Below are 44,886 nucleotides of genomic sequence, written 5' to 3' on the forward strand. Positions count from 1 at the left end.
GAGGTCATCTCTCTCCTCGTGAAATTCTCGACTCCCTCGCTCCCCACACCTATGATCCTGGAGTGCTCTCCCTTCCTCCCGTTCTCCTCGACGACCTCCTCGAGATCCCCCACCCTGGTAACCATGTATCTGAATCACCCATTTTCCGGCGGCCGGGCCCTTGACGGAAAGGCCGTCTTGCATATAATGCCGCTGTCCTCCCCGAGCCGCGGCCGGCGCCCGAGCCGCCGGCCCCGGCGCGGGGTGGAGCAGCCTGGTAGCTCGTCGGGCTCATAACCCGGAGGTCGTGGGTTCAAATCCCACCCCCGCTACCAAATTTCTCGTCCGACCCCGGTGGGTTCGACACCGGGGTTTTTTTTCAGGCGCGCCGCGCGCTCCCCGTAGGTATCGTAAAAACCCGGGCGGCGGGGACGGCGTAATCATACCGGCGGGACGTTTCGTCGCCCGAAGGGAAATCCCATGAAGCTCGGAATGCTCGGCGTGATCCTCGCGGCCGCGCCGTGGACGGCGCTCCGCGAAAACAACACGTGGCCCGAGTTTCGCGGGCCTTCCGGAACCGGCCATTCGGACGCCCAGGGCCTTCCGCGCGAGTGGAGCGAGTCGAAGAACGTCGTCTGGAAAACCCCCATCCACGGGCGCGGCTGGTCGTCGCCGGTCGTCTGGGGCCGGCAGATCTGGCTGACCACCGCCACGCCCGACGGGAAGGAGCTCTCGGTCCTCTGCGTGGATCGCGATTCCGGAAAAATCCTCATCGACTCGATAATCTTCGAGGTCGCCCGGCCCGACGAGCTCTGGCGGAAGTACAACAGCTACGCTTCTCCCACGCCCGTGATCGAGGAAGGGCGCGTCTATGTGAATTTCGGGAGCTACGGAACGGCCTGCCTGGATACGGCCACGGGGAAGGCGCTCTGGACGCGGCGCGACCTGCCGTGCAACCACTGGCGCGGCGCGGGGTCCTCTCCGATCCTGCACAAAGATTTGCTCATCATCCCGTTCGACGGGTACGACGTCCAGTACGTCGTGGCCCTCGACAAGACCACCGGAAAAACCGTGTGGAAGGCCGACCGCACCCACGATTTCGGCACCGACGACGGAGATCTCAAGAAGTCGTTCTCGACGCCGATCGTGATCGAGGCCGGAGGCAGGACGCAGCTCGTCACGGTGGCCGCCAAGGCCGCCGTCGCGCTGGATCCCGCGACGGGCCGTGAACTCTGGAGGGTGCGCTATCCGAACCACTCTTCGGGAACGCGGCCGCTCTTCGGCCATGGCCGGGTGTACGTGACCAACGGCTCGGCGCCGGCTCAACTACTGGCGATCCGGCCGGACGGGACCGGCGACGTGACCTCGACCCACGTGGACTGGTCGTGGAACCGCGGCGTGGGCCAGAAGCCCTCGCCGCTCCTGGTGGGGGATCTCCTCTTCCTCCTTTACGACGTGGGAGGCCTGGTGACGTGCGTGGACGCGCGGACGGGCGCGGAGGTCTGGAAGCAGCGCATCGGCGGGCGGCACTCCGCCTCGCCTCTTTTCGCCGACGGCCGGGTGTACGTCTTCGGCGAGGACGGGGTCTCCGTGGCGTTCGAGCCCGCGCGGGAGTACAAGGAGGTGGCGCGGAACCGGCTCGCCGCCGGCTGCATGGCCACGCCCGCGATCGTCGGGAAGGCTTTCTACGTGCGGACCGAGACGCACCTCTACCGCCTGGAAGAGCGCTGAGGAGGCGCGTCCCGTTCCGGTCGAGACGCCCCCCTCACGCGCGGGCCGTGTGGTATTCTTTGCCGGATGAAGGAAGTCCGCCACCCGGCGTCCCGGATTTTCATCTGGCCGGGAATTCATGCGGAAGTGGGGGAGACCCTCCGCGTCCTGGCCCCCGAAGCGCGGCACGCCTTCATCCTCACGGATCGCAAGTGCATCCCGATCGCCAAGCGGGTGGCGCTCAGCCTCATCCAGGCCGGCGTCGGCGTGTCCGGCTACGCGATGTATCCGGGCGAGCGCCGGAAGACGCTCCAGACCGCCGCCGGGGCCGCCGCCAAGATGCTCCGGACGAATACGGACCGGACGAGCGTCTTCGTCACGGTGGGCGGCGGCGTCGTCGCCGAACTGGGCGGCTTCGTCGCCTCCGCCTACCAGGAAGGCCTGCGGCTCTTCCACGTTCCCACCACGCTCGTGGCCCAGGTGGACGCCGCCATCGGCTCCACGGCCGGCGTCAACGTCGGGGACGGGCGGAATGTGCTTTCGGTTTCACACGCCGCGACGGCGGTCTTCGTCGACCCGACGCTTTTGGAAACGCTGCCCCGGCCGGAGTACCTGGCCGGACTGGCCGAAGTCGTCAAGTACGGCATGGTCCGTGAAGCGGATGTGCTGGCGGAACTCGAGGAGGGCCGTGAGGGGATCGAGTCGCGGAACCCGGCGCTTCTGGAGGAGATCGTGGCCCGCTGCGTGGCGATCAAGGCGGCCGTGGAGGAGGCGGCCCGGGGGGCGCCGGGCGTGAGGGCGGTCCTGGAATACGGCCGAACGGTCGGCCGGGCGCTCGAGGCGGCGGGATCGTTCCGGAAGATCCGGTCGGGAGACGCGCAGGCCGTCGGCATGGAGGCCGAAGCGTTCATGGCCTGGCGGCTGGGGGTCGCGCCTCCGGGCGTCCTGCGGGCGCAGAACCGCATCCTCCGGCTCCTGGACCTGCCCACGCGCGTGCGGGGGCTCGCCCCCGAAAAGGTGCTCGAAGCGATGCGGCTGAACCGGGGGAATCCGGGCGCGCGCCTGAACCTCGCGCTTCCCCGGCGGGTGGGGGAGGCCGGCCCCGGGATCGAGGTTCCCGTGGAGGTCGCGGAGGAAGCGCTTCGCTTCGTGATCCTCCCCGGCCGCCGCATCCGGGCGGCCCGGCCCCTTTCGGAGATGGAGCTGCCCGCGGCGGATCCCGCGAACTGAGATATCCCGGCGCCGTTTCCGCCCATCTCGGCCAGGAGCGGAGATTTCCTGCGCGAGCGCCGGCGTCGTCGGTCCTGCGGTTCGACGATCGGGTGAGACGTCTGCAGGTTCAGGAGACGCCGGCATGGGCGATAGATAAGAATATCTTGATCTCATAAGGAGCACCTTATATATCGACGGCATGGCGCGGCCGCCGGGGCGGTGGGGACTGAAGGCCAAGCTCTTCCGGGGACTGGCGGACCTTTCGAGGCTCACGATCCTCGAGGCGCTCCGGGAGGGCCCGCGGACCGTCTCCCAGGTCGTGGCGCGCACCGGCATGAGCCAGCCGCGCGCTTCGATGCATCTCGATTGCCTCTGGTGCTGCGGCCTCGTGGACCGCGAGGCGGTCGGACGCTACACCGTCTACCGGCTCCGGTCGCGGAAGGTCCTGCGCATGCTGGAGGCCGCCGACGCCCTCCTGGGCGACGTGCGCGAGCGCGTCCGCGAGTGCGCGCGCTACGAGGAAAGGAAGGCCCGGCTGTGAAGGGGGCCGCCTGGGCGATGGCGCTTCTGGCGGGGGCGGCGCCCGCGCTCGCCCAGGAAGGCTCGCTCGACGTCCTGGACGGCGAGACTCTCTACGAGGGCGGAGGGCTCTTCACCCTGGGCCACGAGTTCGAGCGCCGCGAAGGTCTCCGGCGCGGCCGCGACCGCGTTTCCGACCCCCTCGAACGGCGGCTCGACAGCCATACCGCCGCCTTCGGGGCGCACTACGGACTGCGCTACAACGTTCAACTCTCGGCGATCGTCCCGTACGTCCATCGGGCCTTGACCCTCGAAAATCCCGCCGGTCCGGATCGCGTATCGGAAGAAGGCTTGGGCGACGCCGCCCTGGTCGTCAAGTGGCGTTACCTGCGCCTCGACGACGTCGGCCGGGCGACGAACTTCGCGCTTCTGGCGGGACTCGAGCTTCCCACCGGAGATGACGATCCGCCCTCCGGCGCGCCCGTGCAGCGGGAGGATTTCCAGATCGGATCGGGTTCCTGGGATCCCTCGCTCGGCGCGGCCGTCACCCACGAGCCGGGCCGCTGGCGGTTCAACGCTGCGGTTCTCTACCAGCGCAACGGGCAGGGAACGCGCGACTTCAAGGTCGGGGACGAGCTTTTCGCGGAATTGGCGGCCGGAAACCGCTTCTGGCTGGAACCGTATCCGGGACCCTTCATGCGCTTCGATGCGCTTCTGCGCTACCGGCATGCCTGGAAGGCGCGGCAGGACGGCGACGCCGTGGATGATTCCGGAGGCGATGTGCTCACCGCGGGCGCCACGCTCGCCTTCCGGCCCCGACCCACGCTGGACTTCCAGATTTTCCTCGAAGTTCCGATCTATCAGTCTCTGGAGGGGACTCAGCTCGAGGAAGACTGGTCGGTTTTCTTCGCCTTCGGACTGCGAATCTGAACGGGAGGGACGCGATGCGGCACCTTGCGCTTGCCGGGCTCCTGGTCCTGTCCGCCTGCTCGGCTCCGGGGACCGAGCTTGCGCCGGAGCCCGGCGACTTCGCGTTCATCGAAGTGACCCTGAAGGGCTGAACGTGAAACGAAGAAATGATGGGCCTGGAACGGCTCTTCCGGAACCTTTACGGGACGACCCCGCAGATCGACATGGATCGCCAGCTCGCCCGCGCCCGGGTGCCCGACCCCCGGCCGCTCGACTTCGCCGGGTTGGCCGAGGGGATCCGGCGCAACAACGTGGGCACGGCGGCCATCACGGTTCGGGCGACCGCGGAAGTGGGCCCCGACAAGGTGATCCTGCGGCCCACCGGGCAGGAATTCCTCCTGCACGGAAGCGCTCCCGCGGACGGCGGCGCGCGGCCGCGAAGGCTGCGCGTCCACGGATGGGAAAGTCCGGCGACCGTCCGCCTCGAGATCCTGGAATGACGGGCGTCGCATGAAACAGTCGGCCGGTACGCTCCTCTACCGGCGCGGGAAGGAGGGTCTGGAAGTTCTTCTCGTCCACCCTTCGGGAGCCTACAACCGCAACGCCCCCTGGAGCATTCCGAAGGGCGTTCCCGACGAGGGGGAGACGCTCGAGGAGGCCGCCCGGCGGGAAACGTTCGAGGAAACCGGCGTCCGGGCGGCGGGGACTCTGACGCCCCTGGGTCACGTCGATTACGCAAAGTCGCGCAAGCGGATCTTCGCCTTCGCGGCGGAGGCTCCCCCGGACGCCGCCCCGCGGCCCGCCTCCTGGGAGGTCGACGCCGCGGAGTTCATCAGCCTCGAGCGGGCCCGCCGGCTTCTCCACCCCGATCAGGTGCCGTTTCTCGACCGGCTCGAGGCGTGCTTGGCCGGTCGTCCGGAGCGCCCGCCTCAGTAGTCCGGCGCTTCGCGGAAGGCGCCGGACGGAGCGGGCCCCACGCGATGCTTGAGCTGCTCGGCCACGATGAGGTCGCGGATGCGGCGGGCGATCCGCTCGTGGTTCTCGCGGGTGTCTTCGGGCGCGACCTCGATCGGCGGCAGGAAGTCCACGACGACCTTGGCGGGGTGGGGAAGGGCCGTCAGGTGCGGCCAGGCCTTCCAGGTTCCATAGATGACGCACGGGACGATGCGGGCTCCGGACTGGACGGCGAGTCGGCCAACCCCCGGCTTGGGCTCGCCCATGAGCCACTGGAAGGACCGGCGGCCCTCGGGGAAGATCCCGATGGCTCCGCCCCGCTGGAGGATTCGGAGCGCCTTCTGGACGGTGGGTTCGTTGTCTCCTCCGCGGTAGACGGGGAGGATTCCCCACTGCCGGAGAAACCACCCGATCAGCGGGATCCTCAGAAGCTCGGCCAGCGCGAAGAAGCGGATGTGCCGCTCCGTGGCGAGGGAAAGCACCACGGGGTCGAAATAACTCGGATGGTTGGCCGCGATGATGACAGGACCTTGGCGGGGGATGTTCTCCAGTCCGTGAAACTGAAGGCCGTGGAAGATCCGCATCCAGATGTAGAGCATGAAGCGGACCAGGCGGACCAGCATAGGTTCGATTCCCGCGTCTTCATCATAGGCGGCCGCGCGCGATCGCGCAAAACATCCCTGTCCGCTGCGGGATCGATGAAGGGGGAGGGGTCCGTCCGGACGGCCGGGGCCGGTGAGGAGGACGCCGATGAATTGGGGAAACGCGATCGGGGCGGGAATTTTCGGCGCCGTCGTCATGACGGCGATCCTCTTGGTGGTGCGGGCCCTGGGGGCGACTCCGATGAATCTGGAGATGATGCTGGGGACGCTCTTTACGGCCTCGCCCGGCCTGGGCTCCTGGTTCCTGGGCCTGGCGATCCACCTGACCGCCGGGGCGCTTTTCGGGATCGTGTACGCGGCGATCATGGAGACGGCCCGGCGGAGGGGGCCGGGCGTGGGCGCCGCGATCGCCGTGCCGCACACGATTCTCTCGGGGCTCCTTCTGCCGCTGGTGGGGTCGATGCATCCGCTCGTCCAGGCGGGCCGGATGGTCAACCCCGGCCCCTTCGCCGCGGAGGCGGGGCCCCTGGCCGTCGTTCTTTTCATCGGCCTGCACCTCGTCTTCGGCTCGGTGGTAGGCGGGTCCTACGAGCTTCGCCGTTTTCCGGCCGGGGTCGGACCGGCGGAGATCCCTCGACGGCCTCCAACGGCCGTCTATCGCGGATAAGTCGGAGCGATCGCGCAAGACGCTTGAAACTTGACGCCGGCTTGCCGAGTTTAAGTAGGGGGGATGGAAAGCATCGCTTCGACTTTGGCGGCCGCGATCGTGGCCGCCGCTCTGGGACCTGCCGCCGCATCGCTTCAGGAACGAACCGGCGAGCAGATCTACCGGACCCTCTGCGTGTCCTGCCACGGCCCCGAAGGGGAAGGCACTCCGGACTACCCGGACCCTCTCACGGGACGCCGGTCGCTGGAGAATCTCGTCCGCTACATCGACAAGAACATGCCGGAGGGGGCGCCCGAGAAGTGCGTGGGGGAGGATGCCCGCAAGGTCGCCGAATACATCTACGGCGCCTTCTATTCCCGCGAGGCGCAGGCCCGCCGGCGGCAGCCCAAGATCGAGCTGGCGCGCCTGACGGTGGGACAGTACCGCAACGCGCTGGCCGATCTTCTGGCCGTTCCGACCGCTTCCGGCCCGTGGGATGAGCGCCGGGGGCTTCGCGCCGAATACTTCAACAGCGGCCGGCGCCTCCGGGACGATCGCCGCGTCCTGGATCGCGTGGACCGCACCGTGCGGTTCTCCTTCGGATCTTCCAGCCCCGCCGACCGGGTCAGCGGCGAGGAGTACGCGATCCGCTGGAGCGGGGGGCTTTTCGCTCCCGACACGGGCGAATACGAGTTCGTCGTCGAAACGGACAACGGCGTGCGCCTCTGGGTCAACGCTTCCGATCCTCCCTTGATCGACGCCTGGGTTCGCTCGGGAACCGATCTTCGCCACAAAGAGACGATTTTCCTCCTGGGCGGCCGCGTCTATCCGATCCGCCTGGAGTTTTTCAAAAGCAAGCAGGACAAGACCGCGTCCGTCACGCTCAAGTGGAAGCGCCCGCATCGGGTCGAGGAAGTGATCCCTGAACGCCATCTCTCCCCGGCCCGGTTCGCGGAAGTGTTCGTGGTGCGCGCTCCGTTCCCGCCGGACGACCGCAGCATGGGTTACGAGCGGAGCACCTCCATTTCCAAGGCATGGGAGGAGGCGACGACGGAAGGAGCCCTCGAGGCGGCGTCCTACGTGCTCTCCCGCCTTCCGGCGCTTTCGGGAGTCTCTTCCGAGTCGCCGGAGGCGCGCGGGCGGCTGCGCGAATGGGCGCGGCGCTTCGTGGAGCGGGCGTTCCGTCGGCCGCTCTCGGACGAAGATCGCCAGGCCTTCGTGGACCGCTTCTTCGAGGGGAACGCCGATCCGGAAGCGGCCGTCAAGCGCGTCGTGCTTCTGGCTCTCAAGTCGCCGCGCTTCCTCTATCAGGACCTCGACCCGGCCCAGTCGGACGCGTATGACGTGGCCTCCCGGATCGCGTTCGGCCTGTGGGATTCGCTGCCGGACGCGCCGCTCCTGGACGCGGCGCGGAAGGGCGCGCTCTCCTCACCCGAGGAAGTCCAGCGGCAGATCGACAGGATGCTGCCCGACCCGCGGACGCGGGCCAAGGTTCGGGCCTTCTTCCATCAGTGGATGAAGCTCGACCGCCTGCACGATCTCGGAAAGGATCCGAAGCGGTATCCCGACTTCACGCCCGAAGTCATCTCCGACCTTCGGACGTCGCTGGATCTTTTCGTGGAAGAGATCGTCTGGGGCGAGACGCCGGACTTCCGGCAGCTTCTGCTGGCCGATTACGCTTACATGAACGGCCGCCTGGCCGCGTTCTACGGCGCAAGCCTTCCGGCGGAAAGTCCGTTCCAGAAGGTGACGCTGCCCAAGGAGCGTTACGCGGGCATCGTGACCCATCCGCTCCTTATGGCCGGCTTCGCCTACCAGGATACGAGCTCCCCCATTCACCGGGGACTCTTTGTCGCCAAGAGCCTCCTGGGCAAGCGGCTCCGCCCGCCCCAGGAAGCGGTGACGCCGCTCAGCGCCGAGCTTCACCCGAATCTCACGACCCGCGAGAGGGTGGCGCTGCAGACCCGCCCCGAAAACTGCCAGTCCTGCCACCGAGTCATCAATCCCCTGGGCTTCGCCTTGGAGCATTACGACGCCGTGGGCCGCTTCCGGACCGAGGAGAACGGGCGTCCGATCGACGCCTCGGGAGGCTACGCGGACGGCGACGGCGAAGCCGTGACCTTCCGGGGCGGGAGGGAGCTGGCGGAGTTTCTGGCCAAGTGCGAGGAAACGCACGCCGCGTTCGTCGAACATCTCTTTCACTTCTTCATCCGCCAGCCGATCCGGGCGCACGGCGTGGACCGCCTGGAGACGCTCCGCAAAGAATTCGCCGCTTCCGGGTTCGATCTCCGGAAGCTCGTGGGCCGCGTGGTGGCCACGTCGGCGTTGCACGGAAACAGAACCACAGCCAAGGGGAAGACGCCATGAAGCTCTATCGCAGCCGGCGGGAGTTCCTGAGGGATCTCGGCGTGGGCGCCGCCGCGGCGCCGTTCCTGATGGGGCTGCCGAGCCTCGGCTGGACGGCGTCCGCTGCGGGGCCGCGCCGGCGACTGATCGTCGTGTTCAGCCCCAACGGAGTCGTTCCGTCCACGTTCTGGCCCGACGAGGAGGGAGAGTCCTTCACCCTGAAGGAGAGCCTGGCTCCGCTGGAGCCTTTCAAGAAGCGCCTTCTCGTCCTGCGCGGGGTGTGCAACCGCGTTCGGGGCGACGGCGACAGCCACATGCGCGGGATCGGGTGCCTTCTGACGGGCGTGGAGCTTTTTCCGGGTAACATCCAGGGCGGCTCCCATACGCCGGCCGGCTGGGCCAAGGGCATCTCGATCGATCAGGAGATCAAGAATTTCCTCCAGGCCGACCCGGCCACGCGCACCCGGTTCGGATCCCTCGAGTTCGGGGTGGGGGTGCCGGACCGGGCGGACACGTGGACGCGCATGGTCTACGCCGGCCCCAACAAACCCATCGCGCCCATCGACGATCCCTATCAGATGCTCCGAAAGCTCTACGGGCGCCTTCAGGACCGGGAACTTCTGGGAAGCGTCCTTGACGACGTGCGCGAAGACCTCGACCGGGTGAAATCCCGCCTGAGCTCCGAAGACCGGCGAATCCTCGAAGAACACTCGACCTTCGTGCGGGAGGCCGAACGGCAGCTCCAGGAGGACGCCTCGGCCAGGTCCGTCCCGCCGCCGCCCGCTCTGGAGCCGGGAGTGCGGGACGAAAACGACAACATTCCCAAGCTCAGTCGCATGCAGATCGATCTCCTCGTGCACAGCCTGTCGGCCGACTTCGCGCGCGTGGCCACGCTGCAGTACACGAACTCGGTGGGTCAGTCCCGCATGCGCTGGATCGGCGTCAATGAGGGACACCACGACCTGTCCCACAAGCCCGATGGGGATGTGGAGTCCCAGGCCAAGCTCACCAAGATCAACCGGTGGTTCGCCGAGCAGGTGGCCTACCTCGTCCGCCGGCTTTCCGAGACGCCGGAGCCCGGCGGCGAGGGGACGATGCTCGATCACACGCTCGTGGTCTGGACGAACGAGCTCGGGAAGGGCGACACCCACACGCTCGACAACATTCCGTTCGTCCTCGTGGGCGAAGGACTGGGCTTCCGGATGGGCCGGTCGCTCAAGTATCCGAAGCTGCCGCACAACCGGCTGCTCCTGTCCCTGGCGCACGGGTTCGGACACCGGATCGAGAGGTTCGGCAATCCCTCTCTCTGCGAGGGCGGGCCGCTGCCGGATCTCGTCTGAGCGGCGCCGGCTACTGGGCCGTCCAGCCGCCATCCACGGGCAGGGCGATCCCGGTGACGAAACTGGCGGCGGGCGAGGCCAGGAAGATCACCGCCCCGTGGATCTCCGAGAGCTCCCCCCAGCGCCCGAGGGGGATCCGCGCCGCAAAGTCCCTGTACTTGGCGGGATCCTCGAGGAGGGGTTTGTTCATGTCCGTGGGAAACGGACCCGGACACAGGGCGTTCACCGTGACTCCGTGCGGGGCTAGCTCCAGCGCCTGCGTGCGCGCCAGGAGGATCAGCCCGCCCTTGGAGGCCGCGTAGGCGGGCCGACCGGCCACCCCCACCAGCCCCAGGATCGAAGAGACGTGGATGATCCGGCCCCAACGCTTGCGGATCATTCCGGGAGCGGTCGCCTTCGTGCAGACAAAGGCTCCCGTGAGGTTCGTCTCCAGGACGGAATTCCATTCTTCGGGAGAAAGCTCCACCGTGGGCTTGCGGACGTTGATGCCGGCGTTGTTGACGAGGATGTCGATGCCGCCGAATTCGCGCTCGGCGCGTTCGACGACCGAACGGACGTCCTCGGCGCGGGTGACGTCGGCGCCCAGGCCGAGGGCGCGGATCTTGTGACGCCCGGCGAGATCGCGGGCGGCCGCCTCGGCCGAGGCCGCGGAGCGGCTGGTGACGATCAGCGCCGCGCCGGCCGACGCAAGCGCCTCGGCCATCTCGCGGCCCAGCCCGCGGGCCCCGCCCGTCACCCAGGCGGTTTTCCCGTCCAGGCGGAAAAGCTCCAGTCCCATCGCGTCCTCCGAAAAGCGGAGGCCTATCGTACCCGGCGTTCGGCCCAGAGGTCCAGCCATCGGAAGGGCAGCGGCGGAGGCGGCCGGTCGCCCAGGGGACGGACCCAGGCGTAGCGGCGACCGGTGCGGTGGCGCGACGGCGGCGCCACCACGTATCCCCGATCCCCGCGCAGGTCCAGGCCGGGATGCCAGTCGTTCCGTGAAGGGAGCGTCCCGCCGGGATGCCGGAAGTAGAGGTGCCTCCCGCCGCCGCCGGTGCGCACTTCGGGGCCCTCCGGGAGGAGACCGAACCGGCGTTCCAGCCGGCGGAGCGTCGCGACGCCCCCTTCGGCGGGATCGACATCGATTACCACGAAGCCGTTGCGGCGCCCCGTGAGGAGTCCCACGTTGGCCCGCGGCCATCGGAGCCTCCATTCGGCGAGGACGTCCCCCCTCAGAGTGGCCCAGGGGCTGCGGAGGTGTTTGCCCGGCGTCAGGCACCCTGGTTCTCCGCAGCTGCACCGGCCGCCCGGAAGGGTCCATTGGATCGCCACGATCCAGAGACCCCGGGAGACGTAATCGCGGGCGGCCTCCCACGGGCAGGGCGATACGTCCATTTCCGGTGGGCAGAGTGTTTGTTCCGTCCGGCGTTATGGATCCGTGACGTGGCCCCCGGGTCGCGGATCAACTAAGGAGCTTCCCCATGCCGTTCAAGAATCGCGCCGAAGCGGCCCGGCGACTGGCCGACAGGCTTTCCGTCTGGAAAGGCCGGAATCCCCTGGTCCTGGGGGTGCCCCGAGGCGGAGTCCTCATGGCCGCTCCGATCGCGGACGCCCTGGGAGGCGACCTGGACGTGATCCTCGTCCGAAAGCTGCGCGCTCCAGGGGCTCCGGAGTTGGCGCTCGGCGCAGTGACGGAATCGGGCGAGGTCGTCTTTTCGGATCCGCGGATTCCGGAGTGGGTGGATCCCGAATACCTTCGCGCCGAGACCGAGGAGGCGCTCCGGACGATCGCGGAGCGCCGGGCGCTCTATACTCCGCACCGGCCGCCCGTGAGTCCGGCCGGGCGGATCGTCATCGTGGTGGACGACGGGATCGCCACGGGGGCCACCATGGCGGCGGCGCTTCGGGCGCTTTCCGGGGCCGGGGCGGCGCGGCGCATCGTGGCGGCGGGCGTGGCGCCTCCGGACACGGCCCAGGAGCTGGCGGGCCTGGCCGACGAACTGGCGATCCTCGAGACTCCGGACGATTTCGCGGCGGTGTCGCAGTTCTATTGCGAATTCCCGCAGGTCTCCGACGCCGAGGTCGTGGAAGTCCTGCGAAGCCGGGGGGTCCGCGCCGGCGCGGCGTAAGGCCTTTCGTCAGAGCATCGGTCGCCACCGGTCCAGGAGCGCCCGGAGTTCCGCCCGCTCTTCCGGCCGGACGTCCGGGAGCGGCGGCCGGACCGGACCCGCGGCCAGCCCCATCAGGTCCATCAGGGCCTTCATAGCGGAGACCTCGTAGCCCCGGCGGCGCCCCCGGAAGGCGTAAAGGGGCAGCACGTAGTCCTCCAGGAGACGGCGGAGCGCCGCGAAATCCCCTTGGGCGGCCGTTTCGTGCAGGCTCCAGGCCAGGCGCGGAGAAAGATTGGCGACGCTCGACGTATAGACGCGGATTCCGAGCGCGTAGTAGGCCGGCACGGCGTCGTCCCCGGCGCCGCCGATCCAGTGGAGCCTCGCGCCCACGCGGCTCATGATCGCCTGAAGGCGCCGCGGGTCGGCCTGCCCGTCCTTCCAGGCCGCCAGCGTCGGGACCCGCGCGGCCAGGCGCTCGACCCACGCCGGCCCGGGGTTCACCCAGTCGCGGCTGTAGACCACGAGGGGGAGCGGCGTGGCCGCTCCGAGGGCCGCGTAGTACTCGAGGAGCCCTTCCTCGTCCGCGCCCGGATAATAGGGCGGCAGGGCGAGGATCGCCGACGCCCCCGCGCCCGCGGCGCGGCGGGCCATTTCGGCGCCCAGGGAAGCGTTGAAACCCACCCCCGCTACGACGGGAACGCGGCCCCGCGCCTCCTCGACCGCCGCGGCCACGACCTTGACGTGTTCGTCGGGGGTCAGCGAGTAAAGCTCGCCCGTCCCGCCCGCCGCCACGAGGGCCGCCGGGGGACGCCGGAGAAGGGCCTGGAGGTTGCTCCGAAAGCCCTCGAGGTCCAGCGACAGGTCCGGACGGAACGGCGTGACGGGGAAGGCGATCATCCCCTCGAGCCGCGCGCGAAATTCTTCCGCCTTCATGCGTTCACCACCTTGGAAGGATCCGCTTCCAGTTCGGGTCCACGTGCTTTCTCATTTCGGCCTCGTCGTCGCGCTTGCGGTACGGGCACGCGGCGTAGCGCTCGCGTCCCCGGGCCAGGCGGTCGGGATCGAGCTCCACGCCGAGGCCGGGCCGATCCGGGATGCGCACCGATCCCCCCGCGATCGGAATCCGGCCGCCCGCGACGACCTCGTCTTCCTCGGACTGCCACGGGTAGTGCGTGTCGCACGCGTAGGAGAGATGCGGCGCGGCCGCCGCGGCGTGGGCCATGGCCATCAGGGAGACCCCGAGGTGGCTGTTCGAATGCATCGAGAGCCCCAGACCGAACGTGCGGCAGAGCTTGGCGAGATGCTGCACCTGCCGGATCCCGCCCCAGTAATGCGGGTCGCAAAGGACGACCTGCACGGCGTCCGTCCGTACCGCCTCGGGGATGTCCTGGAACGAGGTCACAGCGACGTTGCTGGCAAGCGGCGTTTCGATCCCCTCCGCGCGGAGTCGGCGGCGGACCTCGGCCATGTTGTTCATGCCCGCGGTCGGATCCTCGAGGTATCCGCCGCCGGAAAGTTCCTCCAACAGCGCGCGGCCGACGCGCACGGAGGTCTCCACGGACCACGCGCCGTTGGGATCGATCCGGAGCGGGACGCCCGGCCCGAACGTGCGGCGGAGGCGCCGGAGGGTTTCGATTTCGGCCTCGGGATCGAGCACGCCCGCCTTCAGCTTGAGCGAGCGGAACCCGTAGCGGGAAACCATGCGGCGCGCCTGAGCTTCGAGGCTCTCCGGAGAGAGGCATTCGCCGTACTCGTCCGGTCGCGCGTCGCGCCCTTCGCCTCCTCCGCCCGCGTGCTTGAAGAAGAGGTACGCCGAGAAAGAAACCTCGTCGCGCACGCGACCGCCGAGAAGGTCGCAGACGGGTTTGCCCACCGCTTTCCCCACGAGGTCCAGCGCGGCGATCTCCACCGCGGAATAAAGCCGGGCCGGGGCGTCCAGCGGGTTTTCGCCGGGAACCTTGTACGTTTGCGACCGGTCGCCCGCGGCGGACGCTTCGATCATGTCGATGAGCGCCCCGGCGATCCGGAACGGATCCTGTCCCAGGAGGCGCGGGCGGAGGTCCCGGAAGCCCTGCGCCTGGGCGTCGCCCCCGTGGGTCTCGGCGATCCCGATGAGGCCCTCGTCGGAGACGATCTCGATCAGCGTCCGCAGGGCGTAGGGGGCGTGGAGTCCGTAGGAGCTCCGGAGCGGCGGGTCGGCGATGGCCACCGAATGGACCCTCAGATCGACGATACGCACGGGATCAGGGCCTCCTTTCTTCGCGGGGAACGCGCACGAGGAGAACGAGGGCGGCCACGGCCACCTCGGCCGCCGCCAGGCAGAGCAGTCCTCCGCGGAAGTCGCCCGTCCACTGGCGCAGGCGGCCCATGAGGTCGGGGCCGAGGAAGCCTCCGAGGTTGCCGATCGCGTTGATGAGAGCGATGCCGGCCGCCGCGGCGGAACCTCCGAGGAAGGCGGGGGGGATCGACCAGAAGACGTTGAAGATCGCGCGCTGGCCCGCCTGGCAAAGGGTGAACGCGAGGAGGAATCCGAGGGCATGGGATTGCAGGAACGCCGCCAGGACGAGTCCGAGGGCGGCCGTCAGGGCGCAGGCGGCCACGTGGCCGCGCCGCTCGCCCGTTCGGTCCGAATGGGCCCCGATGAGGATCATCGCCGCGATCCCCACGACGAAGGGCGCGGCGTTGAGAAGGCCCAGCGTCACGCCCCGCGCGCCCGACACTTCTTCGAGCATCCGGGGCAGCCAGAGGAAAATTCCGTAGGTGACGGCCGCGTTGAGGAAATAGATCGCGCAGAGGAGGAGCACCTTCGGATCGCCCAGCGTCCGCCACGCGGACGCGTGCGCCGCATGAGCCTTGCGCGCCCGCTCGGCTTCCATCTCGGCGGAAAGCCACGCGCGCTCCTCGGGAGTCAGCCACGCGGCCTCCTCGGGCCGGTCGGTCAGATATCGGAGGGCGACGGCGCCGAGCGCGACGGCCGGGAATCCCTCCAGAAGAAAAAGCCATTGCCACCCATGAAGGCCCGCCCAGCCTTCAAGCTTCAGGAGGAGCCCCGAGAGCGGTCCTCCCACGACCATGGCCAGGGGGGCCGCCATCATGAAAAGGGCGCTCGTGCGGGCGCGGACCCGGGCGGGTACCCAGGAGGTGAGGTAAAGAACGACGCCGGGAAAGAATCCCGCCTCCGCCAGGCCCAGAAGCAGTCGAAGCCCGTAGAAGCTCCATACCCCCTGGACGAAGGACATCGCCATCGAGACGACGCCCCAGACGATCATGATGCGGGCCAGCCAGATGCGGGCGCCCACGCGCTGGAGGATGAGATTGCTCGGAATCTCGAACGCGAAGTATCCCAGGAAGAAAAGCCCCGCGCCGGTGCCGAACTGCTGGTCGGTGAGCCTCAGGTCCGCCTTGAGTCCCGAAGCCGCAAAGCCGATGTTGACCCGGTCGATGTAGGCGACGATGTAGCAGACGAAGAGAAAAGGGATCAGGCGGCGGGTGACCTTGGACAGAGTCCGGCGTTCCAGCTCCGGCACCTCCGGCTTCACCGGGCGCCTCCGGAAGACGGGACCGGTTCCCGGTCGCCGGAGCGCACGATCGACGCGATAGTCATGAGGCGCAGATTCTACCCCGGACCGGCGCGATTCGGTTGACATTTGCGCGTCCCGGGTCCGTAATGAGTACGCTTCCAGAAAAGGGGACGCTTCCATGAAGCTTTTGCGCCTGGGCGAGGCCGGCCGGGAGAAGCCCGCGGTGCTTCTGGCCGACGGCCGCGTGGCGGACGCTTCCGCGGTGGTGCGCGATTACGACGGGGCGTTTTTCGAGCAGGGCGGACTCGACCGCCTGCGGGACGTCGTCCGGCGGGGCGATCTTCCGACGATCGACGCGGCGGGAAAGCGCGTGGGCGCGCCCATCGCCCGCCCGTGGAAGGTGATCGGAATCGGGCTCAACTACGTGGATCATGCCAGGGAGTCCGGCCAGCCGATTCCGTCGGAGCCCGTGGTCTTCATGAAGGCCTCGAACGCCGTCGTCGGACCGTACGACGATGTTCTGCTTCCCCGGGGCTCGACCAAGGTGGACTGGGAAGTCGAGCTCGGGGTCGTGATCGGCCGGACCGCGCGCTACCTGCCGGACGAGGCCTCGGCGGCGGCGTGCATCGCCGGATACTGCGTTTCAAACGACGTCTCCGAGCGGGCCTTCCAGCTGGAGCGCGGAGGACTGTGGGACAAGGGCAAGTCGTGCGAGACGTTCAATCCCCTCGGGCCGTGGCTGGTCACCGCCGACGAGGTCGCCGATCCCCAGAATCTGGGGCTGTGGCTGGACGTCAACGGCGAGCGCCGCCAGACGGGCCATACGCGCCACATGATTTTCGGCGTCAAGCATCTGGTGTGGTATCTGAGCCAGTTCATGGTGCTGGAGCCGGGGGACGTGATTACGACCGGCACCCCGCCCGGCGTCGGCCTCGGAATGAAGCCGCCGCGCTTCCTCAAGGCGGGAGACGTGATGGAGCTCGGGATCGACGGTCTGGGGCGTCAGCGCCAGGTGTGCCGTCCGGCATAGCGTCGGGAAGGAGAGGCCCCATGAAGGTTCCCGTCCGCATCCGCGTCAACGGAACGTGGGTCGAACGCGAGGTGGAACCTCGGATGCTTCTGGTGGAGTTTCTGCGCGAGGAGTGCGGGCTCACCGGGACCCATGTCGGGTGTGAAACGACGCTGTGCGGGGCCTGCACGGTGCTTCTGGAAGGGAAGGCGGTCAAATCCTGCACGGTGCTGGCGGCGCAGGCGGACGGGACCGAGGTCGTCACGATCGAGGGGCTGGCCGCGGACGGCCGGATGCACCCGGTCCAGGAGGCCTTCTGGGAGTGTCACGGCCTGCAGTGCGGCTTCTGCACGCCCGGGATGGTGATGGCCGCGGTGGAACTCCTGCGGCGGATTCCGCGGCCGACGCGCGACCAGATCCGCCACGGCCTGGAGGGGAACCTCTGCCGCTGCACCGGATACAGCCACATCGTGGACGCCGTCGAGCGCGCCGCCCGGGCGCGGGAAGGAGCCTGAGCCGTGCCGCCCTCTCGAAGGAGATCCGCCCGCGCGCCGAAGGCCGCTTCGACGGGCTACGTGGGCCGGCCCGTCAAGAGGGTCGAGGATCCGCGCCTTCTCAAGGGACAGGCCACCTACGTGGACGACCTGCGCCTGCCCGGTCTTCTCCACGCGGTCTTTCTCCGCAGTCCGCACGCGCACGCGCGGATCGCCGCGATCCGGACGGAAGGGGCCCGCGGGATCCCCGGCGTTGTGGCGGTCTTGACGGGGGCGGACCTCAATCCCTCCTGCGGCCTTCTGCCGTGCGCGGCGCCCATGCAGGGACAGAAATCGCCGCGTCACACGGTCCTGGCGGGAGATCGCGTCTATTTCGTGGGCCATCCGGTGGCGGTGGTCGTGGCGCGCGACCGCGCGGCGGCCCGGGACGCGCTCGACCGGATCGAGGTCGATTACGAGCCTCTTCCGGTCGTCGTGGACCCCGAGCGGGCCCTGGAGGAGAGCTCTCCGCCGACCCATCCGGAGCTCGGGACGAACGTGGCCTACCGCTGGTCGGTCGAAGGAGGCGACGTGGATGCCGCCTTCCGGCGGGCGGACCGGATCCTGCGCGTGCGGATGGTCCACCCGCGGCTGACGCCGATGGCGATGGAGCCTCGGGGCTGCGCGGCGCTGTGGAATCCGGCCGATGGGTCGTTGACGCTGTGGACGTCCACCCAGGTTCCGCACCTGGTGCGGATGCTGCTGCCGGGGCTCGTCGGCGTTCCCGAGAACCGCCTTCGGGTCGTCGCGCCGGAGGTCGGCGGCGGCTTCGGCTCGAAGCTTAATCTTTATCCGGAAGAAGTCGTGGTGAGCCGCCTGGCCATGCGTCTCGGAGCGCCGGTCAAGTGGATCGAGTCGCGGCGGGAAAACGCGGCGGCCACGATCCACGGCCGCGACCAGATCGGCGACTACGAGGTGGCGTTCAAGGACGACGGCACGGTCCTGGCCATCCGGTCGCGCACGATCGCCGATCTGGGCGCGTATCTTCAGCTTCTGACGCCGGCGATTCCGACGATGACGGGACTGATGCTCCCGGGCTGCTACAAGCTCAAGGCGGTTCGGATGGACGTGATCGGCGTCCACACCCACAAGATGGCCACGGATGCGTACCGCGGGGCGGGCCGGCCGGAGGCCACGTACGTCATCGAGCGGGTCATGGATCTGGTGGCGCGCGAGCTGGGAATGGATCCGGTGGAGATCCGTCGGAAAAACTTCGCGAAGGCGTCGGAATTCCCCTTCAAGACCGCGTCGGGTCTTACGTACGACAGCGGGAACTACGAAGGGGCGCTTCGGAAGGCGCAGGAGATCGCGCCCTGGGAGGACCTGGTGCAGCGGCGGGCGGAGGCGCGCCGCCGGGGACGTCTCTATGGGATCGGCGTTTCGACGTACGTCGAGATCTGCGCTCTGGGGCCCTCGAAGATGATGTCTTCGGGCGGGTGGGAATGGGGTTCGGTGCGGATCGACATTTCGGGCAAAGTCACGGTGATCACGGGGGCGACGCCGCACGGACAGGGGCAGGAGACGAGCTTCGCGCAGCTGGCGGCGGACCGTCTGGGGGTGCCCATGGAAGACATCGTCGTCCTGCGGGGCGACACCGCCGTGGCTCCCTACGGGCGGGACACGTACGGCAGCCGCGCGACCGTCATCGGCGGCACGGCGATCCTCATGTCCATCGACAAGATCGTCGCCAAGGCCAGGGTGCTGGCGGCGCATCTCCTCGAGGTTCCGCCCTCCAGGGTCGTTTTCGAGAAGGGGGCGTTCTTCGTTCGGGGAAAGCCGCGGGAGGCGCTGGGCTGGAAGAAGCTGGCGCAGGCGGCCTATCTGGCCAAGAAACTCCCCCCGGGGCTGGAGCCCGGGCTGGAGGCTTCGAGCTTCTTCGAACCCCCGAACTGCACCTATCCCTTCGGCACGCACATCGCGGCGGTGGAGGTGGATCGCGAGACCGGGGCGGTGAGGATCGACCGATATGTGGCCGTGGACGACTGCGGGCCGCAGATCAATCCCCTTCTCGTCGAAGGTCAGGTGCAGGGAGGAATCGCGCAGTCGATCGGGCAGGCGCTGTTCGAGCGCACCGTGTACGGGGAGGACGGGCAGCTTCTGACCGGGGAATTCACGGACTATCCGATTCCCCGCGCCTCGGACATTCCCGAGTACGCGATGGGCAGCACCGTGACTCCTTCGCCCTCGAATCCCCTGGGGATCAAGGGAGTGGGGGAGGCGGGGACGATCGGGGCGACGCCGGCGGTGGCCAACGCGGTTCTCGACGCCTTGGAGCCGCTGGGAGTTCGGCATCTGGACCTTCCGCTGACGCCCGAGAAGATCTGGCGCGCGATCCACGACCCGGAGTCCCGGCCGGCGGTGTCGGTGGAGCGCGTAGGGCGGAAAGGAGGCCGGAGATGATCCCGGCGCCGTTCGAGTATGTCCGGGCGCGGGATCTGGGCGAGGCGCTCGAGGCGCTGGCGCGGTACGGAGAGGACGCGCGCGTTCTGGCCGGGGGCCACAGTCTGCTTCCGGCCATGAAGCTGCGGCTCGCGCAGCCGAAGGCGCTCGTGGACATCGGCCGCGTCGCGGAGCTTCAGGGAATCCGGGAGGAGGACGGGCGGATCCGGATCGGCGCGCTGACCACTCACGCGGAGATCGAGTCGTCGGCGCTTCTTTCGCGGAGCTGTCCGCTTCTTCCGGAGGTGGCCGGCCGGATCGGCGATCTCCAGGTGCGCAACCGCGGCACGATCGGAGGGAGCCTGGCGCACGCGGATCCGGCGGCGGACTGGCCGGCGGCGGTCCTGGCGCTCGAGGCGGAGATCGTGCTCGCGGGCCGGGAGGGCGTCCGCGCGGTGCGGGCGGAGGAGTTCTTCGTGGATCTCTTTCAGACGGCGCTTCGGCCCGGCGAGATTCTGACGGAGGTCCGGGTGCCCGTGACGGGGCCGGCGGCGGCGTACGAGAAGTTCGCGCAGAAGGCGAGCGGGTTCGCGCTCTGCGGCGTGGCCGCGGTCGCGGCGGACGGCGCGTTCCGGGTGGCGGTGACGGGCGTGGCGGCCCGGGCCTATCGGGCGCGGGGGCTGGAGGAGGCGCTCCGGCGGGGAGCGTCGCCGGCGGAGGCGGCGGAGCGGGCGGCCGAAGGGGTGGAGCCGCTCGGAGACCTTCACGCTTCGTCCGAGTACCGGGCGCACCTGGCGCGCGTCCTGGCGCGGCGCGCGCTGGAACGGGCGCGGGCGCGGCGATGAAGCTTTCGTGGGAGCAGGATTTCGGGGCGCCGCCCGAGCGGGTCTTTGCGGCGCTTCTCGACGCCGGAACGCTCAGGTCCGCGATCGAAGGCTGCGAGAAGCTCGAGCGCTCGGCCGAGAACCGCTACGACGTGGTGCTTAAGCTCGGGCTGGCGGGCCTCAAGGGGACGTATTCGGGGAAAGTGGAGGTCCGGGACGCTCGTCCGCCGGAGGAGCTGACGATCGCGTTCGATGGGAAGGGGCCCGGGGGCTTCGTTCGCGGAAGCGCGCGGGCGCGCCTCGCCGCGCTTGCGCCGGGGACGCGCCTTTCGGCGGAAGGGGAAGCGACGGTGGGCGGCGTGCTGGCCGCGGTGGGGTCGCGTCTGATCGAGGCGGCGGCCCGGAAGGTCGTGGGAGATTTCTTCCGGCGGCTGGCGGAGAGGGTGAAGTAGCGTGGGCGACCGTTCGCGCGGGCACGCCGAGAAGCACGTCGACGCGGCGGGCCGGTGGCTGGGCGGGGTCCGGGGACCGGTGGTCGATCTCGGCTGCGGGGAAGGTCTTTTCGCGCCGGCGGCCGCGGAGTACGTGGGCCTGGATCGCGATCCCGCCTGCGCACGGCATGTTCGGGGGAGGGGGCGCCGGGCGATCGTGGCGGAGCTGTCGGCCGTGCCCCTGCGCGACGGGTCCTGCGGGGGAGTCCTGTGCGTCAACGCCCTGCACCTGCCGGAGAATCCTCGCCGGGTTCTCGAAGAGATCGATCGCATTCTGCGGCCCGGGGGGCGGGCGTACGTCAAGAACGACTGGTACAAGTCGCCGCACGGCCGGGGGACGGCGTTTCGCCGGGAGCTTTCGCGCTGGGCGCATCGGACGGCCTACCTCTGGCACCGGCTGGCGTCGCCGGGAACCTTCGTCGTTCGCCGCACGGAGCGCGGGAGGGCCGTATGCCCTCATTGCTTTGCGCGGTTCTTCCGCGAACGCCGGTACCGGGTCCGTCGGGAAAGCCGGTACGTGTTTCTGCTGGAAAAGGGATGAGAAGGGCGGGCTCCCCGTCCCGGACCCTCCCCGCGGGAGGAGATCCCGTCAGTCCGCTCCCAGGAAGCCGGGCGGGCTCCATGCCCGCGTGGCCCACCCGGGGACCGGAATGGACGAGAAGCCCGGAGTCAGAAAGCGCTCCGTGATCAGACGGAGCTTCTCGCGTTCGGTGCCTTCGCGGAGGATCTGGACGAAACGGGCGCGCTCCCGCTCCTCGAGCTCGACGGACTGCCGGAGCGCCGTGGCCATGAGATCGTAGTCCATTCTACGGAAGGCTTCGACCGTTTCGCGCGGCAGCCACTCGCCCCGGTATTCGAGGAGCCCCAGAGTCCGCAGGTATTGGTCCCGGGTGAGCCACACCCCTTTGTAGAGATGATATCCCAGGGCGCGCCGGGCGCCTTCATGGTCCGGGTCGATTTCGAGGACCCTGCGCAGGAGGATCTGGGCCCGGCTCTCGAGACCCTGCTGGCGGGCCCACAGCGCCAGGTCGTACCAGGCGCCGGGACCCTGCGCGTCGCGATCCTGAAGGCGGCGTTCGTATTCTTCCACGAGCGCCCTGGGGCGGCGGATTTCGGCCACTTCGCGGCGGTCGAGGGTGATCGATCCCGCGGGGACTTCGACGACGACCGTGCCGTCCTTCTCGTGCGCGATGCCTTCGATGACGGACCCGTTGCGGAGGACGATCTCGTCGGCGCCGGCGGGAAGGGCGGCGGCCGGGAGGGCCGCAAGGAGGACGAGGAATCGGGACATACGAACCTCGAGGACGTGCAGACGCTCCACCCCTTAGATCCGCGAGAGGTCGGGGCGTCACCCGGCATCGAAGCGTTCCGTTCGGAGGCCGCCTCAGACGACCGCGGCGGCCTCTCCCACGGCCACGGATTCCGTCTCGCCGAGCGAGCCCGTCAGGAGCTCGATGAGTTCGTCGCGCTCGAACCGACGGAAGGTGCCCGCGTCCACCTCGACCACGGAGTTCATGAGTTCGGCCTTTCGGGCGATCATGCGGTCGATCTTTTCCTCAAGGGTGCCGCGCGTGACGAGCTTGAAGACCTGGACGCCGCGCCGCTGTCCCCAGCGATGGACGCGGTCGGTGGCCTGATCCTCCCGCGCCGCGTTCCACCAGCGGTCGTAGTGGATGACGACGCTGGCGCTCGTCAGGTCGATCCCGACGCCGCCGGCCATGAGGCTGCAGACGAAGACCCGGCAGTCGTCCCGCTCGTTGAAGGCGCGGATCGCCTCCGCCCGTTCGCGGGAGTCGCCGCGGATCTCGGCGAAGCCCACGCGACGGGCCCGCAGGTGCTCCTCGATGAGGTCCATCATCCGGAGATACTGGGTGAAGACCACGACCTTCTGGCCGCCGGCCAGGGCTTCCTCGAGAAGCTCGCAGAAGACGTCGAATTTCCCGGAGCTCAGGTCGCGCGCCCGGGGGCCGTCCACGACCAGGGCCGGATGATCGCAGATCCGCTTGAGCTTCGAGAGGACGGCGAAGACGCTCACGTAGTCGATCTTCTTCGTCCGGTCCCGCAGGTCCTCGGCCAGCTTTTCGCCGTCGCGGGCCACGAGCGCCCGGTACAGGGCGGCCTGATGGGGCGACAGCTCGCACATGCGGACATCCTCGACCTTCGGCGGCAGATCCTGGAGGACTTCGCTTTTCACGCGGCGGAGCTTGAACGGCGCGATCATGCGCTTGAGCTCCTCCATCGCGGCGGGGTCATGGTGCCGCACGATCGGAATCTCGAAGCGTTCCCGGAAGCGTTCGGCGCTGCCCAGGTAGCCCGGGAGAATGAAGTCGAAGATGGACCGCAGCTCGTCCAGACGGTTCTCGATGGGAGTGCCGGTGAGGGCCAGGCGCGTCTGGGCGGTGAGCTGCTTGGCGCAGCGCGCGTAGAGGGTGGAGGAGGTCTTGATGTACTGAGCTTCGTCGAGGACCACGCACTCCCAGTCGATCGACGCCAGCGTTTCGACGTCGCGCGCCAGGACCGTGTAGGTGGTGACCACGGCGCGGAGGCCCGGCAGGCGGAGCGCCTCGGGTTTGCGCTCGGGGCCGTAATAGCGGTAGGGCCGCAGTCCGGGGGCGAAGCGGCGGATCTTCTCGATCCACGAGTCGAGCACGCTGGTGGGCGCCACGATGAGCGAAGGGCGACGGGCGCCCTCCTCGTAGAGGGACAGCAGGAAGGCCATCGTCTGGTGGGTCTTGCCGAGCCCCATGTCGTCGGCGAGCACGCCGTGAAGGCCCGCCCGGCGCAGATACCGCATCCAGTCGTAGCCGGTTTTCTGATAGCTGCGAAGCTCCGTCAGGAGTCCCTTCGGCGGAGGGTCGCTCACGTGCGGATCGAAGTCCGGGAGATCCCCTTCCAGGGGGAGGGAGGGGCGGCGGACCAGGAACTCCGCGCGCTTCATGCGGGAGGGGCCCGTCCAGGCGCGGTCGGGTTCCGCGGGGATCCACGTGTTTCCCTTGCGGATGTATTTCTTGCGGCCCTGAACCGCCAGGATCTCGCTCATGGCCAGCGTGAGGTCGCCCGCGCGGTAGACGGGATCCAGCTCCAGCCAGTCGCCGGGTCCAGCGGTGACCCGGAGCGCGGAAAGCGCGGGACGCTCGGCGACCTTGGTTTCGCGGACCGCGGGAGAAGGTTTGAACGCCGGGCTCTTGAGAAGGGTGCGGAATTCCCCCTGGATGAAGCGGGGGATGTCGTCCTCCTCGATGAGGCGCTCGCCTTTGAAATAGGCCTTGAGGTCGCGCGGGGCGGTCCCGAGCGCATGATAGGTCGCGCCGTCGAACATCCAGCGCGCCCCTTCGGGGGGAACCGCAACGCCGTCGCCCCACACCGGGCGGAGCACCAGGCGTCCTTTGTCGTCGTATTCGGCGCGCAGTTCGGGCTCCAGGGGCTTGCGGGACACGCGGACGCCCTTGAGGCGCTCGGACCGGACGATTCCTTTAGGGAGATTCCAGAGGACGGCGGGCGCCTCGTCCACCGGAACGACCAGGTGCGCCCGGCGGCCGTTCGGACCGGAGAGGCGCAGCTCCAGCGATCCGTCGGGCCCGAGGTCCGCCTCGCCCGAGACCCCCGAAAGGAACTCGGCGGCGAACTCTTCCGCGCTCTTCCAGCCGGGCGAGGCGAGCAGGCGGTCCACGAGCCCCAGGCGTTTGGGCTTGCGCACGGGGACGCGCTTGCGCACCCAGGCGGCGAGCGTGGCCGTCACGTGGGGGCACGGAACCTGCGGGCAGGCGCTGCAGGAGGCCTCCTCGAGGTCCGCGGCGACCGTTACGCGCGCGTCCCGGAGGCGCGCGGTCAGCGCCGTGGGGGTCCGGCGGATCTCGCGCACGTCGGACACGGGAGCCGCATCGGCGCCGGGCAGGTCGGACAGAGAAATAGTATCGAGCGTGCGGTCGGCGATCAGGGGCATGTTCCCTCTCTCCTCATAACCGTCGGGGGAATCGAGTCTCGATTCGTTCCCCGGAACGATCTTGTTTCCGGCGAAAGTTATATCGGCCATCGGGGGCGCGGCCTTCGGCGGGATCGGCGTTGGAATGTTGCGGAACGCTCGAATCCGCTTGCCTGCGGCGGGCCCGGTCTCTAAAGTCGAGATACGGTCGGAGGTTTTCGCATGTTCCTGCGGCGCGTTTCGATTCCGGCTCTGGCGGTTCTCGCGGCGCTGGCTTCTTCGGGCGCTTCGGCGGCGGCCCAGGAGCGGGTCCGGATCGTCGCGCGGCACCACCGCAGCGTCCGCGGCACGATCGACGGATTCCCGTTTCTGGTTTTGCGGGGAGATGCCCGCGAACGCGGCAGGGCGCACGGCCTCCTGGCCGCGCGGGAGATCGTCCGGTTCCTGGATCAGGCGCTGATTCCGGTGATCCACGCGACGTCGCCGGGTTCCTGGGAGACGGGGTTTGCAGGCCGGGCGAAGCTTTTCTCATGGCCCGAGCGGTACGACCGGGAACTTCGAGGAATGCTGGACGGGATCCGCGAGGCGCTTCCGGAGGCGGCGGATCGCCGGTTGGGAAGCCTGGGGCGGGAAATCCGCCTGGAGGATCTGCAGGCGCTCAATTGTCTGACGGATCTTCTGGGCGGCGGGTGCAGTTCGTTCTCCGTCTGGGGGCCCCTGACGGAGGACGGGCGGGTTCTGGCCGGCCGCAACATGGACTACATGGCGTTTCCGATCGCTCCGTTCCAGGTGCTCGTCGGGGTGGAGCCGGCGGAGGACGGGCTCAAGGCGACGCTGGACCTTCTGGCCTTCGGGTATCTGGGGGCCGGGACGGCGATGAACGCGGAAGGCGTCTGGGCGGCGATGCACGACGAGCCGGGGCTCGGCGGCAAGGCGCGGGAGGGCTGGGTCCCGCGATGTCTGACCCTCCGGACGGCGGTCGAACGGGCGCGCGCGGCGCGGGCGGTCGAGGACGTCGCCGGCGCTTTGCGCGAGTCGCCCGTCCGGGTGGGCAACAACATTCACCTGAGCTTTCCGGTCACGGCTTCGGAGGCGGCGAGGCCGTGCGTCCTCGAGTGGGACGGCCACGAAAAGGACGGAGGAGTCACCGTGCACGCCGGCGAGGCGGACCATGTGCTGTGCACGAACCACTACCGCACGCGGGCCGTCCGCGAGAGAGCCCGCGACAGCAAGGACCGCCTGGAACGCCTTCGAACGGGGATCGAAGAATTCCGCGCTTCCGGGCGCAAGATCGGCCTGGCGGAGGCGCGCGGGCTTCTTGAAGGGGTGTGCCGGAACGGCGCGCTGGTGACGCATTTCTCGGTGGTCGTCTGGCCCGACCGCCGCCGGATGGCCTTCGCCTGTTCGCCCTCCCCGGGGCGTTCCTCCACGCAGGGGCGCTGGATCACGGTGGAGTGGGCGGATCTTTTCGGGATGTAACGCTTCCCGCGCCGGCGGAACCCTTTAAGCGGGAGGTGGTCTGCCGTGCAGGAGGAGTCGGATCTCCTGGAGGAGGCGCGGAAGGGGTCGGAGGAGGCCTTCTGCGGTCTCGTTCGCCTCCATCAGGGCCGGGTGCGCGCCTATCTGAGCGCTTATGCGCGGGATTCGGACGTCGCCGACGATCTGGCCCAGGAAGTCTTCCTGACGGCCTATCGGTCTTTGCCGACGTACAAAGGGGATGCGCCGCTGGGGGTGTGGCTGCTCGGGATCGCGCGGCATCGGGTGCTGCGCTACCTGCGGGATGAAGCCCGCCGGCGGGCGCGGGAGTCGCGCAAGGCGGCCGCGCTGGTGGCGGAATTCCAGACGGAGCGCGCGGCGGCCGAAGGCGACCGGGAGCGGCCGGAAGCGCTCGATCGCGAGCTTCAGGCGCTCAAGGAATGTCTGAGCGCCCTGACGGCCTCAGGGGCGCAGATCGTTCGGGAGCATTACTTCCAGGGGCGACCGCTGGCGGCGCTCGCGCGCGCCACAGGTCGGAACGAGAGCACGCTGCGGGTGACGTTGATGCGCCTCCGGGCGGCGCTGAGGCGGTGCGTGCAGGGGAAGCTCACGCCGGAGGGGGCCTGACGATGGATCGCGAGCGTCTCGAGGCGCTCTGGGCGCGGTTTCTGGCGGGGGATCCCCTTTCGCCGGAAGAGGATGCCGCGCTGGCGGAGGCCTTGCGGACCGATCCGGCGTGGCGCGAAGAGGTCCTGGCGGACCGGCGGACGGAAGGGCTTCTCCGCGGGCTGGCCCGCGCGGAAGGGGGATCGGAGGAGTTCGCGCAGGCGGTGCTCCGCCGCCTGAGAATGGAGCGGGATGCCTCGCGCTTCGTGGGGCAGGTCCGTCGCAGGATCGCGGCGGGGCGCGCGGGCCTCACGCGTCGGGTGTGGCGTGACCGGCGCCCGGCGGCGGGGCTGTGGGCGGCGGCTCTCCTGGTCGCGGCACTCGGAGTCGTCCTGGCGGTCGTGGCGACGACTCGGCGTCCGGCGGGAGGCGGGCGGCCGGCGCCCGTCGCCTCGCGGCCGGATGCTCCGGCGGCTGAGGAGACGGCGGTGGAGCGGGCCGAGGATCCGCCGCGGGTGGCCGTGGAGCGGGAACCGCGAGGGGAAGAGCCTCGGGCGTCCGAAGGGCGTCCTCCGGATCGGACGCCGAAGCCGCCGGAATCCGTTCCGCAGGCGACGCCTGCGCCGACGCGGCCGGAGCCGGCGTTGCCGCCTCCTTCGACGCCCAAGCCGGCGCCCGCGCCGAGAACGGAGTCCGCGCCGCCGCCGCCCGCGGCGCTGGCGGTCGTGGAGAAGGTGGAGGGCGAGGTCTCGGTCCTGGGCGCGGCCGGCCGTCGGGGAGCGCGCGCGGAAGAACGGATCTTCGCGGGAGAGGGTCTGGAGACGGCGGCAGGGGGAGGCCTCGCGTCCGTCCGGTTCGAGGACGGAACGCGGCTCGAGCTGGGTTCCGGGACCCTGGTGGAGGGCGTTCGGGAGGCCGAGGGAAAAGCGTTTCTCCTGGGGCGCGGGATTCTGACCGCGTTTGTCGCTCGGCAGCCCGCGGGCCGGCCTATGACGATTCGAACGCCCCATGCCGAGGCCACGGTGCTGGGAACGGTTCTGGCGCTCACGGTCCGTCCCGGTCCGCGGGGCTGGACGGCGATCGAGGTACGAGAGGGGAGGGTGCGCTTCCGGAGTCTGGGGGACGGGAAGACCGTGGACGTCCCGGCGGCGCACTATGCGGTGGCCGGGCCGCGCATGGAGACGGCGGCCCGGCGCGGAGGCGTCCGGACGGCGTCGTTCCAGGACGGCGTGTCCCCGACGCGGCGCTACGAGGGAACGCGCGACGCCACGATTCACGAGGGGAAGTCTTCCGTCAACGACGGAAGCTCGCGGATCGTGTGGATGGACGGGCGCACCCGCGACGACGTCGGGGACGACCGGTACGCCCTGCTGCGGTGGGACGTGACGGCGATTCCCGCGGGCAGCGCGATCGTTTCGGCGGAGATTGAGGTTCACGTGACCAACGCGACGAACCGGCTCTCGTTTCCGGTCTATGAGCTTCGGCGCGAGTGGTCCGAGGCTCAGGTCTCGTGGCTTCAGGCGGCCGCGGGACGCCCGTGGCAGGTTCCGGGGGCGCGGGGGGATCAGGACCGCGGCGCCGCGGCCGTGGCGGCGTTTCAGCCCAGGGCGGCCGGACCGTACAGGATCGCCCTCGATTCCGAGCTCGTGAGATCCTGGGTCGATCAACCGGCGGCCAACTATGGCCTGATCCTGGCCGACGCCGAGAACGACGACGCCGTGGGGTTCGAATCGCGCGAGAGTCCGGCGGCCGAGCGGCGCCCGCGGCTGACGGTAACCTTCTTTCCGGGCGGCGGGCGCGTCCGGTAGAGGCGCGATCTCCAGCGCTGGGTTCCGGCCCGCCCTTGAAGTACACTGTCGGGCCTATGGACCTTCCCGAAGTCGCCGAGCGGATTCTCTTCTATCTGGCTTCCGCGGCGGTGGTCGCCGCGCAGGTGGCCACGTCGGGGCACGCGATCCTGTACAAGCGCGAGCCCCGGGCGGCGGTGGCCTGGACGGGGCTCATCTGGCTCGTGCCGGGCGTGGGCGCGCTGCTCTACGTCCTCTTCGGGATCAACCGGATTCAGCGGCGCGCCGTGAGGTTGCGCAAAAAGCGCCGCCGGCTGGACGCCCTGGGCGAGCAGACCGCCTGCGCCCCGGAGCGGATGGCGGAAGTGCTCGGCCCGGACCTCGCCCACCTGGCGGCCTTGCCCCGCGTGGGGGACGGCGTGGTGCGGCGTCCCCTTCTGGACGGCAACCGGGTCGTGCCCCTGGTGAACGGGGAGCAGGCCTATCCGGAAATGCTGCGGGCGATCGATCGGGCGCAGCGGTCGATTTCGCTCCTCGTCTATATCTTTGAGCTCGACGAGGTCGGACGCGGCTTTGTGGACGCGCTTTCGCGGGCCGTCGCGCGGGGCGTGGAGGTGCGGGTGCTCCTCGACGACCTCGGGAGCGGCCGCCTGTGGGGATCGCCGGTGCGGGCGCTGCGGGCGGCGGGCGTTCCCGCGGCCGCCTTTCTCCCGTTGCGGGTGCCGTGGCGCACGCGGTACATGAACCTCCGCAATCACCGCAAGATTCTGGTGACCGACGGCCGGGTGGGTTTCACCGGGGGGATGAACATCCGCGTGTCGCATCGGGTCGAGCGCGGGCGCGATCCCCGCGAGCAGGACGTTCATTTCCGCCTGGAGGGGCCGGTCGTGGAGCATCTCCAGGAGGCGTTCGTCGACGACTGGGCGTTCACGACGGGGGAGATCCTCAAGGGGCCCGCCTGGTTTCCCCGGCCGGAGCGCGCTGGCGACGTGATCGCGCGGGGCATCCCCTTCGACCCCGGGACGGGAGAAACCCTTCGGTGGATCCTTGTGGGCGCGCTCGCCCTGGCGCGCCGGTCGGTTCGGATCGTGACGCCGTATTTCATTCCCGACCAGGCGCTCATCGCCGCGCTGAACGTGGCCGCGCTGCGCGGGGTGGAAGTGGACGTCCTCATTCCCCGGCGGAGCGACAACCTTCTTGTGGACTGGGCGACGACGGCGACGCTCTGGCAGATCCTCGTGGGCGGATGCCGGGTCTGGCGCACCCCGCCGCCCTTCGACCACAGCAAACTCATGGTGGTGGACGGGGTCTGGACGCTTTTCGGCTCGGCCAACATCGATCCCCGGAGCCTGCGGCTGAATTTCGAGTTCAACGTGGAGTGCTACGATCGCAGCCTGGCCGAGGCCGTCGAGGGGCTCGTCCGCGCGCGGCTGTCCCGCGCGGAGCCGGTGACGCTCAAGAAGGTCGATTCCCGCACGATCCCGGTGCGGCTGCGCGACGGCATCGCGCGTCTCTTCTCGCCCTATCTCTGAGCCGCGCGCGGCTTCGTAACGTTTTCCTCCCTCGATCATCGTTGGGGATGGGCACGCTTTGTCCCTCATTTGATCGAGGAGGAAAGGATATGAAGTACGCGGCTCTGGCGCTGGCGCTCCTGGGAGCGGCGGGCGTCTACTTGGGCGCGCGCCGGGCGCAGGCCGAGGCGGCGGCGCCCTGGGAGGTCCGGGTGTTCGTGATGGACAAGGAAGGCAAGCCCGTGGATCTGAGCGCCTGGAGCGCGACCCTCGCGCTCAAGCCCAAGGACGCCCAGGAAAGGACGCTGACCCTCGAGAAGGTTCAGCCGGAGCGGGCGGGCGGGGCCCAGGCCAAGCCGGGCGAGCAGGCTCCCGTGTGCGCCCAGGTGAAGGAGATGGACCGCTATTACGTCGAGCTTGCCGTCCTGCCGCCCTCGGCCCCCGGCCCCCAGGCGGAGGGCCAGGAGCCCCGGGGAAAGGCCGCTCATCCGCCCGCGCAGGACTACCGGCACATGCATGGAGCGGGTTACTTCAAGACGAGCCTCCAGCCCTTCGTGGGCGATTTCCGAAACAAGGCCGTCCAGTTCACCGCGGATGTCACCTTCAGCCACGAAGGCAAGCGCAGCACGGTTTCCGGGTTCTCCTATCCCCACGGGCTGTACGAGGACGTGCTTCAGAAGGTCATGGACGAGCACCTCAAGAAGGCGCGCGACGCCGTGCGGGCCCGGGACCAGGCGCACTGGCAACGGTGGGGCCGGGACATCATGGCGATCCTTCACGCCCTGCCGCCGCTCGCCTTCGAGAACGCCGAGGACCGTTCGGAGTTCGAGAAGGCCCGGCAGGAATGCATGGCCGCCTGCCAGCGGCTTCAGAAGGCGACTTCTCCCGAGCAGGCCTCTCAGGCGATCGATCAGTGCGCCGACACGTGCGACGACGTCCAGGACCAGGCCCAGGACGCCCTGGGCGTGCCCGTTGAGGTCCCGGCGACGAAGTAGCGGCGCGCGGACGCGTTCTTCGCGACACCCCGGTCCCCCGCACGGATCGGGGCGTCGCTTTTACGGGGCGAGAAGCCGGCGCAGGGGTTCGCGGATGGCCTGCGCCCAGAGGGCGTAGCCTTTCTCCGAGAGATGCAGGAAATCGGGCATGATTTCCTTGGAAATCGTGCCGTCGGGCTGAAGAAACGTTCCGCCGATATCGAGGAACCGAACGGTCTTGCCGCCGTCGTCCAGCGCGGCGACGGCCTCGTTGATCTGCCGGATCTGCGCCCGATGGGGATGATCGGGCTTTTCGCCGCGCGGAAAGACGCCCAGGAGAAGCACGCGAGTGGCGGCGGACCGGGCGTGGATCTCCCGGACGATCGCCTTGATCCCTTCGACGGCGCTCCCGGGAGGCTCGGGATCGCGCTGGCCGATGTTGTTGGTCCCGATCATGAGGACGGCGACCTTCGGCCGGATTCCCTCGAGCTCGCCGTTCTGGAGGCGCCACAGGAGATGCTGGGTGCGGTCGCCGGAGATGCCGAAATTGGCCGCCTTGAGGGGGGCGAAATGCTCGTCCCAGATCCTGCGCCCGGTCGTCCGCCAGGCTTCCGTGATCGAGTCGCCCAGGAAGAGGACGTCGATGTCGCCGCGGCGCGCCTCTTCCACGAAGCCTTTGTGGCGATCGAGCCACTTGCCGTCCTTGGGAACGGGACGCGCCCCCGGCGGGACATCCTGGGGCGCGGCCAGGAGAAGGGCGACCGCCAGAGTCCGGAGGATGATCATCGTCGTCTCTCCAAAAGCGAGTGAAGCACGTTCCTTTCTACTTTCGGAGTGCTACAATGCCAAGCGAAACAGGGGCGGGAATCTCCGCGTTAGGGAACCGTCGAGCATGCGCATGACCCTTCGGGCCGTGGTGGCCGTTTTTTTTCTGTCGTCCGTCCCCCTCGCGCAGGACGGTGAGGCTCCCGAGCAGCGGGCTCCCGGCGGCAAGGGAGCCACCATGGACTACGGCTCTTTTCTTTCCTCGACCGTCAGCCGCGTGAAGTACCGCACGGACGAGGACCTTCTTTCGTACAAAGGAATCTCCATCCGGGTGGGGCCGCAGGCCACGATGTGTTTCGATTCGGATCTCCTGCGCTGGGCGGGCGGCTGGACGGGGGGATTTCTGGACCTCTCGAATACGCACCTTGTCAGCTACAAGGGCAGCCTTCCGACGACGCTCGAGGGCACGTTGCGGTTCACCACGCCCCGGGGTCCGGGCTGGGCGGTGGGGGACGATTTCGCCGATCCCCGGCCGCATCCCTACGGGCCGCTGCCGGAGGAGCGGGGACGCTACGTGGGACTCTACCGGCACGGAGAGCGCGTCGTCCTTTCGTACGTGGTGAGCGGCTGTCCGGTCCTGGAGCTGCCCGGTTTCACGGGAGAGGGATTCACGAGGACGATCCGGCTGGGGCCTTCCCGGGAGACGCTGACCCTTCGGGTGGCGGAGGGACAGGTTCCGGTCGGTCTGATCGGCGCGCCCGAGGGGGCCGCGGTCGTGACGACCGGCGCCGAGGTGCGCGTGCGGATCCCGCCGCGTTCGTCTCCGGCGCTCTTTACGGTCGTGATCGGCGGCTCCCAGGCCGGGCCGCCGGAGGATCCCGCGCCGCTGTGCTCGGGCGGTCCGGCCCGGTGGGGCGAACCTCAGGTCACCCGCGGGGCGCTCGGGGCGGGACCGGGCCCGTACGTGGTGGACACGCTCGTGCTGCCCGACTCCAATCCGTGGAAATCCTGGCTCCGCCTGACGGGGCTGGATTTCTTCTCCGACGGCCGCGCCGCCTTCTGCACGTGGAACGGAGACGTCTGGACGGTCGAGGGCATCGACGACAGGCTGGAGCGCCTGACGTACCGGAGGTTCGCCGCGGGCCTCTATGAGCCGCTGGGGCTCAAGATCGTCGGGGACCAGGTGTACGTTCTCGGTCGTGACCGCATCACGCGGCTTCGGGATCTCAACGGCGACGGAGAGGCCGACTTTTACGAGAATTTCCACGACGCCCTGACGACCATGGCGAACTATCACGCGTTCGCCTTCGAGCTTCACACGGATTCCCAGGGAAACTTCTACTACGCCGTGGACGGGCACCGCGTGGACCCCTCGGTGCCTCTTCATGGGTGCATCGTGAAGGTATCGCCGGACGGCCGGCGGCACGAGGTCGTCGCCACGGGATTGCGCGCCCCGAACGGTCTGAGCCTCGGACCGGGCGACGAGATCACCTGCAGCGACCAGGAAGGGCACTGGATCCCCACGAGCCGCCTCAACTGGGTGCGTCCCGGAGGCTTCTACGGGTATGTGCCTCATTCGGGACGCAAGGATCCGCCGGCGTCCTACGATCCGCCGCTCTGCTGGATTCCTCACGGCGTGGACAATTCCAGCGGCGGCCAGGTGTGGGTGACGAGCGACCGCTGGGGTCCGCTCTCGGGGGCGCTTCTTCACACGTCTTACGGGAAGGCGTCGCTCTTTCTGGTTCCCTTCCAGCGCGCCGGGGACGTCGTTCAGGGCGGCGTAGTCCGGTTTCCGCTCGCCTTCGCCAGCGGGATTATGCGCGGGCGCTTCCATCCGAAGGACGGGCAGCTCTATCTGGCGGGATTGCGCGGCTGGCAGACGACGGGGCTGCGGGACGGGTGTCTCCAGAGGGTCCGGTACACGGGCCGCCCGGTTCACATGGTGACGGGTCTCAAGGTCACGCGGGACGGCCTGGACCTGACGTTTCCCCACCCCTTGGACCCCGAGACGGCGGCCAGCGCGGATTCCTGGGCCGCGCAGATGTGGAATTACCGGTGGTCTGAGAAATACGGTTCGCCCGAGTTTTCCGTGGCCGATCCCGCCCGCCAGGGTCGGGATCCGGTCGAGATCCGGTCCGCGCGGCTTGCTCCGGATGGGCGGACGGTGTCGCTGGCGATTCCGGGAATCCGGCCGGTAATGCAGATGCTCGTTCGCGGTCGGGTCCGGGCGGCCGACGGCGCGGCGGTGCCCGTGGAGCTTTATCTGACGATCCACCGGGTGCCGTAGGGGAAAGGCCGCCTCGCGCGTATTCCTCTTTGGATCTGCTCCCGTTTCGCGGTTAAAATAGGGCTCCGCGACGGGGAAGGGGCGAGCGATGCGGACAAGGAGGGAGCCGTGCGTAAGGACCGCCTCATCCTCGTTTCGACGGCGCTTTTCCTCACCCCTTTAGGCGCTTTCGCGGCGACCCGACCGGGCGACCCGGAGGACCCCAACTTCGCCGAGTCCGTTTATGCAACGGGTCTGAGCGGTATCACGAGCCTGGCCTGGGCCTCCGATGGATCGAACACGCTTTTCGTGGCCGTGCGCACAGGGACCGTCCGCGTTCTCCGGAACGGAAGCCTTCAGGCGACGGCGTTCGCCACCGTGAGCCCCGTCTACACGGGACACAGCGAGACGGGCGTGATCGGCCTGGCCTTGGATCCCGACTACGCATCCAACCGGTATGTTTACGTGTTCGTTACGGAATCCGCTTCCGTTCAGAAGATCTATCGCTACACGGCGGGGACGGACGCTTCGGGAAACCTGGTCGGGAGCGGCAAGACCCAGATCGGTCCCGATCTGCCCTGCGAGGGCGTCAATCACGACGGAGGCGGCCTCGCCTTCGGCCCGGACGGACATCTTTACTTCGGTGTGGGGAACCTGGGCAACGATAATAATATCGGCGGCAACGGAACATCGACGGAACGGACTTCGTTGGGGTCGAAGATCGGATGCATGACCTCCTCGGGCGCAGCCGTGGCGAGCAACCCGTGGTACAACGCTTCGGACGGAATCACCGCGACGGATTATGTCTTCGCCCAGGGGATGCGCAATCCCTTCGGACTGCGTTTCCATCCGACGACGGGGGCCCTTTGGGTGTTCATGGTCGGAGATGACTATGAGCAGATCTTTCTGGTCCCCCGGGGAGGAAACGCCGGTTGGCCCACGGAGAACAACACGAGCGCGTCGAATGGGCTTCTGATCCCGAAACTGGCGTATCCGACCAGGAACTCGCCGTTCGGCCGGTGCATCACGCGCGGCGTTTTCTACGACGGCACGGCCTTTCCGGCTTCCTATCGAGGCAACCTGTTCTTCGTGGACTACGTGTCCGGGAAGGTCATGCGTTCGGTCCTGAATTCGTCCGGCGACGCGATCACGAGCACGGAAGTATTCGTCAGCGGAAACAGCCAGCTGGTGGATATCGTGGTGGGTCCGGACGGGGCGCTCTACTACGCCGGCCATGGGGGTACCGTCTACCGCCTGAGCTATACAGGGGTCCCTGCGCTCGGTCTGACGCTTTCCGCCACCGAGCTTCTGATCGATGAAGGCGGCTCGGGAACGTTCACCGTATCGCTGTCCGCGGCGCCGACGTCGAACGTGACCGTCTTCGTGGAACAGTCGGCAGGCCCGGAAACGCTTACGATCAATCCCTCCGTGCTTCAGTTTACTCCGGGAAACTGGAACTCGCCGCAGACGGTAACCGTTTCCGCCGGGCAAGACTCCGACGCCGTCACCGAAGGAGCGCGGGTGAGCTGTTCCGCCGCAGGGCTTCCCGGGCGGCACGTCGTCGTTACCGTGCGCGACGACGACGCCGCTTCCGGGGCTCCTCGCGCGCGCCTCCGCATGCCCGAGGCGGGGGCCCGCGTGTCCGGGCCGAACGCGGAGTTTTTCGGAGACGGAGAAGATCCCCAGGGCGTGGGGACTCTGGAGCGCGCGGAGTTTTACATCGACGGGACGCTCGCCTTTACGGATTCGGCGGCCGGGGGACATTATCACTTCGGAGGGGGCCACAATCTCTGGGATACCCGCGGTCTGTCCAACGGGGTCCATATCCTGCGCCTGACCGTGTACGACTCGGGCGGGCTGAGCGGGAGCCACGAGATCGAAGTCGACGTTTTCAATCCGGTCGACGATGGAGACGGCGGCGGCGGGTGCGGAGCGCTCGGGATCGAGCCGGTCCTGGCCGCGCTCGCCCTCCGGGCCCTCTTGCGGCGGCGCGGATGACGCCGTCCCCGCAGGCCGCGAAGGAGCGTACATAGAGAGGGGGAAACCCCGCTCGGGACTCGATGATGATCCTGGTCTGGGTGTCGCTGGGTGTGGCGGCGCTGCAGGGCGGCCCGGAGGGGCCTCCTCTTCAGGTGCCGGACGGGTTCGTCGTCGAGCGCGCGGCGGGGCCGCCCCTCGTCGAGCGCCCCATGCTCGCCTGCTTCGACGAGACCGGCCGCCTCTTCGTGGCCGATTCCGCCGGCGTCAACCACAAGGGGGACATTCTTCTCAAGAATCCCCCGCACGTGATCCGCCTCCTCGAGGACACCGACGGCGACGGACGGTTCGACACGAGCCGCGTCTTCGCCGACCGGATGGTCTTCCCCCAGGGACTCGCCTGGTACCGCGGAGCGCTCTACGTCCCCTCGCCGCCGTCGCTGTGGAAACTGGAGGATACCGACGGGGACGGGGTGTGCGATCGGCGCACGGAGCTTCTGACGGGTTTCGCCGTGACGGGGGTGGCCGACGACGTTCACGGCGCCTGCGTCGGGCCGGACGGCCGGATTTATTTTCTACCGGGCCGCATGGCGCACGATCTGCGGCTTCCGGACGGAACCCGCGTGCGCAAGGCCGTCGGGCCGTGGCTCATGCGGTGCCGCCCGGACGGGACGGAGCTCGAATTCGTCTGCGGCGCCGTGGGAAATCCCGTGGAAGTCGACTGGCTTCCGGAAGGGGACTTCTTCATCTCCGGAACCTTCTGGGCCCCCGACTCCTTCGGGGGCGGCCTGAGGGACGCGGTCATTCACGGCGTGGAGGGAGGCGAGTGGCCGGTGCGCGACCGGACGTACACGGACCGCGTCCGCACGGGGGATCTTCTTCCGGTCCTTGTCCCCATGACCGCCACCGCTCCGGCGGGGCTCCGGGTCGCCCGCGCCGAAGGGCCTTTCCAGGGGAACCTCTTCTGCGCGTACTTCAACACGCACCGGGTCCAGCGGCATGTCCTCGAACGCGAGGGAGCCACCTTCCGGGCGCGCACCGAGGAGTTCGTCCGCTCGGATCATCCGGACTTTCATCCCACGGACGTTCTGGAGGACGCGGACGGAAGCCTTCTCGTCGTGGATACGGGCGGCTGGTTCCGCATCGGATGTCCGACCTCTCAGATCGCCAAGCCGGACGTCCTGGGGGCGATCTACCGCGTGCGCCGCCGGGATGCGCCGCGCCTGGCGGATCCGAGGGGACTCACGCTCGACTGGAGCCGCCCCGAGGAGCATCTGGACGACCCCCGGTGGGCGGTGCGGGAGCGGGCGGTGGACCGGGCGGCGGCGCGGGGTGCGGCGGCTCTCGAGCGGATCGCCGGGAGCGCGTCGGTTCGCGCGCGGCTCGGAATCGTGTGGGCGCTTTGCCGCCTGGACGAGCCGGCGGCGCGTGCGGCGGTACGGAGGCTTCTCTCCGACCCGGACGCGCGGGTGCGCCAGGCGGCCGCCGCGGCGGCGGGACTGCACCGGGACGGCGAAGCCGTCGGGCGCCTGATCGAGATGCTGGGATCGGACGCTCCTCCCGTGCGTCGCGAGGCGGCCGGCGCTCTCGGCAGGATCGGCGACCGGCGGGCGGCGGGGCCTCTGATCGAAGGGTTGCGGGGCGGTCCGGATCGTTATCTCGAGCACGCGGTTCTGTACGCCCTCATCCGGCTGGGGGATCGGGAGGGGGCGACCCGCGCGCTGGGCGATCCGGATCCGGAGGTGCGCCGCGGGGCGCTCATCGCGCTCGATCAGATGGGAGGCGAGGGGCTGACGCCGGAGCGCGTCGTGGCGCTTCTTGATCCCGTCGCGCCCTCGCTCCGGCAGGCGGCGTTCCGCGTGATCGTCTCGCGTCCGGCGTGGGCGGGACAGGTGCGGGCGCTGGCGGAGCGCTGGTTCCGCGACCCGGCGGGGGAACCGGGGCGGCCGGAGATGGTGCAGGGGCTCGTGGCGGCCTTCGCGGCCGACGCGGGCATGCAGGACGCCGTGGCGCGGGCGCTGCGCGAACCTTCGCTTTCGGCGCCGGCGCGGGCGGTTCTGCTGGAAGCCATGCTGCGGGCTTCGCCCGAGCGCTTTCCGGCCACGTGGGTGGCGGAGGCCCGCTGGAGCCTGGAGCATCCGGACGAAGGGGTGGCCCGCCGGGCCGTGGCGATTCTGAAGGCCGCCGGCGCGCCGGACTTCGACGAGGCGCTTCTGGCCCTGGCTCGGGATGAGCGGCGTTCGGCGGAGCTGCGGGTGGAGGCGCTGGGGGCGGCGGCGCCGCGTCTGGGGCGTCTGGAAGGGGCGCTCTTCGCGCTGCTGGTATCCTGCCTGGAAGCCGACCGCCCGCCGCTTCTGCGCCTGGCGGCGGCGGAGACGCTGGGGCGGGCGCCCCTGGACGATCGCCAGCTGGAGCGCCTGGCCCTCCGGGCGGAAAACGCGGGGCCGCTCGACCTTCCGCGCTGGCTGCCCGCTTTCGAACGCTCGCAGAACGCCGGGGTCGGCCGCAAGCTTCTCGAGGCCCTGGCCCGGTCGCCCGCGCTCGAGAGCGTCCCGGCCGATCTTCTGCGCCGCGCGATCCGCCGGTTTCCGCCCGAGGTGGCCGCGGCGGCCCAGCCGATGCTCCAGCGGCTGGAGGCCGGCGAGGGCGGCGCCAAGGCGCGCCTCGACGAACTTCAGGACGTTCTTTCGGGAGGCGATCCGGCGCGGGGCCGCGAGGTTTTCCTCGGGCGCAAAGCCGGTTGCACGGCGTGTCACGCCGTGGCGGGCCAGGGGGGCCGCGTGGGGCCGGACCTTTCCCGGATCGGCGCGATCCGTTCGCCGAGGGATCTGCTCGAGGCGATCGTCTTTCCGAGCGCCAGCTTCGCGCGCGGCTACGAGCCGTTCGTCCTTCGGACGCGGGACGGCGCGGTGCTGGACGGCCTCGTCGTCCGCGAGACACCCGACGCCGTCTATCTCTTCACGGCCGACCGGACGGAACGAAGGATCCCGCGCGCCTCCATCGAGGATCTGCGCCAGAGCCGGATCTCGATCATGCCCCAGGGACTGGACCGCCAGCTCCGCCGCGAAGAGCTCCGGGACCTCGTGGCGTTTCTCGCGTCCCTGAAATGAGCGCTCCGGACGTCAGGGGAGTTCCTTGAGGTAGAGATTGGCGAACTGGATCGGATCGCCGTGGTTCTGAAGGGCGATCGGTCCCCGCGGTTTCACCCCCGGCAGGAGCGCGTTTTCGATCACGGTTTTGCCGTTCAGGACCACGGTCAGGCGGTCCCCCTTCATCGTGATCACGAAGCGGTTCCATTGACCGGGAGGATGGTCCGCCCGCACCTTGGGCGTCACGCCCGCCCGCACTTCGGGGGGCATGCTTTTGTCGGTCCGGTAGCCGTAGACTTCGCCCGAGCCCACCGGCCAGCACCAGATGTTGACCTGGCTCTTGGAGCTTCCCCGGAGGTAGATGCCGCTGTCGCCCGCGTCCGGGACCTTGATCTTCCGGCCGGAGTCGCTGCCGTCGGGAAGCACCTCCGGAAGTTCCTTCTCGACGGGCTTCCGGGTGAACCGCCAGTCGGCGATCAGGATGAAGTCTCCATATTCCTTCTCCGACCAGAGGTCCTTGCCCTTTCCGTCGAAGTCCAGAATCCAATCCTTGGGCACCCAGTGGCCTTCGTTGGCGGGGTCTTTCTTCCACCCGGAAAGATCCACGCCCGTGTAAAGCGAACGGAATCCCTCGTCCGCCTCGGCCACCAGGTCGGCGGGCGGATTCGAGGAGGGAAGCTCCTTGATGCGGATGTTGCGGAAGTGGACTTCCGAACCCTCGGATTCGAGGCAGATGTACCCCTTTCTCGGGTTGCAGTTCGTGCCTCCCGAGACTTCCTTGCCGTTAACCTCGAGCTTGACGGCGCCGTCCTTGGCGATGACCCGGTAGTGGTTCCACTCCCCGGCGGGCTTTACCCGTTTCTCGCTCGGCAGGCAGCGCATCCACCCCTTGGGGTGCGGCCGGTCGGGGACGAACGTGGCGCCCTGAATGGCGAAGACGTCCCCGTGGCGCGTGTAGAGCCCCTCCGGATGATCCCCGAGCATGATCTGGATCTCGATCGACTTCGTGAAGGGCTGGCCGCGCACGGGGAGCGCCGAACTGTGGACGAAAAGACCGGCGTTTCCGCCCTCGTGGAGGTGCTTCCACTCCAGCTCCAGGATGTAGTTCTCGTACATCCGCTCCGTCCGGAGCACCCCCGTGGGCTTTCCGGAACAGACGATGACGCCGTCTTCGACCTTCCATGTGGACGGGGCGCCGTTGACGTTGACCCAGCCGGAGAGGTCCTTGCCGTTGAAGAGCGGGACGAAGCCGTCGTCCTGCGCCGCGGGGACTCCGGGGGCGGCACAGGCGGCCAGGAGCAGTCCGAACCATGCGGTCGGTTTCATCGCGTGTCTCCTTGAGGTCGGGGTTCGGGCCATTTCAAATGCCGGTGAAGAAACCGGAACGTTCCCACGCCGTGAATCGCATGAGGGCCGTCGAAGAATTCGATCTCGGTGCGCTCGGGGATCTTGAGATCCGCGTAGAGGCGGCGGACCTTGGCGTATTCGTACGCCACCCGCTCGTCGGGGGCGACGCCGTCGCGGTGGCCGCGCTCGACCATGAAGGGGCGCGGAGCGATGAGCGCCGCCATCTCCGCGTAATTGAACGTGTTTCCCAAATTCCACTCGAAAATCTCGTACTCGCCGGTGGTCACGTAACTATACGGGCTGTCGAGGGCGGCGTTTTTCCAGATCCATTCGTTGAAATCCGCCGAACAGATGGAAAGGGCGTACCGCGGCACGACCGCCGGAACGCGCATCGCGGTCTTCCCGCCGTACGAGAGACCGTAGAAGCCGATCCGGTCCGGATCCACGAAGGGCAGCGAGGCCAGCCAGTCCGTGATCGCCCGATGCTGAGGGATGATGATCGAGAAAAGATGCGTCCCCAGGAGGTTGGCCTTCCTCTGGAGTGTCCGGAAGGCGTCCCGCCCGAGGTAGGGATTCTGAGGCGCGAAGACCACGAATCCGCGTTCCGCGAGCCGCACGCCGAAACGCCGGTAGGCCGGATGATCCACCCCCGGGTCGGCCAGATCCCGCGGCCGGCCTTCCAGGCCGTGCTGGCAGACGACCGCGGGCCGGCGCTCTCCGGGTTTGAGATCGCGCGGCACGAGGAGAATCCCGTACGCGAAGACGTCGGGCCAGACGTCGAGCTTGACCTCGTAGCCTTCGCAGGCGGGCTCGTTGAAGATCAGGCGCGAGCGCGGGTCGGGCGCAAGCAGCGGCCGGTCGAAGCGGCCCAGGACCTCCTCCTCGAACTCGCGCCGCAACGGCGCCGTGGAGGCTGCGTAGTCGTCGAGCGAGCCGGTCCGGAGGCGCTTCCAGAAGGCGGCGTCGCGGACGGCCTCGCTCCGGCGCAGAAGGTGCTGCGTGTCCTCGAGGAGCTGATCGAGCTGCCGCTGGAGGCGCGCGGCGGGATCGTGGTTCCGGCGAAGGACAACGGGAGCTTCCGATCGGGGCGCCGGCAGGGTCGCCTCGCCGGAGGGGCGGGGCGCTCCGGGCGCGAGCGCGCGGAACCGCGCGAGCTCCGCCTCGAGCCGCGCGGCATCGGGGGAGGTCCAGCTTCCGGGCGCCGCGCCGGATCGTCCGGGTTTCGCCGGAGGCGGTCCGGCGACGGAATAGCGGGGTTGCGGGAAGGCCGCAAACGGCCGCGGAGCCACGAGCGCCGCCAGTTCCGCTCCCCCGAATTCCCGCAGGAGCCCGAAGACATTCCGGTAGATGGGCTCCTTCCAGGTTTCCTCAAGCGGGCCGAAGGCTCCGTGAACGCGAACCTCGTCGATGCGGGGATCGATCGCCCCGGCATAAAGCGCCAGAAGTCCGCCTTCGCCGAACCCCAGGAGGATCACGCGAGGGTCGGCCGTCTCCCGGTGGAGCCAGTCCACCAGCGCCAGCGTTTTCTGGACTTCGTACCCCAGGATGTGCCGTCCCAGCTCAAAGGCCGGCCGATAGACGAATTCGCGGTGGGGTTGATTGGTGGCCTTGCCGATCCGGGAGATCGAGTGAGTGTCCGAACGGTCGATGAGCGCCGGAACGACGACGCGGAATCCCCGTTCGGCCAGGGAGCGCGCGGGTTGCCGGTCCGGGGGCGTTGACGGAACGAGACCGGAAACCTCTTCGGGCGATTCGTCGGCGTCCGGGAGGAGAATCACGGTAGCCTCCGGCGGGCGGCCCGTCGGGACCAGGAGCAGCCCCTCGCCCTCCACGCTCCGGAAGACCGGCCAGCGGACGGCCAGGACTTCGAAGGCGGAGGATCGCGCGAGAACCGGGGACTGTCCCAGCGGGTGAATCACTTCCGGCGCCGCGAAGGGCGCGCGCTCGTCCACGACGCCCAGGATTTTTTTCAGCCGATCGCGCTTCGGAGCCACGGATTGTTCGTAGGCCTCGGGGGAAGAACGGTCGACTTTCCAGAAGGCCGCTCTCCGTTCCCGCGACTGCTCGATCTCGCGCCGGAGAAACCGGTCGATGCCCTCGACCATGAGGGCCGCGAAATCGCCTTCCTCCTCGAGAGGACGGGTTCCCGGGAGGGCCTTCGCCTGCCTTCGTTCCGGCGCCCGGCCGGCCGTCCAGAAGAGGGCGTTGACGATCATCCGGCGGAAGTGCTCGTTCTTGAAGTCCCCCGGGTCGCCGAGCGACGTGTAGAAGATGCGGGCTCCTTTGTAGAGGCGGGTCCAGGCGACCGGCTCGGTCTTTCCGCCGGCCGTTCCCGTGAGAAGCACGTCCACGTCCGGGGCGTTCTCGGGGTTGCGGTAGAGGCTCGCCTGCGAGGAGAACTCGCGGACGCCCTCGAGGATCGGGTGGCCGCGGGCCTTGTCGGTGAACCGGACATCACAGACCGGACCTTTGCCGTAGTGGCCCTTGTAGCTTCCGCCGAAGACTTCGCGGTCCAGATCGAGCCACGTCTGGAACGCGTGGCTGGCCGTGCGGATGCCCACGATGGGCTTGCCGGACAGGCAGTAGCGCTTGACGCGCTCCAGCGATTCCCCCTGGAGCTTGAGCCGGCGGGTGAAAAGGAGCATCACGTCGCACGACTCGAGGTTTTCCAGGCCCGGCAGATCCTCGTCCGTCCGCCGGAAGGCGCGGGTGCACTTCACGTTGTAATTCCGCTCGAGGTGCTCCTGAAGCGCCTCGAGGGACGCGTCCGATTCGTATTCGAGCGAGCCCGAGACCAGGCATACCCGCAGGGGAGGGGAGGACGGCGCGGGCTCCTGAGGCGGCGCCTCCAGGCGCAGGTAGGCGAAAAGGTCGCGGACGTCCTGATCGGTGAGGGGATCCAGCAGCTTCTCCGGCATGAGCGAGACGTCCGAGGCGGCCATGGCTTCGATGCGGGCGCGCGGGAGAACGGTGCGGACGTTCTGCGCGTCGACGAGCGTGATCGACGCGGGCGTTTCCTCCGCGAGAAGCCCGAGGAGGACCTGCCCGTCGTTCGTGCGGACCCGCTGGGCCTGGTACTCCGGGCGGATGAGGGCGCTCGGATCGACGATGTTCGTGAGGAGCGATTCGAGATCCTTCCGGTTGATCCCCGTGAGGTCGGGCCCGATCTTTCCGCCTTCGCCGAAGAGCGTGTGGCAGGCACCGCAGGTCCGGGCGAAAATCGGCCGGCCGCGCGCGGGGTCTCCCTGCCCGCGGGCGAGGATGACCCGGAGGCTGCTGATGCGGGCCCGTTTTTCGCCCGGCGTGGCGGTCCCCACCTTGCCCCAGTGCTTCTCGATCAGGCGCCGGATCTCCGGATCCTCCGAGCGGGCCAGCTCCACGAGCGATTCGAAAGGCGCCTCCGAGCGCGCGATCGCGCCCGAGTCGATGTGACGGAGGAACTCCAGGGCCGACGCCGGGCGCCGGAAGAAAAGTCCGCGGACGAGCGAACGCACCGCGGCGGGAAGCCGGGGATAGCGCTCCAGGGCCGCCCGCAGGCCGGAAGGATCCGGAAGGTTCGCCAGGGCCTCAAGGACGGCCACGAGAAGCCCCGCGTCGGAGGCCCGCTCGAGGACCGAAAGAAGCGCGGCGGCCGCGTCGCCGCGGCCCGACTGGCCCAGGAGCGCAACGAGCCGCGTCCGTTCCGCCGCGGGGACGCCCGGGTCCGAGGCGGCCGCCAGGGCCCGGGCGTATGCGCCGGGCCGCCCCAGCCGCACCGACAGACGCAGGAGCGCGGGGCTCGACTTCGCCTCCGCTTCGCGGCGCGCCAAGGCGCGCTCCAGGATCCCGGGGACGCGCTCCAGGACGCGTCCTTCGAGAGCCTGTTCCAGCCCTTCGAGGACCGCTTCGACGTCGGGCGGGCCGGGCGCGCGTTCGAGGAGGCGGGCCGCCCAGGCGGCGTCCGGATCGTTGGCGGAGACCATGAAGCGGCGGGGCCGGCTTCGGGAGGCCGCGGGGAGCGACCCGGTAGATGCGCCCGTTGCGCCGGTCCCACGTGTCGCGGGGGTCCACGTGGTTGAGGCGCGCGTCGTACCAGTCCACGACATAGAGCGCGCCGTCGGGT

At 69.1% G+C, this 44,886-nt stretch carries 35 protein-coding genes and 1 tRNA gene; 25 read left to right on the top strand and 11 right to left on the bottom strand.

The window, feature by feature from the left end; all coding sequences use genetic code 11:
• The first annotated feature begins 237 nt into the window (after positions 1-237).
• From VNO22_17440 to VNO22_17470, 7 genes are all read left to right on the top strand, one after another.
• Positions 238-314, top strand: a tRNA-Met gene (locus VNO22_17440).
• 145 nt (positions 315-459) lie between these two features.
• On the top strand, positions 460-1,710 hold the full coding sequence (locus VNO22_17445) for a PQQ-binding-like beta-propeller repeat protein (protein ID HXG63158.1): 1,251 nt from the start codon (positions 460-462) through the stop codon (positions 1,708-1,710).
• Positions 1,711-1,776: 66 nt separating this feature from the next.
• Positions 1,777-2,919, top strand: coding sequence for a 3-dehydroquinate synthase family protein (locus VNO22_17450; protein ID HXG63159.1), 1,143 nt, complete (start codon positions 1,777-1,779; stop codon positions 2,917-2,919).
• 181 nt (positions 2,920-3,100) lie between these two features.
• On the top strand, positions 3,101-3,442 hold the full coding sequence (locus VNO22_17455; GenBank protein HXG63160.1) for a metalloregulator ArsR/SmtB family transcription factor: 342 nt from the start codon (positions 3,101-3,103) through the stop codon (positions 3,440-3,442).
• Positions 3,439-4,350, top strand: a complete 912-nt coding sequence (locus VNO22_17460) for a transporter (GenBank protein HXG63161.1) — start codon at positions 3,439-3,441, stop codon at positions 4,348-4,350. The genes VNO22_17455 and VNO22_17460 overlap by 4 nt, the downstream gene beginning before the upstream one ends.
• Positions 4,351-4,496: 146 nt before the next feature.
• The gene (locus tag VNO22_17465; GenBank protein ID HXG63162.1) at positions 4,497-4,829 is read left to right on the top strand and encodes a hypothetical protein; all 333 of its coding nucleotides are present in this window, start codon (positions 4,497-4,499) and stop codon (positions 4,827-4,829) included.
• 10 nt (positions 4,830-4,839) lie between these two features.
• Positions 4,840-5,265 carry an NUDIX domain-containing protein gene (locus VNO22_17470; protein HXG63163.1) on the top strand — a complete coding sequence of 142 codons (426 nt, stop codon included), beginning with the start codon at positions 4,840-4,842 and terminating at the stop codon, positions 5,263-5,265.
• Here the strand turns inward: VNO22_17470 and VNO22_17475 are convergent.
• Positions 5,259-5,906: a lysophospholipid acyltransferase family protein gene (locus VNO22_17475; protein HXG63164.1), complete on the bottom strand. Its 648-nt coding sequence runs from the start codon at positions 5,904-5,906 to the stop codon at positions 5,259-5,261. The genes VNO22_17470 and VNO22_17475 overlap by 7 nt on opposite strands.
• Before the next feature lie 127 nt (positions 5,907-6,033).
• On the opposite strand from VNO22_17475, the gene VNO22_17480 reads away from it, so the two are divergent.
• From VNO22_17480 to VNO22_17490, 3 genes are all read left to right on the top strand, one after another.
• Complete coding sequence (locus tag VNO22_17480; GenBank protein HXG63165.1) at positions 6,034-6,552, top strand: hypothetical protein; 519 nt, start codon at positions 6,034-6,036, stop codon at positions 6,550-6,552.
• 63 nt (positions 6,553-6,615) lie between these two features.
• Positions 6,616-8,898, top strand: a complete 2,283-nt coding sequence (locus tag VNO22_17485; GenBank protein ID HXG63166.1) for a DUF1592 domain-containing protein — start codon at positions 6,616-6,618, stop codon at positions 8,896-8,898.
• Positions 8,895-10,217 (top strand): DUF1552 domain-containing protein, encoded by a 1,323-nt coding sequence (locus tag VNO22_17490; GenBank protein ID HXG63167.1) that lies wholly within the window; start codon positions 8,895-8,897, stop codon positions 10,215-10,217. The genes VNO22_17485 and VNO22_17490 overlap by 4 nt, the downstream gene beginning before the upstream one ends.
• A gap of 10 nt (positions 10,218-10,227) precedes the next feature.
• On the opposite strand, the gene VNO22_17495 is transcribed toward VNO22_17490, so the two are convergent.
• A complete protein-coding gene (locus VNO22_17495; GenBank protein ID HXG63168.1) occupies positions 10,228-10,995 on the bottom strand; it encodes a 3-oxoacyl-ACP reductase family protein in 768 nt (255 codons plus the stop codon).
• Positions 10,996-11,018: 23 nt separating this feature from the next.
• On the bottom strand, positions 11,019-11,591 hold the full coding sequence (locus tag VNO22_17500; GenBank protein HXG63169.1) for a bifunctional DNA primase/polymerase: 573 nt from the start codon (positions 11,589-11,591) through the stop codon (positions 11,019-11,021).
• Between the two features lie 86 nt (positions 11,592-11,677).
• Here VNO22_17500 and VNO22_17505 point away from each other — a divergent pair, with 86 nt between their 5' ends.
• On the top strand, positions 11,678-12,325 hold the full coding sequence (locus VNO22_17505) for a phosphoribosyltransferase family protein (GenBank protein HXG63170.1): 648 nt from the start codon (positions 11,678-11,680) through the stop codon (positions 12,323-12,325).
• Between the two features lie 9 nt (positions 12,326-12,334).
• Here the strand turns inward: VNO22_17505 and VNO22_17510 are convergent, their stop codons facing one another.
• Genes VNO22_17510 through VNO22_17520 form a run of 3 tightly spaced genes read right to left on the bottom strand, consistent with a single transcriptional unit; the run spans position 12,335 to position 15,846 of the window.
• Positions 12,335-13,240 (bottom strand): 5-dehydro-4-deoxyglucarate dehydratase, encoded by a 906-nt coding sequence (locus VNO22_17510; protein ID HXG63171.1) that lies wholly within the window; start codon positions 13,238-13,240, stop codon positions 12,335-12,337.
• 4 nt (positions 13,241-13,244) lie between these two features.
• Positions 13,245-14,546, bottom strand: a complete 1,302-nt coding sequence (locus tag VNO22_17515; GenBank protein HXG63172.1) for an enolase C-terminal domain-like protein — start codon at positions 14,544-14,546, stop codon at positions 13,245-13,247.
• 4 nt (positions 14,547-14,550) lie between these two features.
• Positions 14,551-15,846 carry an MFS transporter gene (locus VNO22_17520; GenBank protein ID HXG63173.1) on the bottom strand — a complete coding sequence of 432 codons (1,296 nt, stop codon included), beginning with the start codon at positions 15,844-15,846 and terminating at the stop codon, positions 14,551-14,553.
• 160 nt (positions 15,847-16,006) lie between these two features.
• Here VNO22_17520 and VNO22_17525 point away from each other — a divergent pair, with 160 nt between their 5' ends.
• From VNO22_17525 to VNO22_17550, 6 genes are read left to right on the top strand one after another with little or no spacing between them, the layout of a single operon-like run.
• Positions 16,007-16,858, top strand: a complete 852-nt coding sequence (locus tag VNO22_17525) for a fumarylacetoacetate hydrolase family protein (GenBank protein HXG63174.1) — start codon at positions 16,007-16,009, stop codon at positions 16,856-16,858.
• Positions 16,859-16,878: 20 nt separating this feature from the next.
• Positions 16,879-17,352, top strand: a complete 474-nt coding sequence (locus tag VNO22_17530) for a (2Fe-2S)-binding protein (GenBank protein HXG63175.1) — start codon at positions 16,879-16,881, stop codon at positions 17,350-17,352.
• Between the two features lie 3 nt (positions 17,353-17,355).
• Complete coding sequence (locus tag VNO22_17535; GenBank protein ID HXG63176.1) at positions 17,356-19,770, top strand: xanthine dehydrogenase family protein molybdopterin-binding subunit; 2,415 nt, start codon at positions 17,356-17,358, stop codon at positions 19,768-19,770.
• Positions 19,767-20,594: a xanthine dehydrogenase family protein subunit M gene (locus tag VNO22_17540; protein ID HXG63177.1), complete on the top strand. Its 828-nt coding sequence runs from the start codon at positions 19,767-19,769 to the stop codon at positions 20,592-20,594. Before VNO22_17535 ends, VNO22_17540 begins: the two co-directional genes overlap by 4 nt.
• A complete protein-coding gene (locus VNO22_17545; GenBank protein HXG63178.1) occupies positions 20,591-21,025 on the top strand; it encodes a carbon monoxide dehydrogenase subunit G in 435 nt (144 codons plus the stop codon). Before VNO22_17540 ends, VNO22_17545 begins: the two co-directional genes overlap by 4 nt.
• 1 nt (position 21,026) lies before the next feature.
• Positions 21,027-21,605, top strand: a complete 579-nt coding sequence (locus VNO22_17550; protein ID HXG63179.1) for a class I SAM-dependent methyltransferase — start codon at positions 21,027-21,029, stop codon at positions 21,603-21,605.
• Between the two features lie 48 nt (positions 21,606-21,653).
• Here the strand turns inward: VNO22_17550 and VNO22_17555 are convergent, their stop codons facing one another.
• The gene (locus tag VNO22_17555; GenBank protein ID HXG63180.1) at positions 21,654-22,355 is read right to left on the bottom strand and encodes a hypothetical protein; all 702 of its coding nucleotides are present in this window, start codon (positions 22,353-22,355) and stop codon (positions 21,654-21,656) included.
• A 93-nt stretch (positions 22,356-22,448) separates the two neighbouring features.
• Positions 22,449-25,007, bottom strand: a complete 2,559-nt coding sequence (locus tag VNO22_17560) for a DEAD/DEAH box helicase (GenBank protein ID HXG63181.1) — start codon at positions 25,005-25,007, stop codon at positions 22,449-22,451.
• A gap of 201 nt (positions 25,008-25,208) precedes the next feature.
• Between VNO22_17560 and VNO22_17565 the strand changes: the two genes are divergently transcribed.
• The 5 genes from VNO22_17565 (at position 25,209) to VNO22_17585 (ending at position 31,361) form a co-directional block, all read left to right on the top strand.
• The gene (locus VNO22_17565) at positions 25,209-26,465 is read left to right on the top strand and encodes a C45 family autoproteolytic acyltransferase/hydrolase (GenBank protein ID HXG63182.1); all 1,257 of its coding nucleotides are present in this window, start codon (positions 25,209-25,211) and stop codon (positions 26,463-26,465) included.
• A gap of 45 nt (positions 26,466-26,510) precedes the next feature.
• The gene (locus tag VNO22_17570; protein HXG63183.1) at positions 26,511-27,089 is read left to right on the top strand and encodes a sigma-70 family RNA polymerase sigma factor; all 579 of its coding nucleotides are present in this window, start codon (positions 26,511-26,513) and stop codon (positions 27,087-27,089) included.
• A gap of 2 nt (positions 27,090-27,091) precedes the next feature.
• Positions 27,092-28,876 carry a DNRLRE domain-containing protein gene (locus VNO22_17575; GenBank protein ID HXG63184.1) on the top strand — a complete coding sequence of 595 codons (1,785 nt, stop codon included), beginning with the start codon at positions 27,092-27,094 and terminating at the stop codon, positions 28,874-28,876.
• Between the two features lie 56 nt (positions 28,877-28,932).
• The gene (locus tag VNO22_17580) at positions 28,933-30,387 is read left to right on the top strand and encodes a phospholipase D-like domain-containing protein (protein HXG63185.1); all 1,455 of its coding nucleotides are present in this window, start codon (positions 28,933-28,935) and stop codon (positions 30,385-30,387) included.
• Positions 30,388-30,476: 89 nt separating this feature from the next.
• Positions 30,477-31,361, top strand: coding sequence for a hypothetical protein (locus tag VNO22_17585; protein ID HXG63186.1), 885 nt, complete (start codon positions 30,477-30,479; stop codon positions 31,359-31,361).
• 60 nt (positions 31,362-31,421) lie between these two features.
• Here the strand turns inward: VNO22_17585 and VNO22_17590 are convergent, their stop codons facing one another.
• Positions 31,422-32,126, bottom strand: coding sequence for a platelet-activating factor acetylhydrolase IB subunit (locus VNO22_17590; GenBank protein ID HXG63187.1), 705 nt, complete (start codon positions 32,124-32,126; stop codon positions 31,422-31,424).
• Positions 32,127-32,232: 106 nt separating this feature from the next.
• Here VNO22_17590 and VNO22_17595 point away from each other — a divergent pair, with 106 nt between their 5' ends.
• From VNO22_17595 to VNO22_17605, 3 genes are all read left to right on the top strand, one after another.
• Complete coding sequence (locus VNO22_17595; protein HXG63188.1) at positions 32,233-34,392, top strand: DUF6797 domain-containing protein; 2,160 nt, start codon at positions 32,233-32,235, stop codon at positions 34,390-34,392.
• A 108-nt stretch (positions 34,393-34,500) separates the two neighbouring features.
• Positions 34,501-36,369, top strand: coding sequence for a PQQ-dependent sugar dehydrogenase (locus tag VNO22_17600; GenBank protein ID HXG63189.1), 1,869 nt, complete (start codon positions 34,501-34,503; stop codon positions 36,367-36,369).
• 62 nt (positions 36,370-36,431) lie between these two features.
• Positions 36,432-39,458: a PVC-type heme-binding CxxCH protein gene (locus VNO22_17605; protein ID HXG63190.1), complete on the top strand. Its 3,027-nt coding sequence runs from the start codon at positions 36,432-36,434 to the stop codon at positions 39,456-39,458.
• Between the two features lie 12 nt (positions 39,459-39,470).
• Here the strand turns inward: VNO22_17605 and VNO22_17610 are convergent, their stop codons facing one another.
• On the bottom strand, positions 39,471-40,763 hold the full coding sequence (locus VNO22_17610; protein ID HXG63191.1) for a DUF1080 domain-containing protein: 1,293 nt from the start codon (positions 40,761-40,763) through the stop codon (positions 39,471-39,473).
• Positions 40,760-44,746, bottom strand: a complete 3,987-nt coding sequence (locus VNO22_17615; GenBank protein HXG63192.1) for a ThuA domain-containing protein — start codon at positions 44,744-44,746, stop codon at positions 40,760-40,762. The genes VNO22_17610 and VNO22_17615 overlap by 4 nt, the downstream gene beginning before the upstream one ends.
• Between the last annotated feature and the right edge of the window lie 140 nt (positions 44,747-44,886).

Source organism: Planctomycetota bacterium (genome assembly GCA_035574235.1).
Lineage (GTDB): Bacteria > Planctomycetota > MHYJ01 > MHYJ01 > JACPRB01 > DATLZA01.

Excerpts from the sequence above, each read along its gene's own strand:
- VNO22_17445 (HXG63158.1), top strand. The coding sequence starts at position 460 with ATGAAGCTCGGAATGCTCGGCGTGATCCTCGCGGCCGCGCCGTGGACG.
- VNO22_17450 (HXG63159.1), top strand. The coding sequence starts at position 1,777 with ATGAAGGAAGTCCGCCACCCGGCGTCCCGGATTTTCATCTGGCCGGGA.
- VNO22_17455 (HXG63160.1), top strand. The coding sequence starts at position 3,101 with ATGGCGCGGCCGCCGGGGCGGTGGGGACTGAAGGCCAAGCTCTTCCGG.
- VNO22_17465 (HXG63162.1), top strand. The coding sequence starts at position 4,497 with ATGATGGGCCTGGAACGGCTCTTCCGGAACCTTTACGGGACGACCCCG.
- VNO22_17470 (HXG63163.1), top strand. The coding sequence starts at position 4,840 with ATGAAACAGTCGGCCGGTACGCTCCTCTACCGGCGCGGGAAGGAGGGT.
- VNO22_17475 (HXG63164.1), bottom strand. The coding sequence starts at position 5,906 with ATGCTGGTCCGCCTGGTCCGCTTCATGCTCTACATCTGGATGCGGATC.
- VNO22_17480 (HXG63165.1), top strand. The coding sequence starts at position 6,034 with ATGAATTGGGGAAACGCGATCGGGGCGGGAATTTTCGGCGCCGTCGTC.
- VNO22_17485 (HXG63166.1), top strand. The coding sequence starts at position 6,616 with ATGGAAAGCATCGCTTCGACTTTGGCGGCCGCGATCGTGGCCGCCGCT.
- VNO22_17490 (HXG63167.1), top strand. The coding sequence starts at position 8,895 with ATGAAGCTCTATCGCAGCCGGCGGGAGTTCCTGAGGGATCTCGGCGTG.
- VNO22_17495 (HXG63168.1), bottom strand. The coding sequence starts at position 10,995 with ATGGGACTGGAGCTTTTCCGCCTGGACGGGAAAACCGCCTGGGTGACG.
- VNO22_17500 (HXG63169.1), bottom strand. The coding sequence starts at position 11,591 with ATGGACGTATCGCCCTGCCCGTGGGAGGCCGCCCGCGATTACGTCTCC.
- VNO22_17505 (HXG63170.1), top strand. The coding sequence starts at position 11,678 with ATGCCGTTCAAGAATCGCGCCGAAGCGGCCCGGCGACTGGCCGACAGG.
- VNO22_17510 (HXG63171.1), bottom strand. The coding sequence starts at position 13,240 with ATGAAGGCGGAAGAATTTCGCGCGCGGCTCGAGGGGATGATCGCCTTC.
- VNO22_17525 (HXG63174.1), top strand. The coding sequence starts at position 16,007 with ATGAAGCTTTTGCGCCTGGGCGAGGCCGGCCGGGAGAAGCCCGCGGTG.
- VNO22_17530 (HXG63175.1), top strand. The coding sequence starts at position 16,879 with ATGAAGGTTCCCGTCCGCATCCGCGTCAACGGAACGTGGGTCGAACGC.
- VNO22_17540 (HXG63177.1), top strand. The coding sequence starts at position 19,767 with ATGATCCCGGCGCCGTTCGAGTATGTCCGGGCGCGGGATCTGGGCGAG.
- VNO22_17545 (HXG63178.1), top strand. The coding sequence starts at position 20,591 with ATGAAGCTTTCGTGGGAGCAGGATTTCGGGGCGCCGCCCGAGCGGGTC.
- VNO22_17555 (HXG63180.1), bottom strand. The coding sequence starts at position 22,355 with ATGTCCCGATTCCTCGTCCTCCTTGCGGCCCTCCCGGCCGCCGCCCTT.
- VNO22_17560 (HXG63181.1), bottom strand. The coding sequence starts at position 25,007 with ATGCCCCTGATCGCCGACCGCACGCTCGATACTATTTCTCTGTCCGAC.
- VNO22_17565 (HXG63182.1), top strand. The coding sequence starts at position 25,209 with ATGTTCCTGCGGCGCGTTTCGATTCCGGCTCTGGCGGTTCTCGCGGCG.
- VNO22_17575 (HXG63184.1), top strand. The coding sequence starts at position 27,092 with ATGGATCGCGAGCGTCTCGAGGCGCTCTGGGCGCGGTTTCTGGCGGGG.
- VNO22_17580 (HXG63185.1), top strand. The coding sequence starts at position 28,933 with ATGGACCTTCCCGAAGTCGCCGAGCGGATTCTCTTCTATCTGGCTTCC.
- VNO22_17585 (HXG63186.1), top strand. The coding sequence starts at position 30,477 with ATGAAGTACGCGGCTCTGGCGCTGGCGCTCCTGGGAGCGGCGGGCGTC.
- VNO22_17590 (HXG63187.1), bottom strand. The coding sequence starts at position 32,126 with ATGATCATCCTCCGGACTCTGGCGGTCGCCCTTCTCCTGGCCGCGCCC.
- VNO22_17595 (HXG63188.1), top strand. The coding sequence starts at position 32,233 with ATGCGCATGACCCTTCGGGCCGTGGTGGCCGTTTTTTTTCTGTCGTCC.
- VNO22_17605 (HXG63190.1), top strand. The coding sequence starts at position 36,432 with ATGATGATCCTGGTCTGGGTGTCGCTGGGTGTGGCGGCGCTGCAGGGC.
- VNO22_17610 (HXG63191.1), bottom strand. The coding sequence starts at position 40,763 with ATGAAACCGACCGCATGGTTCGGACTGCTCCTGGCCGCCTGTGCCGCC.
- VNO22_17615 (HXG63192.1), bottom strand. The coding sequence starts at position 44,746 with ATGGTCTCCGCCAACGATCCGGACGCCGCCTGGGCGGCCCGCCTCCTC.